Here is a 53,254-nt window from a genome sequence, read left to right as displayed (position 1 = left end):
GGATGCGCCCTGGCCGCTGGACACGCTGGCGGCCGCGGTGGGCTTGAGCCCCTTCCACTTCGCGCGCTGCTTCAAGGCCAGCTGCGGCCAGTCGCCCCACCAGTTCGTCACGGCACGCCGCATGCAGCACGCGCGCCACCTGCTGCTGACCGGCCGCCAGTCGGTGCTGGAGATCGCGCAGGAAACGGGCTATGCCTCGGCGGCCCATTTCGCCCAGGTCTTCCGCCGCCACTGGGGCTGCGCGCCCTCCAGCCTGCGGCGCTCCGCCTGAGCGCAAGAATCCGACAGGATTCGCAAGATCCCGGTCGCAGCTGCGCCGGCCGCTGCCGATACTCGCGCCGCCGCGGACACAGCGCGGTGCAACCCGATGGTGGAGACCCATGCATTCACGACGTTCCCTGCTGAGCGCCACGGCAGCCCTGGCGCTCGCCCAGGCAGCCCGGGCCCAGAGCGCCCCGGCCTTCCCCGCACGCCCGCTGACCTGGGTCGTCCCCTACCCGGCCGGAGGCTTCGGTGACGCGCTCTCGCGCCTGCTCGCGCAAAAGCTCGGCGAGGGCCTGGGCCAGACGGTCATCGTGGAGAACAAGCCCGGTGCCGGCGGCCAGATCGGCGCCGCCTACGTGAAGCAGCAACCGGCCGACGGCCACACCCTGCTCTACGGCGACCTGGGCCCGTTTGCCATGAACGCCGGCCTCTACCCCAAGCTCAACTACGACACGCTGAAGGACTTCGCGCCGCTGACGCGCCTGCTCAACGCGCCGCTGCTCGTGGTGGTGCCGGTCAACAGCCCCATCCAGAACTGGGCCGATCTGCTGCGCGCGGCCGCCACGCAGCGCGGCCTCAACTACGGCTCCTACGGCATCGGCAGCCAGCCCCACATCTGGGGCGAAATGCTCAAGCGCCAGACCAAGGGCAATTTCACCCATGTGGCCTACAAGGGCGCCGCGCCGGCGGTGCAGGACCTGATCGGCGGGCAGATCGACATGATGCTGGACGTGGTGGCCAACAGCATCCCCATGGTGCGCGAGCGCAAGCTCAAGGCCGTGGCTCTGGTCGGCGCACGCCGCCGGCTGGCGCAGCTGCCGGACGTGCCGACGCTGACGGAGCTGGGCATGCCCGAGCTGGACGTACCGGGCTGGACCGGTGTCGTCGTGCGCCGCGGCACGCCGCAGCCCGTCGTCGACCGCCTGCACGCGGCCGTCGTGCAGGCCGTGCAATCGCCCGAGGTGGCACAGCGCTACGGCGATCTCGGGCTGACGGTCGCGCCGAGTTCGCAGGCGGAATTCGCCGAACTCATCCGCAGCGAGACGGCCCGCTGGGGCCAGGTGATCCGCGAGGCCCATGTCACGCTCGACTGATCTCTTCGGCCTGGCCGGCCGGGTCGCGCTGGTGACGGGCGCGGCCAGCGGCATCGGCTGGGCCATCGCCAAGCTGCTCGCGCGCCAAGGTGCCGCCGTGGTGCTGGTCGACCGCGACGCACAGGCCTGCGCACAAGCCGCCCGCACGCTGCAGTCCGGTGGCGCGCATGCCCTGGCGCTGGCCTGCGATGTCGGCATCGCCGCCAGCGTGGCCCAGACCGCCGAGGCTGCGCTGCAGTGGAAAGGCCGTGTCGACGTGCTGGTCTGCAACGCCGGCATGCAGGGTCCTGCGGCGCCGCTGGCCCAGGCCAGCGACGACGACTGGCAACGCGTGTTCGACGTCAACCTGCGCGGCGCCGCGCGCTTCGCCGACCGGCTGCTGCCGGCCATGGCACAAGCCGGCGGCGGCAGCGTGGTGCTGATGGCCAGCATCGCCGGCCTGCGCGGCAACGGCCGCATCGGCCTGTACGGGCTCAGCAAGGCGGCGCTGGCGCAGCTGGCGCGCAACCTCGCCGTCGAGTGGGGTCCGCGCGGCGTGCGCGTGAACGCCGTGTCGCCCGGGCTGGTCCGCACCCCGCTGGCGACGCCGCTGCTCGAGGATGCCGCCTTCCTGCAGCGCCGGCTGGCCGCGACGCCGCTGCGCCGCGTCGGCGAGCCGCACGAGGTGGCAGGCGTGGTGGCCATGCTGGCCAGCGCCGCGGGCGCCTTTGTCACCGGACAGAACATCGTCGTCGACGGCGGCACGCTGATTTCGGACGGCAGCTGAGGCTGCCACTTCACTCCAATTGCTCATGAAACTTGCCACTTTGCGCAACGGCACGCCCGACGGGCGCCTGGTCGTCGTCTCGCGCGACCTGCAACAGGCCGTGCCGGCCGACGCCATCGCCCCGCATCTGCTGCAGGCACTGGCCGACTGGCCGGACGCCGCGCCCCGGCTCGCGCAGCTGTCCGACCAGCTGAACGCGGGCCTGGCGCCGGATGCCATCCCGTTCGTGCCCGCGGACTGCATGGCGCCGCTGCCGCGCAGCTTCCAGTGGTGCGACGGCTCGGCCTTCCTGAACCACGGCCGCCTGATGGAGCGCGCCTTCGGCACGCCACCGATCCCGCAGTTCGACACCGTGCCGGTGATGTACCAGGGCGCTGCCGACGATTTCCTCGGGCCTTGCGAGGACGTGCCCCTGCCCGACGAAGCCCTGGGCATCGACTTCGAAGGCGAGTTCGGCGTCATCGTCGGCCCCGTTCCGATGGGCGTCACACCGGCCGCCGCGCTCGGCGCCGTCCGGTTGCTCGTGCAGCTGAACGACTGGAGCCTGCGCGCGCTGGGCCCGCGCGAGATGCAATCGGGCTTCGGCTTCCTGCAGGCCAAGCCGTCCACGAGCTTCGCGCCGGTGGCCGTGACGCCCGACGAACTGGGCCCGCACTGGCAGGATGGCCGCGTGCACCTGGAACTGGAGGTCCACTGGAACGGCGAGGCTTTCGGGCATCCGCACGGCGCGGAGATGAACTTCCACTTCGGCGAACTGATCGCGCATGCGGCACGCACGCGTCGCCTGTCGGCGGGCACGCTGATCGGCTCGGGCACGGTCTCGAACGCCGGCCGCGACGTCGGCTCCACCTGCATCGCGGAGCGCCGCGTGATCGAGATGCTGGAGCATGGCGCGCCGCGCACCGGCTTCATGCGCTTCGGCGACCGCGTGCGCATGCGCGCGCGCACGGCGCCCGGCGACCAGGCGCCGTTCGGCGTGATCGACCAGCGGGTCGTGCTGGCCGCACCGGTGGCAGACGTGGCAGACGGGACCGGTCGCCCATGAAGCGCGTGCTGGTCACGGGGGCCGGCGGCTTCGTCGGGCAGGGCCTGGTCCAGCGCCTGCTGCTGCAGCCCGGGCTCGAACAACTGGTCGCCGTCGACCGGCAACTGGATGCGCACGCATTGCCCTGGCTGCGCGACCGGCGCGTGCGCGCCGTGGCCGGCGACTTCGCCGCGCCAGCCACGCTGCAGCAGGCGCTGGCCCAGCCGCCCGATGGCGTGTTCCATCTCGCCAGCTTGCCGGGCAGCCGCGCCGAAGCCCTGCCCGATGGCGGCATGGCCGTGAACCTGTTGGCCACGGCCGAACTGTGGCAGCGGCTCGCGGCGCTGCCCGGCCCACCGGCGCGCGTGGTGTTCGCGAGCTCGATCGCCGTCTATGGCGCGCTGCCTTTCGACCAGGCCATGCACGAGGACCAGCCCACCCGGCCGCTGCTGAGCTATGGCGCGCACAAGCGCATGGCCGAGATCCTGCTGGCCGACCTCAGCCGGCGCGGCGGGGTCGACGGCCTCTCCTTGCGCCTGCCCGGCATCGTCGCCCGGCCGCCATCGCCGACCGGCCACGGCTCGGCCTTCATGAGCGACCTGTTGCACCGGCTCAGCGCAGGCGAAGCCTATGTCTGCCCCGTCGGACCCGACGCGCGCGCCTGGTGGATGAGCCTGCCGTGCTGCGTCAACAACCTGGTGCACGCCGCCGCCATTCCGCCGGCGCGGCTGGCGAGCGCCCGTGTGGTGCAGCTGCCCGCGCTGACGGCCACGGTCGGCGAGGTGGTCCAGGCCATCGCACAGCGGCACGGCGCACGCGCCGGCCGCGTCGACTACCGGCCGGATGCGCAGACCGAGCAGCACTTCGGCCGCTTTCCGGTGCTGCATGCGCCGCAGGCCGAGGCGCTGGGTTTCCGCCACGACGGCGCGCTCGACGCCCTGCTGCGCAGGGCCGTGCCCTGACACCCTGCGCAGCGCGCGCGGCCCGGCCACCGTCTCCAGAAACGCGGCGCGGGTGCCTGCCGCGGATGGCGGGACCTCAGCCGAAGACCATGGCGCGGTGCATCGCGGCCCCGGCCAGGCTGCCTGCGGCCGCGGCCTGCGCGGCATTGCTCCAGGCCGTGGCCGCGTCGCCTGCCGCGAACACGCCCGGCACCGAGGTCTGGCCCATCTCCACGCGGATGAAGGACCCGGCCGGCGCGGTCTCGAACGCGCAGCCCAGCTGTTCGGCCAGCGGGCTGGCCATCACCACGGTAGGCGCGAGGAACAGGCCGCGCAGCGGCACCACGCGCCCGGCCAGCCGCACGCCGGCCAGCGCCGTGCCCTCGCCTTCGAGCGCCAGCACCTTGCCCGGCTCGACCGCCACGCCCAGCGCCGCCATGTGGGCACGCTCGTCGTCGCTGACCGTGTGGCCGTCGAGGAACAGCGTGGTCGGCCCCCACTCTGCGATCAGCTGGGCCTGGTGCAGCGAGAGCGGCATGCGGTAGAGCACGCCCAGCGGCTGGCGGTCGAACTCGTAGCCATGGCAGTAGGGACAGTGGGCGACGCTCTGGCCCCAGCGCTCGGCCAGGCCCGGCAGTTCGGGCAGCAGGTCGCGCACGCCCGTGGCCAGCAACAGCCGCCGGCCCACGAGCCGCTCGCCGTTGTCCAGCGCCAGCGCGAAGCCTTCGCCCTGCGGCGCCGCCTCGGTGGCCTGCGCGGCGATGAAGCGCACACTCGGATAGGCCAGCAGCTGCGCGCGCGCCTGCGCCATGAGCTCCAGTGGTGCCCGGCCGTCGTGGCCGAAGAAGCCGTGCGAGGCCTGGGCGAAGCGGTTGCGCGGGGCGCCCGCGTCCACCACGCAAACCTGGCGGCGCGCCCGTGCGAGTTGCAGGGCGGCCGAGATGCCGGCGAAGCTGCCGCCGACGACGAGGGCGTCAATGTCCATGTCCGATCTCCTCTGAAACACCATGGGGCTGCCGGCCGCTGGCCAGCATGCGGCGGTGGAAATCGGCCGAGAGCTGGGCCAGCGTGACCTCGCCCAGGCGCGCGAGCAGCAGCGCCTCGGCCTGCTGGTAGGCGCCCTGCAGGGCGGTGTTGACGGCCTGTTCCACCAGGCATTCGGGGTTGTCGCTGCGGTGGCCGACGGCCAGCAATGCCGGCGCGCCCACCGCTTCATGGATGTCGCGCAACGTGATGCGCTCCAGGGGGCAGCACAGCACCCAGCCGCCGCCATGGCCCTTGGCCGAGGCGACGAAGCCGGCCTCGCGCAGGCCGGCCATCAGGCGGCGCACCACCACCGGGTTGGTGGACATGGCGCGCGCCAGCGTTTCCGATGTGGCCGGCCCCGGCATCTCGGCCATGTGCAACAGGGCGTGCAGCACGCCCGACAGTCGGCTGTCCTTGTTCATGCAACATTATGAGTTGCATGAAATGAAGAACGCCGGCCGCGGGCGCAATGCCCCCGGCCGGCGCAGGCCTACAGCATCAGCGACGCTCGGCCACGACCTTGTCCGCCACCTCGCGCGGCGCCTGCGCGTAGTGCTTGAACTCCATGCTGTAGGTCGCACGGCCCTGGCTCAGCGAGCGCAGCGTGGTCGAGTAGCCGAACATCTCCGCCAGCGGCACCTCGGCCCGCACGATCTTGCCGCCGCCGCCCGGGATGTCCTCCATGCCCTGCACCATGCCGCGCCGCGAGGACAGATCGCCCATCACGTTGCCCATGAAGTCCTCGGGCGTCTCCACCTCCACGGCCATCATGGGCTCCAGCAGCACCGGCGTGGCACGCCGCATGCCCTCGCGGAAGGCCATGCTGCCGGCCATGCGGAACGCGTTCTCGTTCGAGTCCACGTCGTGGTAGGAGCCGAAGGTCAGCGTCACCTTGACGTCGACCACCGGGTAGCCCGCCAGCACGCCGGCCTTGAGCGCCTCCTGCACGCCCTTGTTCACCGCAGGGATGAACTCGCGCGGCACCACGCCGCCCTTGATGGCGTCCACGAACTCGAAGCCCTTGCCTTCCTCCTGCGGCTCCAGCTTGAGCACCACGTGCCCGTACTGGCCCTTGCCGCCGGACTGCTTGACGAACTTGCCTTCCACGTCTTCCACGGGCTTGCGGATCGCCTCGCGGTAGGCCACCTGGGGCTTACCCACGTTGGCCGACACGCCGAACTCGCGCAGCATGCGGTCGACCAGGATCTCCAGGTGCAGCTCGCCCATGCCGGAGATGATGGTCTGGCCCGATTCCTCGTCGGTGCGCACGCGGAAGGACGGATCCTCCTGCGCCAGGCGCGACAAGGCCACGCCCATCTTCTCCTGGTCGGCCTGGGTCTTGGGCTCCACGGCCTGCGAGATCACCGGCTCGGGGAACACCATGCGTTCGAGCAGCACCACCTTGGACGGATCGGACAGCGTGTCGCCCGTGGTCACGTCCTTGAGCCCCACGGCCGCGGCGATGTCGCCGGCGTAGACCGTGTCGATCTCCTGCCGGGTGTTGGCGTGCATCTGCACGATGCGGCCCAGCCGCTCGCGCTTGCCCTTGACGGTGTTGTAGATCGTGTCGCCCGACTTGACCGTGCCCGAGTAGACGCGGAAGAACACCAACTGGCCCACGAACGGGTCCGTCATGATCTTGAAGGCGAGCGCCGAGAACGGCTCGGCATCGGAGGGATGGCGCTCCACGGTCTTCTCATGGTCGTGCTCGTCGTGGCCCAGGATCGCGGGAATGTCCAGCGGCGAGGGCAGGTAGTCGACGACCGCGTCCAGCATGGCCTGCACGCCCTTGTTCTTGAAGGCGCTGCCGGCCAGCATGGGCACGATCTCGCCGGCGATGGTGCGCTGGCGCAGGGCGGCCTTGATCTCCTCCTCGGTCAGGGCCTGGCCGTTGAGGTATTTGTCGAGCAGCGTCTCGTTGGCCTCGGCCGCGGCCTCGACCATCTTCTCGCGCCAGGTGTTCGCCAGCTCGACCAGCTCGGCCGGGATGTCGGCATACGTGAAGCGCACGCCCTGGCTCGCATCGTCCCAGACGATGGCCTTCATCTTGACGAGGTCGACCACGCCCTGGAAGTGCTCTTCGGCACCCACAGGGATCTGGATCGGCACGGCGTTGCCCTTCAGGCGATCGGCGATCTGCTTCTGCACACGGAAGAAGTCCGCGCCCACGCGGTCCATCTTGTTGACGAAGGCCAGGCGCGGCACCTTGTACTTGTTGGCCTGGCGCCAGACCGTCTCGGACTGCGGCTGCACGCCGCCCACGGCGTCGTAGACCATCACGGCGCCGTCGAGCACGCGCATGCTGCGCTCGACCTCGATCGTGAAGTCCACGTGGCCGGGCGTGTCGATGATGTTGATGCGGTGCTCCACACCCGTGCCGGCCATGCCCTTCCAGAAGGCGGTGGTGGCGGCCGAGGTGATGGTGATGCCGCGTTCCTGCTCCTGCTCCATCCAGTCCATGGTGGCGGCGCCGTCGTGCACCTCGCCGAGCTTGTGGTTCACGCCTGTGTAGAACAGGATGCGCTCGGTGGTCGTGGTCTTGCCGGCATCGATGTGGGCACTGATGCCGATGTTGCGGACGTTCTGGATCGGTGTTTTGCGGGACATGGTGACAACTCACTGGAAGGAGCCGGCCCGCATGAAAAAGAAAGCGGCCGGCCCAGGAACAGGGGCGAGCCGCGCGCGCACGGCTCAGGGGTGGGTGAATGCGAGGGTGCGTGCGACTTGGTACATCGGAATCTCCACGAAGGAAGGGGCGACTTTAGACCAAACGAGGTGATGGCGCTTGCCGCGAATTCAAGGGCCCAGGCGCTGCGCCGCTTCCTGCAGTGCCTGGCGCAACGCCTCGGCGCGCGTCTGCAGGGTCTCCAGCCGCATGCCCAGCGTCACGGCCATGGGCGGCTGGCCCGGCAACTCGGGCAGCAGCACGGCCACCGTGGCGAAGCCGGTGCGCGGGTAGTCGCGCGTCTCGGCCCAACCCTGCAGGCGGCAGCGCCGCACCTCGTCCAGCAACGCCGCCACATCGGCCCGGTGCTCCGGCTCGGCCTGCGCGTTGGCGGCGCGCGCGATGCGCTGCACGTCGCGGTCGGTCTCGCGCGTGAGCAGCATCTTGCCGACCGAGGACTGGCAGACCGGCCGCATCACGCCGACCGGAAACTTGAGCCCATTGGCCCGCAGGCTGGGCAGCGACAGGATGAAGCGCACGTGCACGCCCTGGCGCAGCCCGACCATCACGGTCTGCCCCGTGCGCAGGCGCAGCGTGTTCATGCTGGACAGCAGGCTGCCCTGGCCGAACAGGTCGTCGTGCATCCAGGTGCCCAGCAGCATCACGCGCAGCGTGGGGCGGAACTCGCGCGTGGCCGCGTCCTGCTGCAGGTAGCCCAGACGCTCCAGGCTGCGCAGCAGCACCGAGGTGCTGGACAGCGGGTAGTCCAGCGCCTCGGCCACAGCTGACACGGAGGCCGGGCCTCGGCGCTCGGCGAACAGTTCCAGCACCTCCAGCACGCGGCGGGCCGACTTGATCGTGGCAGGCGTCTTCTCGTCCATGGTGGCCAGTGTCCCTGCATGCGGGTGAACCCGGAGCCAGACTTCACATATGTGAAGCGTTGCAGCGGCCGCGAATCCTACAGTTTCCGGACCCCACGAAGGAGACCGCCCGATGATCCCCCGCAACTGCTGGTACGTGGCCGCCATGGCGCACGAACTGCTTCCCGGCGCGTTGTTCCCGCGCACGCTGCTCGACACGCCGGTACTGCTGTTCCGGCGCCAGGACGGCAGCGCCGCCGCCATCGAAGACCGCTGCAGCCACCGCCGCGTGGCGCTGCACCTGGGCCGCCTGGTCGGCGACCGCGTGCAGTGCGGCTACCACGGCCTGGAGTTCGACGGCAGCGGCACCTGCGTGCGCATCCCGAACCAGGAGCGCATCCCGCCCAAGGCCTGCGTGCGCGCCTTCGCACTGGTCGAGCGCGACGGCTTCCTGTGGATCTGGATGGGCGAACAGGCGCTGGCCGACGCAGCCCTGGTGCCCGACTACGCCGAGATCTGCAGCGACCCGGCCTACGTGGGCCGCCGCTCGGACGCCATGCACGTGGCCGCGCCCTACACCTACAACCTGGAGAACGTGCTGGACCTCTCGCACGTCTCCTACGTGCACCGCCAGACCGTGGGCACGCCGTTGGTGGCCGAAACCCGGCCCGAGACCACCGTGCGCGGCGACACCGTCGTGGTGCGGCGAGCCTGGGACCGCATCGACGCGCCGCCGGTGTTCCGCCGCCTGTTCGGCTGGGACCAGGTCAAGCGCACCCAGACCATCCACTTCTGGCCCGGCGCCAACATCCGGCTGGACATCACTTCCGAGCCCGTCGGCAACACCGACCCGGCCCTGGTGCGCCGCATCCGCGTGGTCGGCCCCTGCACGCCGCAGACGCGAGGGTCGCACTTCAAGTTCTCCACCATGTACCGCGATTTCGCGCAGCAGGACACGGCCATCACCGCGCAGCTGGCCGACGCCTTTGCCGTCACGCTGAACGAGGACAAGGTGCTCATGGAAGACCAGTGGCGCAACGCCTGCACCGACGGGCCGGACGCGCCGATGTTCGACATCGCCGTCGACCAGGCGCCGCTGGCCACGCGCCGCATCCTCGCGCGCCTGGCCCAGGCCGAAGCGCACTGAACCACACCGCTCCACGACCACCATGTTCAATACTTCCCGACGCGTCCTGCTGCAGACCGCCCTGTGCACGGCCCTGCCGCTGGCCCTCGCCTCTCACGCCGCGGCCTGGCCGACCAAGCCCGTCACCATCGTCGTGCCCTACCCGGCCGGCGGCTCGGCCGACGCCATGGTCCGCCCCATCGCCGAGAAGCTGTCCCGCCTGTGGGGCCAGCCCGTGGTGGTGGACAACCGCACCGGCGCCAACGGCATCATCGCCACCCAGCTCGTGATGCGCGCCGAACCCGACGGCCACACCGTGCTGCTGCACCTGACGGGCTTCATCCAGAACGCGAGCCTGCTGCTGCGGCGTCGCCGCCGGGCGGCATGGCGTGGCATCACGGCCTCACGCAGAACCTCACCACGACTCATGCCACGTCGAAAATCTTGACACCCCCTCATCAGAAACACCCGCAGAATTCACAAACGCCTTTGTTTTCATTGAAATTTTCATGCAAGGCATGCTAGTTGCTGAATATTTCACACCAACCTCGTTGGGCCGCTTTCATCCCCGATTCACCGCCTGAAGGAAACGTCATGACCCTGACCCGCTTCAAACTTGGCCACCTCGGCCTCGCCGCAGCAGCCCTGTTCGCTGCTTCCGCCGCTTCCGCCGCCCCGATCACCAACTGGGACTACACCGTCACCAGCTGGTTCAGCAACGGCGCGAACGCACCCGCAGCCAATTCGTCCGGCGGCGGCGTCGGCTTCACGGCTGGTGACGGCGTGACCAAGTTCGTGCCGTCCGGCACGACCGCAGGCGCCCCGGCCAACGCGAACTCCGCCTGGAGCATCTCGCCGCTGGAACTGAGCTGGGGCCGCAGCAGCGGCACGATCGCTGCCGGCACGCGCAGCGGTCTGGGCATCACGGAAGCCACTGGCACCGCAGGCACCACCTCCACGAGCGCAGGCTTCACCTCTGGCAATGTCGTGACCGGTGGCGGCTACGAAGCTGCCAACGCTTACACCCACTACAACCGCGGCAATATCGGCGCCAACAGCTGGACGCTGCAATCGACCGTGATCGATGCCCAACTGGTGCTGACGGCTGATGGCGGCGTGCCGGTCATCCCGTTCGTCGCGAACTACCAGATCCGTTTCGTTGAAACGCCGAATACCGCAGCAAATTGCCCCACGGCACTGACCGACGCTGCAGTTTGCAGCGACATCTTCGTGCTCGACGGCCTGCTGGGTCAAAGCTTCAACTACGGTGGCTACAAGTACACCTTCGACTTCACCGCCACCGGCAACTTCGGCGAGCTGCTGCCCGCCCAATGTGCACTGGCAGGCGTGGCCGCTGGTTGCATCGGCTTCTCGACCCCCGAAGGCGTGGACTACAGCACGAACTTCCAGTTCCGCATCAAGGCTGAAGAAATCCCTGAGCCGGGTTCCATCGCCCTGCTGGGCGCTGGCCTGCTGGGCCTGGCCGGCATCCGTCGCCGCCAACAAAAGAACAAGGCCTGATTTTTCAGCCTTGCTCCCAAAACCCCGCCCAGGCGGGGTTTTTTTATGGGGTCGACAGTTGCCACAGTAGGCGTGTCGCCCGTTGAAGGACGCAGGATCGCCGAGGATCTAGCGATGTCGATGCGCAGCCCCGCCGGGCTGCCATCTTCTTGCGCCTGCCCGCCCTTGCAATGACAGCCCCTCCGGCAACGCCACCTGTATAAATCGCGCACCGAGCTGTCACGTCTTGTCCACCACGCGGACCGAGCGGCTTCTTATGGGGTGATCAACGAACGGCGCCGGACTGCAAGGCCGCACGTGCAGCATCTGCAATGGCCTGCGCGTCCACGCCGAAGTAGCGGCGAAGCGCCGAACGTGTATCGCTGCGCCCGAAGCCGTCCGTCCCCAGGGTCACGTAGCGACGGGAGGCAGGCACGCCCGCGCGCAGACTTTCGGGCACGGCGCGCACATAGTCGCTGGCCGCGACGACGGGGCCTTGGCCAGCCATCAGTTGCGCCAGGGTGGCTCTGCCAGTCTCGCGCGCCAGCTCGCTCCAGCTCGTGACGCTCAGGACTTCGCTGCCAATGCCCTCGGTGGCCAGTTGCTCGGCCGCCTTGATCACCTCGGTCAGGATCGCGCCCGAGCCCATCAGCGTCACAAGGGGCCCATCCTGGGGGCCGTACACGCCGAAACGGTAGCCGCCGCGCACCACGCCCTGCTCCGCGCCTTGGGGCAGGCTCGGTTGGGCGTAGTTCTCGTTCATGAGCGTCACGTAGTAGAAGACGTCCTGCTGCTCGACCAGCATCTCGCGCATGCCGGCATCCACGATCACGGCCATTTCGCCAGCGAAGGCCGGGTCGTAGGCCTTGCAGTTCGGAATGGTGGCAGCCACCAGGTGGCTGCTGCCGTCCTGGTGCTGCAGGCCCTCACCACCGAGCGTGGTGCGGCCGGAGGTTGCCCCGAGCAGGAAGCCGCGTGCGCGCTGGTCGGCCGCGGCCCAGATCGCATCGCCCACGCGCTGAAACCCGAACATCGAGTAGTAGATGTAGAACGGCAGCATGGCCAGACCGTGCACGCTGTAGCTGGTCGCAGCGGCCGTCCAACTCGCGATGGCGCCGGCCTCGCTGATGCCTTCTTCGAGGATCTGCCCATCCAGCGCCTCCCGGTAGGACAGCACCGAGCCGATGTCCTCGGGCGCGTAGCGCTGGCCCACGCTGCTGTAGATGCCGACCTGCTTGAACAGGTTGGCCATGCCGAAGGTGCGGGCCTCGTCGGCCACGATGGGCACGATGCGCGGGCCCAGCTGCGGGTCCTTGAGCAACTGGCCCAGGAGGCGCACGAAGGCCATGGTCGTGCTCATTTCCTTGCCCTCGGCCTCCAGCGCGAACTGCGCATAGTTGGAAAGCGTTGGCACCGGCGGTGTGTCGCAGGCCGTTTCACGCCGCGGCAGGAAACCGCCGAGCGCGGCGCGGCGCTCGCGCAGGTAGACCATCTCGGGGCTGCCTTCAGCCGGCTTGTGGAAGGCCAGCGAGGTGGCCTGTTCGTCCGTCAGCGGCAGGTCGAAGCGGTTGCGAAACGCGATCAGGTCGGTCTCGTCCAGCTTCTTCTGCGAATGCGTGGTCATGCGGCCCTGGCCGGCCGTGCCCATACCGTAGCCCTTCTTGGTATGGGCCAGCACCACAGTGGGTTGGCCGCGGTGCGCAGCAGCCGCCGCGTAGGCCGCGTGGATCTTCACGAGGTCGTGGCCGCCACGGCGCAGGCGGTCGATCTGCTCGTCGGTCATGCCCTGGGCCAGGCGTTGCAGCGCCTCGTCCTGGCCGAAGAAGTGCTCGCGGTTGTAGCGCCCGTCCTTGGCCGCGAAGGTCTGCATCTGGCCGTCCACGGTGTGCGCGAAAGCCCGCAGCAGCGCGCCCTGCTGGTCGCGCGCGAACAGGCAGTCCCAGTCGCTGCCCCAGACCAGCTTGATGACATTCCAGCCGGCCCCGGCGAACAGCTGTTCGAGCTCGTCGATGATGCGGCCGTTGCCGCGCACCGGGCCGTCCAGGCGCTGGAGGTTGCAGTTGACGACCCAGACCAGGTTGTCCAGCTTTTCGCGCGCGGCCAGCGTCAACGCGCTCATGGATTCGGGCTCGTCCATCTCGCCGTCGCCGAACACGCCCCAGACCTTGCGGCCCGCGCAGTCCAGCAAACTGCGGTGCGTGAGGTAGCGCATGAAGCGCGCGTGGTAGATCGAGCTGATCGGCCCGATGCCCATGGAGCCCGTCGGGAACTGCCAGAAGTCCGGCATCAGCCAGGGATGGGGATAGCTCGACAGGCCGCGCGCGCCGGCATCGGATGCGACGATCTCCTGGCGGTAATGCAAGAGGTCTGCCTCGCCGAGCCGGCCTTCCAGGAAGGCGCGCGCATAGACGCCCGGTGCGCTGTGCGGCTGGAAGAACACCAGGTCGCCACGGTGCCGGTCATCTCTTGCGTGGAAGAAGTGGTTGAAGCCGACCTCGAAGAGGTCCGCCGCGCTGGCGTAGCTCGCGATGTGGCCACCAAGTTCGCCATAGGCCAGGTTGGCGCGCACCACCATGGCCAGCGCGTTCCAGCGCATCAGCGACGCCAGCCGCTCCTCGACAGCCAGGTCGCCCGGAAACACCGGCTGCTGTTCCACCGCGATGGTATTGGCGTAGGGCGTGGCCAGTTCGGGCTTCCAGCCGATGCGCAGGGCGCGCGCCAGGCGCGCGAGTTCGTCGAGCATGAAGCGGGCCCGCTCCGCCCCACCCGCGGCCAGCAGAGCGGAGAAGGCATCCCGCCATTCCTGCGTCTCCAGCGGATCGGTGTCGGCCCCTGTGGGCATCTGAAGCAGTTGGGCCATCGTGTTGGGTGCGTTCATGACGGGCGAAGAATCGAGTCCAGGATGCCAGCACTCTAGGGGCATATTCGCCAAACATGTTGCTGAGCTGCATGGCGTAATGCGCCGAAGCAGCACAGAATGCCGCCAACTCAGAGGATGGAGGCACAAAATGAATCTGGATGCAACAGACCTGCGCATCCTGGACCAACTGCAGCGCGACGGAGCGCTGTCCAACGTGGAGCTCGCGCGGCGCGTGCACCTGTCGCCCTCCCCCTGCCTGGCCCGTGTGAAGGCACTGCAGGCCGCCGGCATCATCACCGGCTACGTTGCACTGGCCGACCCGGCGCGGCTGGGCCTGGGCCTGAACGTCTTCATCTCCATCAGCCTGACGCGCCAAAGCAAGGAGGCGCTGGCCGATTTCGAGCACCGCATCGCGCTGCACGACGAGGTCATGGAGTGCTACCTCATGACCGGCGACAGCGACTACCTGATCCGCGTGGCCGTGGCCGACATCGCGGCGCTGGAGCGCTTCATCCTGGAGCAACTCACCCCCATCCCCGGCATCGAGAAGATCCGCTCGAGCTTTGCGCTCAAGCAGGTGCGCTACAAGACGGCCCTGCCATTGCCGTCCAGCACGGCCTGAGCAGCACGCAAGGCACACTTGTCCCCTTTTCAGACCAGGAGACCGACCGCATGCACGTCGTGCACCACATCACCGAACTGCGCCAAGCCCTGGAGGCCGGCCCCCGCCCGGCCTTCGTGCCGACCATGGGCAACCTGCACGAAGGCCACCTGGCCCTGGTGCGCCAAGCCAAGGCCAGCGGCCGGCCCGTGGTGGCCAGCATCTTCGTGAACCGGCTGCAGTTCGCTCCGCACGAAGACTTCGACCGCTACCCCCGCACACTGCCGCGCGACAGCGAACTGCTGGCCGGCGCCGGCTGCGACATCGTGTTCGCCCCCGACGAGGCCAAGATGTACCCCGCCCCGCAGGCCTACAAGGTGGCGCCGCCGGCAGCGTTGGGCGACATCCTGGAAGGTCACTTCCGGCCCGGCTTCTTCACCGGCGTGTGCACGGTGGTCATGAAGCTGTTCCAGATCGTCCAGCCCGGCCTGGCCCTGTTCGGCAAGAAGGACTACCAGCAGCTGCGCGTGATCGAGGGCATGGTCCGCGACTTCGCGCTGCCCATCGCCATCACCGGCGGCGAAACAGTGCGCGCCGACGACGGCCTCGCACTGTCCTCGCGCAACGGCTACCTGGGCGCTGAGGAGCGGCGCGAGTCCACCGCCCTGGCCGCGCAGCTGCGCGCCGTGGCCGACGCCGTGCGCGCCGACCCCACACGCACCGAAGCCGCCGAGCAGGCCGCCATGCAGGCCCTGCGCGCGCGCGGCTGGGTCCCCGACTACATCGCCGTGCGCGGCCGCACCGACCTGCTGCCGCCCGCATCGCCGGACGCGCCGCGCGTGGTGCTGGCCGCCGCCCGGCTGGGCAGCACACGCCTGATCGACAACCTGGAGTTCTGAGCCCATGCCCGTCCTCGACGCCTTTGCCGACACCGGCCGCTTCCGCACGCTGCGGCGCGACATCCACGCCCATCCCGAGCTCGGCTTCGAGGAACACCGTACCAGCGAACTGGTGGCCGGCCTGCTGGCCGGATGGGGCATCGCGGTGCACCGCGGCATCGCCGGTACCGGCCTGGTCGGCGTGCTGCGCGGCAACCGGCCCGACACGGGCAAGACCATCGGCCTGCGCGCCGACATGGACGCGCTGCCGCTGCAGGAGGTCAACGGCTTCGACCACCGCTCCCGCCACGACGGCCGCATGCACGCCTGCGGCCACGACGGCCACACCGCCATGCTGCTGGCCGCGGCCTGGCAGCTCGCGCAGCGGCGCGACTTCGCCGGCACCGTGCACTTCATCTTCCAGCCGGCCGAGGAGATGGGCAAGGCCGGCGCGAAAAAGATGATCGACGAGGGTCTCTTCGAACGCTTCCCCTGCGACGCGGTGTTCGCGCTGCACAACTTCAACCTCGGCCGCGTCGGCAACTTCGCGCTGAACCATGGCGCGCTGATGGCGTCGAGCAACACCTGGCGCATCACGGTGCGCGGGCGCGGGACACACGCCTCGATGCCGCACACGGGCCTGGACCCGGTCGGCGCGGTGCTCGAGATCGCGCAGGCGCTGCGCAGCCTGGTGGCGCGCACCATCCCGAGCACCGAGCGAGCGCTGCTGGCCGTGACGCAGATCCAGGGCTCGGACGCGCCCAACGTGATCCCGGACGAAGCCTGGGTCGGCGGCACGGTGCGCACCTTCTCGGTCGATGCGCTGGACAAGATCGAGGCGCGGCTGCGCCACCTGGCCACGCACATCGCGCAAGCCCATGAGTGCCAGGCCGAGGTGATGTTCCGGCGCGCCTCGCCGCCCGTGGTGAACCACCCGGCCGAGGCCCGCTTCGCGGCCGAGGTCATGCGCGAGATCGTCGGCGACGCCATGGTCGACGAGGACCTGCCCGGCGTGCTGGGCGCAGAGGACTTCGCCCACATGCTCATGGAGCGTCCGGGCTGCTACGCCTTCCTGGGCAATGGCGACGGCGACCACCGCATGGCCGGCCACGGCCCGGGGCCTTGCATCATCCACAACACCTCGTTCGATTTCAACGACGAGATCATCCCGGTCGGCGCGAGCTACTTCGTGCGCCTGGCCGAGCGCTGGCTGGCCTGATCGTCACGCTGGCGCCGTTCTTGCAGAACCTGCCGTTTCCCCACCCCAGGAGTCACCCCATGTTCCGCCCCACCCTCTCGCGCCTGCTGCCGCTGCTGGCGGCCGGCCTGCTGTGCACCGCGCTGCCAGCCCAGGCGCAGCGCGTCGTGCGCATCGTCGTGCCCTTCGGCACCGGCGCGGTGCAGGACACCATCGCCCGCGCCATCAACAACGAACTCGGCCAGGCGCTGGGCGCCAGCGTGATCGTGGAGAACCGCGCCGGCGCAGGCGGCAGCGTGGGCTCGTCCTACGTGGCCAAATCCGCGCCCGACGGCAACACGCTGGTGCTGGCCGCGGCCAGCCACCACATCGTGGGCCACCTGTACAAGAAGCTCGACTACGACCCGCTGAAGGACTTCGTGGGCGTGGGCTACATCGGCAACTCGGGCTACGCGATCGTGGCGCCCGCCGCGCTGGGCGCCAGCAACACGCGCGAGTTCATCGCCGCCGTCAAGGCCAAGCCCGGCGCCTACAACTACGCCTCGGCCGGCAACGGCAGCGCCACCCACCTGGGCATGGCCTCGTTCGTGGCCATGGCCGGGCTGGACATGCAGCACATCCCGATGAAGTCCACCGGCGACGCGGTCAACGAAGTGCTGGCCGGCCGCGTGCAGGCCGTCACCTCCTCGCTGATCGGCGTGATGGGCTACAAGGACGACGCGCGCGTGAAGTTCATCGCCTACACCGGCAAGCAGCGTTCGCGCTTCCTGCCCGAGCTGCCGACCGCGGCCGAGAGCGGCCTGCCGGGCTACAGCTTCGATTCATGGATCGGCCTGCTGGCGCCGGCCGCGCTGCCGCGTGCGGAGCTGGACAAGATCAACGCCGCGCTGCAGAAGACGCTGGCCGACCCCGCCGTGCAGGAACGCCTCGCGCGGCTGGGCGTGGAGTCCGCGGCGATGACGCCGGACGCGTTCCACAAGCTGCTGCGCGCGGACTGGGAGAGTTCGGGCGCCACCGTCAAGGCCTCGGGCGCCAAGGTCGAGTAGCGCTCACTGCGCCGCCAGCCGGCGCCGCGCCTGCGCACGGAAATCGGTGGGTCGCAGGCCCGTGTGCTTCTTGAAGAAGCGGCCGAAGTAGGCCTCGTCCTCGAAGCCGAGTTCGGCCGCGATCTGCTTGACCGACAGCGAGGAGTAGACCAGCTCGCGCTCGGCCTCGTGCACCACGCGCGCATTGACCACGGCCTGTGCCGACGCGCCGAGCAGCTCGCGCGTGAGCCGCGTGAGCTGGCCCAGCGTGATGCCCAGCGCCTGCGCGTAGGCCTGCACCGGCAGGCGTTCGCGAAAGCGCGCATCCAGCAGCGCGCGGAAGCGCTCGATCTGCGCCGCCTTGCGCGAGCGCGTGCTGTGCACGGCCCCGCTGGCCGAGGCCGCCACGCGCGCCACCTGCACGAACAGCGCCGCCAGCAAGGCCATGCCGGCGCGCATGCCGCCGTCGGCCAGCAGCTGCTGCTCGCGGCCGATGGCCTCGAACAGCGGCAGCAGCACCTGGGCGTGGCGGCTGTCCGGCGGCACCTCGAGCACGGCCGGGCGGCGCAGGTGCTCCAGCAGCTGCGGCGCCGTCAGCGCGGCCAGCGACTCCAGCGGCTTCTGCGCGGCCGTGATGACCGGCCCGTCGGTGGCGGGATGGAAGCTGAAGCCGTGCACGGCGCGCGCCGGCACCACGATCAGGCAGGGCGGCCGCAGCACCCAGCGCACGCCGTCGATGACAGCCTCTCCCTCGCCGCCCCGCGTGAGGTAGAGCAGTTGCACGAGCGCCTCGTGGAAGTGCAGGTCGATCTCCCAGTCGAACAGGCTCGAGCGCTCGGGGATGGCTTCCAGGTGCACCAGCTCGGCCCAGGCCGGCTGCTGGTCGCTGCTGCCATAGAGCGCGAAGCTGCGGACGGTGCCCGGTTCGGTGCGCATGGTGTGTCTCCCTGTGATGCACGGATTGTCCGGTTCATGGCCGGCTTTGTCGATTGAAGCGAACGGCCTGCGGCGCGATGCTTGAGGCCGTACCACGACGGAGACAACGCAGATGCACCAGACCACTTCCACCGACCCGGCGAACGAATCGTCCACCTTCAGCTGGCTGGGCCTGGCCGGCAGCGTGTGCGTGGTCAGCGGCGCGGGCAGCGGCATCGGCGCGGCCATCGCCCAGGGCTTCGCCGCCGCGGGCGCGCAGGTCGCGCTGCTGGACCGCGACATCGACAGCGCGCGCCGCGTGGCCGCGACGCTGGCCGACCAAGGCGCCCGCGTGCTGGCGGTCGCGTGCGACATCGCCGACGAGGCCGCCGTGCAGGCCGCCGCGCAGCAGGTGCGCACGCAGCTCGGCCCGGTCACGGCGCTGGTCAACAACGCCGGCCTGCTGCGGCCCGGCGCGCTGGCCACGGTCCCCATCGCCGAGTGGAACGCGGTGCTGGCCGTGAACCTGACGGGCTACCTGCTCTGCGCGCGCGCCTTTGGCCAGGACATGCTGGAGGCCGGCCACGGCAGCATCGTGCACGTGGCCTCGGTCTCCGCGCTGCACCCGCAGACCGCCAGCGGCGCCTACAGCGCGAGCAAGGCCGGCGTGCGCCTGCTGTCGCGCCAGCTCGCGGCCGAATGGGGGCCGCAGGGCGTGCGCAGCAACGTGGTCTGCCCCGGCATGGTCCGCACGGCGCTGTCGGCCCGCTTCTATGCCGAGCCCGGCTTCGAGGCGCGTCGCGCCGCAGCCACCGCCAGCCGCCGCATCGGCGAGCCGCAGGACATCGCCGAGCCCGTGCTGTTCCTGGCCAGCGCGCGCGCAGCCTACGTCAACGGCGCCGAGCTGGTGGTCGATGGCGGCCTGGCCTGCATGCTGATGGACATGGTGCCGCGCCCCGGCTTCAACGACGACGCGGCGCGCGGCGCCTGATCGCGCCTCCCCCCTTCCTGTTCCGCCCCTCGTTCCGCATGCCCGGGCATGCGGTGGCTTCGCACACCCCAAGGAGACCTCAGCATGCACCCCTTCGATTCCGTTGCGCAGGACCTGCTCTGCGACCTGCTGGTCGTCGGCTCGGGCGCCGGCGGCCTGTCCACCGCCATCACGGCCCGCAAGCTCGGCCTGGACGTGGTCGTCGTCGAGAAGGCCTCGGTCTTCGGCGGCACCACCGCGTTCTCGGGCGGCGTGCTCTGGATTCCCGGCAGCCGCCACGCGCCGGCCGGCGACACGCGCGCCGCGATGCGCACCTACCTGCGCGACCAGGCCGGCCGCTTCTTCGACGCGGCTGCGGCCGAGGCCTTCCTGGAACACGCCAGCGCCATGGTCGACTGGTTCGAGCGCGAAACGTCCGTGCGCTTCGTGCCCACGCTGTACCCGGACTACCACCCCGACGCGCCGGGCGGCGCGCAGGTCGGCCGCTCCATCCTGGCCGCGCCCTTCGACGCCAGCCAGCTCGGCCCCGAGCTCGCGCGGCTGCGCCCGCCGCTCGAGACCATCACCTTCATGGGCATGATGTTCAACTCCTCCAACGCCGACCTCAAGCACTTCTTCCGCGCCAGCAAGTCCGTGGTGTCGGCGCTGTACGTGGCCAGGCGGCTGGCGGCGCACTTCGTCGACCTGCTGCGCTGGCGACGCGGCGTGCAGGTCACGAGCGGCAACGCGCTCGCCGCGCGGCTGGCCAAGAGTTGCTTCGACCTCGGCATTCCGATCCACACCGGCGCCGAGGTGCTCGAGCTGCTGCACGCCGAAGGCCGCACCGTCGGTGCGCGCGTGCGCATGCAGCAGGGCGAGCTGCGCATCACCGCGCGGCGCGGCGTGGTGCTGGCCTGCGGTGGCTACGCCCACGACCGCGCGCGCACCGCCCAGCGCTACCCGCACCTGGCGCGCGGCGGCGAGCACCTCTCGCCTGTGCCGGCCGAGAACACCGGCGATGGCCTGGCGCTGGCCGAGCGCGCCGGCGGCCAGGTCGACATGCGCTTCGACGGCACCGGCGCCGCGGCCTGGATGCCGGTCTCGCGCGTGCCGCTGCCGGGCGGCCGCACCGGCGTGTTCCCACACCTGCTGGACCGCTACAAGCCCGGCGTGATCGGCGTGCTGCGCAATGGGCGGCGCTTCACGAACGAGGCCGACTCCTACCACGACGTGGGCGCGGCGCTGATCGAGGCCTGCGCGGGCGAACGCGAGACGGCCATGTGGCTGGTCTGCGACCAGACCGCCATCTCCAAGTACGGCCTGGGCTATGCCAAGCCAGCGCCCATGCCGCTGGGCGGCCTCATCCGCCAGGGCTATCTGTTCAAGGGCCGCACGCTGGCAGAACTGGCCCAGGCCACGGGCATCGATGGCGCCGGTCTGCAAGCCACCGTGGCCGCCTACAACCAGGGCGCCACGCAAGGTCTGGACCCGCAGTTCGGCCGCGGCGGCAACGCCTTCAACCGCTACCTGGCCGATCCGCAGCAGCAGCCCAACCCCTGCGTGGCACCGCTCGCGCGCGGGCCCTACTACGCGGTCAAGGTCTTCATGGGCGACCTCGGCACCTTCGACGGGCTGCGCACCAGCGTGGTCGGCGAGGTGCTGCGCGCCGACGGCAGCACCGTCGCGGGCCTGTACGCCGTGGGCAACGACCGCGCCAGCATCATGGGCGGCAACTATCCCGGCGCGGGCATCACGCTGGGCCCGGCCATGACCTTCGGCTGGCTCACGGCGCGCCACATCGCGGGCGACCTGCCGGCGCAGGCCACGGCGCCGCAGGAGCAGCGCCATGCCGCCTAAGCCGCTCGTGGACCACCGCGTCTACACCATCCGCCTGCGCCGCATGGGCGAGTTCCTCGAGGTGTTCAACCGCCTGGCCATGCCGGTGCTGCTGCAGACGCTGGAGCATCCGCTGGGCTTCTACCTGAGCCAGGTCGGCCCGCAGAACCAGTTCGTGCACCTGTGGGCCTACGACAGCCTGGCGGACTACGAACGCCGCAGCCAGGCACGCGACGCGCACCCGGACTTCCCGGCTTACCTGGCTGCCTCGGAACACCTGATCACGGCGCAGGAAACGCGCCTCGTGCGTGCCGCCGCGATGCCGGCCTGGCCGGCCCGCTGACCCCCACCTTGCAACCGACGGAGACACGCCATGAACGCCCATCAACCCCACCCTTGCACCCGCCGCACGCTGCTGCGCGCCACGGCCGCCGCCGGCCTGCTGGCCGCGGGCAGCGGCCAGGCCCAGGACGCCTGGCCGGCCAGGCCGATCCGCCTCGTCGTTGGCTTTCCGGCCGGCGGCACCACCGACATCATGGCCCGCGTGGTCGGCCTGCCGCTGCAAAAAGCGCTGGGCCAGCCCATCGTCGTGGACAACCGGCCCGGCGCCAGCGGCAACATCGCGGCCAGCGAGACCATCCGCGCCGCAGCCGACGGCCATACCTTCATGGTCGCGCCGATCTCGGTGCAGACCGCCAACCCCTCGCTGTTCAAGCCCGCGCTGAACCCGGCGCGCGACCTGCAGCCCGTCAGCAGCCTGGGCTACGCCCAGCTCTACCTCGTGGCCCGCAAGGGGCTGCCGGCCGGCAGCAGCGCGCAGCTCGTCGCCCTGGCCAAGGCCGCGCCGGGCAAGCTCAGCTACGGCTCGGGCGGGCCCGGCACGCAGATGCACCTGGTCGGCGAGCTGTTCAAGCAGCAGGCCGGCATCGACGTGGTGCACGTGCCCTACAAGGGCGCAGCACCGGCGCTGCAGGACATCCTGGCCGGCCAGATCGACTACTACTTCGATCCGGCGACGGGCCTGCAGCACATCCGCGAGGGGCGCGCCCGGCTGCTGGCCGTGAGCGGCACGCGGCGCTCGCCGTTCTTCCCCGATGCGCCCACGCTGACCGAGGCCGGCATCCCCGGCGTGGAGCTCGGCAACTGGTTCGGCCTGTTCGCGCCGGCCCGCACGCCGCCGGCCATCGTCCAGCGCATGGCCGCCGAAGTGGCCAAGGCCCTGCAGCTGCCCGAGGTGCGCCAGCGCTTCGCCGAGTTGGGCGTGGAGACCATCGCACAGGACGGCACGGGCTTCGGCAAGACCATCGCCGACGAGACGGCCGTGCTGACGCCGCTGATCCGCGCGCGCGGGATCGCGGTCGACTGAGGCTCAGGCACGCGCCGCGGCCCAGCGTGCGCGGGCCTCGGCCGACCAGACCTTGGCCGGCTCGTAGAACGCGGGCACGGCCAAGGCGCCCTCGGGCAGCGGCAGCCAGGTCTGGCGCGTGGACGTGAAGATGTGCACGTCGGGCGGCAGCCGCGCGGGCGCCTGCAGCGTGCCCACGCGCACGAAGCAGATGCGCTCGCCGGCGTTCGGGTAGTGGCTCCAGAGCGCCACCTGGCACTGTGGGCAGCGCGCGATCTTCTGGCCCTTGCCGCTCGCCGAGGGCGTCACAACCAGGTGGACCTCGCCCTGCAACAGCGTCACGCGCGTGGCCTCGATCACGGCATTGACGACGAAGGGCCCACCGCTCTCGCGCTGGCACCAGCTGCAGTGGCAGGCGTGCACGATCATCGGCGCCGACGCCATGCGGTAGCGCACGAAGCCGCAGCTGCAATGGCCGTCGTGAGTGTCCGCGGCTTGTTCCATCGCCTCAGTCCAGCTGGATCTTGCGGTCGCGGATGAGCTTGGCCCACTTCTCGTTGTCGGCCCTGACGAACGCGGCGAAGGCCTCCGGCCCCTGGTAGTGCACCTCGGCACCGGCAGCCGCGAACTTGGCCTGCACCTCCGGCACGGCCAGCACCTTGGCCAGACCAGCCGCCAGCCGGTCGACCACCTCGCGCGGCATGCCGGCCGGGCCGACCAAGCCCTGGAAGCCGACCGACTGCACGCCGGCCAGGCCCTGCTCGGCCACGGTGGCCACATCGGGCAGTTGCGGGTCGCGCTTGGTGCCGGTCACGGCCAGGGCCTTGAGCTTGCCGCCCTTGACCTGGGGCAGCAGCACGGTGCCGGCATCGATCAGGATCTGGGTTTGCCCGCCGATCAGGTCCTGCACGGCCGGCGCGCTGCCCTTGTAGGGCACATGCACGAGGTCCAGGCCGGTGACCTGGTTCAACAGCTCGCCGTTCAGGTGCGTGGACGAGCCCTTGCCGGCCGAAGCGAAGTTGACCTGGCCGGGATTGGCGCGCACCCAGGCCACGAACTCCTTGAGGTCGCGTGCCGGATGGTCGGGCCGCGTGACCGCGATGTAGCTGCCTTGGCTGATCTGGCCCACGTAGCTGAAGCTGCGCAGCGGGTCGTACGGCATCTTCGCCTGCAGGTAGGGCGCGATCGCGAACGGGCCGGTGTTGGCCAGCAGCAGCGTGTAGCCGTCGGGCGCAGCGCGCGTGAGCTCGGTGGCCGCCAGCAGGCCGCCAGCGCCGGGCTTGTACTCGACGACCATCTGCTGGCCCAGCAACTCCTGCAGCGGCACCTGCACCGTGCGCGCCGCGAAATCGATGCCGCCGCCGGGCGGAAAGCCGACGATGAGCTTGATGGGTTTGGCCGGCCAGACCTGGGCGCGCACCACGGGTGTGAGCGCGGCGCCTGCCAGGCCCAGCAGCAGCGCGCGGCGTTGTGGATGGGGCATGTCTCCTCCTGGTTCTGGGTGTTCGGCCAGCATAGCAGCGCCACTGCGCCGGGCCGCCGACAATGGCGCTCTGCCCGCTCCACCCCTTCTTGCACGATGACCCAGGATCTCTTCCGCCAGGACGCCCGCCTGCGCCAGACCGGCGCCACCATCACCGCCGCCGGCCCGGAAGGCATCGTGCTCGACCGCACGGTGTTCTACCCGCTGGGCGGCGGCCAGGCCGGCGACACGGGCTGGCTGCTGCTGGCCGATGGCCAGCGCCTGGCGATCGCCGACACGCGCAAGGGCAAGGACGCCGAAGGCCGACCCACGGCCGCGATCTGCCATGTGCCGGCGCCCGGCCAGGACGACCTGCTGGCCCTGTGCACCGCCGGCACGCCCGTGACAGCCGAGATCGACTGGGCGCGCCGCCACCGGCTGATGCGTTTTCACACCACCACGCACCTGCTGTGCCACCTCGTGGCCCTGCCCGTGAACGGCTGCTCGATCACGGCGGACACGGCGCGGCTGGATTTCCACACCGACCAGCCGCTCGACAAGGAGGCGCTCAGTGCCGGCATCGCGCGCCTGGTCGGCGCGGCGCTGCCCGTCACCGTGGGCGAGATCACCGAGGCCGAACTCGACGCCAACCCGGCCCTGGTCAAGAGCATGTCGGTCTCGCCGCCGCGCGGCACGGGCGCCGTGCGCACCATCCGCGTCGGCGCCGGGGAACTGATCGACCTGCAGCCCTGCGGCGGCACGCATGTGGCCAACACGGCCGAGATCGGCGCCGTGGTCGTGACCAAGATCGAGAAGAAGGGCGCCATGGCACGCCGCGTGGTGCTGGGATTCGCGGCATGACGGGGTGGAACTTTGCGGGCGCAGGGCGCTCCCATCTGCGCTTTCGCACGCCATCCATGCCGCAACACCCTGCCCTCGCCCTGCTGCTGGCCACGGGCTTCGCCCTGGCCGCGCCGGCCGCGCTGGCCGATGCCGCCGTCGTGACCACGCCCCAGGTGCGCGCCGAGCTCGTGGCGCTGGCGCCGCAGGGCGTGGCGCCGGGCCAGCCGGTGTGGGTCGGGCTGTCGATCACGCACAAGCCCGAGTGGCACACCTACTGGAAGAACCCGGGCGACTCGGGCCTGCCGACCGAGCTGCGCTGGCAGCTGCCGGCCGGCGTGCAGGCCGGCGAGATCGCCTGGCCCGTGCCGCACAAGATCCCGATCGGCCCGCTGGCCAATTACGGCTACGAGAACACCGTGCTGCTGCCCGTGCCGCTGACCGTGGGGCCGGACTTCCAGGCCCGGGGCGGGCAGCTGCAGCTCAAGCTCAGCGCATCCTGGCTGGTCTGCCGCAAGGAGTGCATTCCCGAAGAGGGCGAGTTCACGCTGGACCTGCCCGTGCAGGGCGCCACCGCCTTGCACCAGGCCGCGTTCGATGCGGCCGCCGCCGCCCACCCGCAAGCCCTGCCCGCGGGCAGCACGGTGGACGTCGTCGACGGCAAGACGCTGGCCGTGGCCGTGCGCGGCTTGCCCGCAACCGTGCAGGGCAAGACCCTGGAGTTCTTCCCCGAGACCGCCGAGGTCATCCAGACCGCGGGCGCCTGGACCCAGACCTGGGACGGCGCCGTCTGGACAGCGCGCGTGCCGCTGTCGGACCAGCGCAGCCAGAGCCCGGCCGTGATGCCCGTGGTGCTCGCGCTGGACGCAGACGGCCGGCGCCAGGCCTGGCGCGCCGAAGCCGCCGTGGCCGGGACCTGGCCGCAGGGCGCGGCCGTCGCGACGGTGTCGCCCGCGCTGAGCGCCGCGCTCGAGGCCAACGCAGCCGCCCAGCAGCCCGTCGATGCGGGCCGGCCGATCGGCCTCATCGCCGCGCTGGCTGGCGCGCTGCTGGGTGGGCTGATCCTGAACTTCATGCCCTGTGTGTTCCCGGTGCTGGCCATCAAGATGCTGGGCTTCGCGCGCCATGCCGGCGAACGGCGCGCGCTGCGGCTGCATGGCCTGGCCTACAGCGCCGGCGTGGTGCTCTCGTTCGTCGCACTGGCCGGCCTGCTGCTGGGCCTGCGCGCAGCCGGCGAGCAACTCGGCTGGGGCTTCCAGCTGCAATCGCCGGGGGTGGTGGCCGCGCTGGCCGTGCTGTTCACGCTGCTCGGGCTGAACCTGGCCGGCCTGTTCGATTTCGGCCACCTGCTGCCCTCGGGCCTGGCCACGGCCCAGGCGCGCCATCCGGTCGCCGACGCCTTCCTGTCCGGCGTGCTGGCCGTGGCCATCGCCTCGCCCTGCACGGCGCCGTTCATGGGCGCCTCCATGGGCGTCGCCGTGGGCCTGCCGACGGCCCAGGCGCTGGCGGTGTTCGCGGTGCTGGGCCTGGGCATGGCTCTGCCCTTCCTGCTGGCCAGCGTGGTGCCGGCCGTGGTGCGCTGGCTGCCGCGGCCGGGCCCCTGGATGGACGTGTTCCGCCGCTGCATGGCCTTCCCGATGTTCGCCACCGTGGCCTGGCTGGTCTGGGTGCTGGGCCAGCAGACCGGCATCGACGGTGCCGCGGCGCTGCTGCTGCTGCTTGTGGCATTGGCGGCCGTGGTCTGGGCGCTGGGCCTGGCGGGCCGTGCGCGCTGGGTCATGGGAACGCTGGCGCTGCTGCTGGCCGTGGGCATGCTGGGCCTGTTCGGCCCCGCCGTGCTGCGCCCGGTGGAGGCCGCCACGCCCGTGGCCGCCGCTGGTGCGCGCTGGCAGCCCTGGACGCCCGCACAGGTGCAACAGGCGCTGGCCCAGGGCCGGCCCGTGTTCGTGGACTTCACGGCCGCCTGGTGCGTGACCTGCCAGTACAACAAGCGCACGGCGCTGGCCGACAAGAGCGTGCTGGCCGACCTGGAGGCCAAGAACGTGCAGTTGCTGACGGCCGACTGGACCCGGCGCGACCCGGCCATCACTTCGGCGTTGCGCGAACTGGGCCGCAGCGGCGTGCCGGTCTACGTGCTGTACCGCCAGGGCAGCGCGCCCGTGGTGCTGTCCGAGATCCTGAGCGTGGCCGAATTGCGTGCGGCCATCGCGAGCCTGTAACCACCACCCTGAAGGAGCCGCCCCGATGCCATCCCTGGTCCGCCCCCTCCTGCAGCGCCGCACGGCCCTGCTGACCTCCGTTGCCGCCTGCGCCCTGCTGGCGGCCGGCACCGCCCAGGCCGCGGCCGCCGTCGGCCAGCCCGCCCCCGCCTTCACGCTGACCGACACCAACGGCAAGACGCGCACGCTGGCCGAATTCAAGGGCAAGACCGTGGTGCTGGAATGGACCAACCCGGGCTGCCCCTTCGTGCGCAAGCACTACGACAGCGCCAACCTGCCCGGCCTGCAGAAGGAGTTCACGGGCAAGGACGTGGTCTGGCTGGCCGTCAACTCGACCGAGAAGGCCGCCTCCGACTACCTGCCGCCGCAGCAGCTGGCACGCTGGATCCAGGACAAATCCGGCGCGCCCACGGCCACGCTGATGGACGAGGAAGGCACCGTGGGCAGGGCCTACGGCGCGCGCACCACGCCGCACATGTACATCGTCGATCCGCAGGGCACGCTGGTCTACGCGGGTGGCATCGACTCCATCGCCTCGGCCCGCGCCAGCGACATCAAGACTGCCACCAACTACGTGCGCCAGGGCCTCGACGAGACGCTGGCCGGCAAGCCCATCAGCCAGGCGCAGACCCCGCCCTACGGCTGCACCATCAAGTACAGGAGCTGAGCCGTCCGTGCGGCGGCCGCGACAGGCCGGCGTCAGAGGGGGCTGTTAGCATCGCGCGCTGCTTTCGCCGGGGCGTGAGGAACGCCCCCTTATCCTGCATGTCTCCCGGCCAACACGCCGCCTCCTTCTTGCGACGCCACGGGCCGGCGGGCCTGGCCCTGTCCATGCTGCTCGCCCTCGTGCCAGCCACCCCAGTCACGGGCCAGCCCATCGGGCTGGACCTGCGGGAGACCGTGACCCGCGTGCTGGCCTACACGCGCTGGCCCGTGCCCCCCGATCCCTTGCGCGTGTGCTTCGTCGGAGCCAGCCCGCATGCCGAACGCCTGCAGCAACAGGGCATCGCCTGGCCAGGCGGTCCCGTGCTGCTGCGGCGGCTGGAAGCCGGCCAGGCCGTCGCCACCCAATGCGACGTGCTCTACATCGGCGCGCTCGAGACGCCCCAATGGCAGCAACTGGCGCAGGAACTGGACGGCCAGCCCGTGCTGACTCTGTGCGAACGCTCGACCCCGTGCCTGGCCAGCGGCATGGTGCGGCTGGACATCGAACCTGCAGGACATGCCGTGCGCTTCGAGATCAACCTCGATGCGCTGGCCCGCGGCAAGGTGCGCATCCATCCGCAGGTGCTGCGCCTGGGGCAGGAGCGCAAGCCATGAGCCGCGACCAGCCGCCGCATGGCGTCCCTGCCGACGCCTCCGCCGTGACCGCCGTGACCGCCGGCATGCCGGCGCAGCCGGCGCGCCGCAGCCTGCTGCAGACGCTGCGGCGGGCCCATGTGCGCGTGGCCAGCATCAGCATGGCCGCCGTGGGCCTGGCGCTGCTGCTGGCCGCCGTGCTGGCGCTGCGCACCTATGCCAACAACCACCTCGAACTGGTGGCGCGCTCCATCGCCTACTCGGTCGAGGCAGCGGTGGTGTTCAACGACCGCGTGGCCATCATGGAGCAGTTGGCCGTCATCGCCCAGCGCGAGTCGCTGCGCGAGGCCGAGTTGCGCGACCAGGCCGGCCATGTGCTGGCGCGCTACGCGCTTGCGGACCGGCAGCGCGCCGACGCGCTGCTCGAGGCGGCCGGCGAGCCGCTGGGCCGCCTGCTGATGCCGGCCCCCACCGTGGCCCCGGTGCTGGACCGCGGCCGCCAGATCGGCGAAGTGCGCCTGCGGGGCGACGGTGCGGTGTTCGCCCGCTTCCTGGCCACCGCCGCGGCCGGCATCGCGCTGTGCCTGGTGTGCGCCGGGCTGGGCCTGCGTCTGCTGTCGCGGCGCATCCAGCGCGACATCGTGGAGCCGGTGGACGCCTTGATCGCGATGACCCACCGGGCGCGTGCGCAACGCGGCGGCATGCAGCGCGCGCCGGCCTCGCAGATCGCCGAGTTCCACGCACTGGGCGAGGACTTCAACGCCCTGCTGACCGAAATCGAGATGCAGCAGGCCCAGCTCGCGCAGGAGAACCGCTCGCTGACGCACCTGGCCAACCACGACAGCCTGACCGGCCTGTACAACCGCGCCTACTTCAGCCGCCGCCTGGCCCGGATCCTGCAAGACGCCCAAATCCAGGGCGGCAACATCGCCGTGCTGTACATGGACAACGACCGCTTCAAGGAAATCAACGACCACTACGGCCACGCCGTCGGCGACCTGCTGCTGATCGAGGTGGCCACGCGCATCCGCGCACAGCTGCGCGAGGGCGACATCGTGGCGCGCCTGGGCGGCGACGAATTCGCGGTGCTGCTGGCGCCGGTGCACCACCCCCAGGACGCGCTGCGCATCGCCGACAAGATCAACGCCGCCGTGGCGCTGCCCCTGTCCGAGCGCCACGAGCGCATCGTGCCCTCGGTCAGCATCGGCATTGCGCTGTATCCCGAGCACGGCCAGACCGCCGACCAGCTGCTGCGCGCAGCCGACCGTGCCATGTACGAAGCCAAGAAGAGTGGCCGCGGCACCAGCCGCCTGTTCGAAGGCGCCTATGTCGTCAGCGACATTTCGGAGTTGTGATGGAACTGCATTGGATGGCCTCGCGCCGCGCCTGCCTGCTCGGCGCCGCCTGGGCCAGCGCCTGGCTGCTGGCAGCCTGCGCCGCACCGCCCGCACCGCCCGCACCACCCGCACCGCCCACACCGGCGCCGAGCCGGGATGAGCAACTGCGGGCGCTGGGCTTTCGCCCCACCGACGAGGGCTGGGAACTCTCGATCGCGGGCCGGATGCTGTTCGACAGCGACTCCGACGTGCTGGGCACCGAAGGCCAGGCCACCGCCGATCGGCTCGGGCGCCAGTTGGCCCAGCTGGAGATCACGCGCGTGCGCATCGAAGGCCATGCCGACAGCACCGGCAGCCAGGCCTACAACCTGGCGCTGTCGCTGCGGCGCGCCCAGGCCGTGCAGCGCGCCATGGTGGCCGCCGGCCTGCGCGATGCCGACATCCAGACGCTCGGCCTGGGCAAGACCGCGCCCGTGAACGACAACCGCACGCCCGAGCAGCGCCAGCAGAACCGGCGCGTGGCCATCGTCCTGCCGGCGCAATGAGACGCCGCGCCTCAGCGCGCGCCGAAGATCGCCGTGCCCACGCGCACCAGCGTGCTGCCCGCGTCAACGGCGGCTTCCAGGTCGGCCGTCATGCCCATGGACAAGGTATCGAACGCCGCCCCGCCGATGCCGGCCGCCCGCACCTGCTCGAACAGGGCCCGCGCACGCGCGTGCACGGCGCGCTGGGCCTCGAAGCCGCTCTGCGGCTCGGGAATGGTCATGAGCCCGCGCAGCGCCAGCCGCGGCAGGGCGGCCACCGCGCGCGCCAGCGCCAGCGTGTCCTCGGGCGCGACGCCGGACTTGCTGGCCCCGCCATCGATGTTGACCTGGATGCAGACCTGCAGCGGCCCCAGCTCGGCCGGCCGCTGCTCGGCCAGCCGCTCGGCGATCTTGAGCCGGTCCACGCTGTGCACCCAGTCGAAGTGCGCGGCGACCACGCGGGTCTTGTTGCTCTGCAGCGGCCCGATCATGTGCCACGCGACCTGCACCGGGCGCCCGCCTTCGGCCTCCCAGGCGCGCAGCGCCTCGATCTTTTGCACACCCTCCTGCACGTAATTCTCGCCAAAGGCGGCCTGGCCACCGGCCATGGCCTCCAGCACGCTGGGCAGCGGCATGGTCTTGGAAACGGCCAGCAACTGGACGCTGTCCGCCGGCCGTCCGGCGCGGGCGCAGGCTGTGGCGATGCGGTCGCGCACTTGCTGGAGATTGTTACGTATGCTCGTCATAATTAGTTAAGCAAGAGTACCAAATCCACCCAAGGATTCCTGTGGACATCACCCAGCTGCTGGCCTTCACGGTCAAGAACAAGGCGTCGGACCTGCACCTGTCGGCCGGCCTGCCGCCGATGATCCGCGTTCATGGCGACGTGCGCCGCATCAATGTCGATCCGCTGGACCACAAGACGGTGCATGGCATGGTGTACGACATCATGAGCGACAGCCAGCGCAAGCACTTCGAGGAGTTCCTGGAGATCGACTTCTCGTTCGAAATCGAAGGCCTGTCGCGCTTTCGGGTCAACGCCTTCAACCACAACCGCGGCGCCGGTGCCGTGCTGCGGACCATCCCCTCGAAGATCCTGACGCTGGAGCAGCTCAACGCGCCGCGCATCTTCGGCGAGCTGGCGCTCAAGCCGCGCGGCCTGGTGCTCGTGACCGGGCCCACCGGCTCGGGCAAGTCGACCACGCTGGCCGGCATGGTCAACCACCTCAACGAGAGCGAGTACGGCCACGTGCTGACGATCGAGGACCCGATCGAGTTCGTGCACGAGTCCAAGAAGTGCTTGGTGAACCAGCGCGAGGTCGGGCCGCACACGCTGTCGTTCGCAGCCGCGCTGCGTTCGGCGCTGCGCGAAGACCCCGACGCGATCCTCGTGGGCGAGCTGCGCGACCTGGAAACCATCCGCCTGGCCATGACCGCGGCCGAGACCGGTCACCTGGTGTTCGGCACGCTGCACACCTCCAGCGCGGCCAAGACCATCGACCGCATCATCGACGTGTTCCCGGCCGAGGAGAAGGAGATGGTGCGTGCCATGCTGTCCGAATCGCTGCAGGCCGTGATCTCGCAGACCCTGTGCAAGACCAAGGACGGCCAGGGCCGCGTGGCGGCGCACGAGATCATGCTGGGCACGCCGGCCATCCGCAACCTGATCCGCGAGGCCAAGGTGGCGCAGATGTACTCGACCATCCAGACCAGCCAGGCCGCCGGCATGCAGACGCTGGACCAGAACCTGACCGACCTGGTGCGGCGCAACGTGATCTCGCCGGCCGAGGCACGCGGCAAGGCGAAGACGCCCGAGAACTTCCCCGGATGAGCGGGCGGCGCGGAAGCGGGCCCCATGCGTAGCTGGTTCGGTTCCCTGCGCGGCGCATGGCCGGCACGCGAACGCACGGCCGAGGGCGCCGAGCCGGGGCTGTTCGCCGCCGCGCAGCCCGGCCCAGGCCACGACGAGGCGGTGATGGTGCCGTGGGAGACGCGCGCCACCGAGATCGGCGCGCGCAGCATCCCCTCGGGCGCGGCCATCGCCAACCTGCAGGCCTTGTGGGCGCGCGACCGCAACATGTCGCGCCTGGAAGCGCAGGACATCGTGCAAATGGAGCGCTTTTTCCGCTTCGTGCGGGTGGGCAGTGGCCGCGTCGTCATCCACCAGCACGAGTTCGGCAACTTCATGGTGGTGCTGCTGCGGGGCAGCATCGCGGTGGACCGGCGCCAGCCCTGGGGCGAGTTGCTGCGGCTGGCCGAGAGCCGGCCGGGCGAGATCCTGGGCGAGATGTCGCTGCTGGACAGCGGCCAGCGCTTTTCCGCCTGCACCACCTTGACCGATTGCGAGATCGCCGTCCTGCCCGCCGACGGCCTGGACGAGATGATGGGCAGCGACCCGCGGCTGGCTGCGGCGCTGATCGCCCTGCTGGCGCGCAAGCTCTCCTTGCGGCTGCGTGCCGTCAACGCCCGCCTCACGGACCGTCCGAACCAGGAAGCCCCCTATGGAACGCGATCAGGCCAGTAAGTTCATCAGCGACCTGCTGCGGTTGCTGATCACCCGCGGCGGCAGCGACCTGTTCGTCACGGCCGACTTTCCGCCCGGCATCAAGGTCGACGGCAAGATCGTCAAGGTCTCTGCGCAGCCACTGCTGCCGGCCCACACGATGGCACTGGCACGCGCCATCATGAACGACAAGCAGGCGGCCGAGTTCGAGCGCACCAAGGAGTGCAACTTCTCGATCTCGCCTGGCGGCATCGGCCGATTCCGGGTCAACGCCTTCTTGCAGCAGGGCAAGGTCGGCCTGGTGCTGCGCGTGATCCCGGCCACGGTCCCCACGCTGGACGGACTCGGCGTGCCCACCGTGCTCAAGGACATTTCGATGACCAAGCGCGGCCTGTGCATCATGGTGGGTGCCACCGGCTCGGGCAAATCCACCACGCTGGCGGCCATGGTGGACTGGCGCAACGAGAACTCGCATGGACACATCATCACCATCGAAGACCCGGTGGAGTTCGTGCACCCGCACAAGAACTGCGTGGTGACACAGCGCGAGGTGGGCATCGACACGGAAAGCTGGGAAGCGGCGCTCAAGAATTCGCTGCGCCAGGCGCCCGACGTGATCCTGATGGGCGAGATCCGCGACCGCAGCACCATGGACCAGGCCGTGGCTTTCGCCGAGACCGGGCATCTGTGCCTGGCCACGCTGCACGCGAACAGCGCGAACCAGGCGATGGACCGCATCGTCAACTTCTTCCCCGAGGAACGGCGCGCACAGCTGCTGATGGACCTGTCGTTGAACCTCAAGGCCATCGTCTCGCAGCGCCTGGTGCCGCGCCAGGACGGCAAGGGTCGCATTGCCGCCGTGGAGGTGCTGCTGAACTCGCCGCTGATCGCCGACCTGATCTTCAAGGGCGAAGTGGCGGAGATCAAGGAGGTCATGAAGAAGAGCCGCAACCTGGGCATGCAGACCTTCGACCAGGCCTTGTTCGACGCCTTCGAGAGCTACCTGATCACCTACGAGGACGCGCTGCGCAACGCCGACTCGCTGAACGACCTGCGCCTGCAGATCAAGCTCAACAGCCAGCGCGCGCGCAGCAACGACCTGGCCGCCGGCACGGAGAACCTGACCATCCTCTAGCCAGGCGCGAACGCTCCCTGCAGATGCGCCAGCATGGCGCGGATGCGCGGGGCGCGGTGCTGCTCGGCCAGCACCACGGCCTGGATGCTGTGCTCGCCCGGGTCCACAAGCTGCGCGAGCACGGGCTGCAGCCGCCCCTGGCGCACCAGTGGCTCGGCCACGCGGTCGTTCAGGCTGGCAATGCCCGCGCCGGCCAGCGCCATCGCCACGACGGCCGCACTGCAATCGGCCCGCAGCTGGCCCTGCACGGCCAGGCTGCCCTCCGCGTGAAAGGACCACAGGTTGTGGCCCGGCACCGCGGTGTTGCCGATGAGTGTGTGCGTGGCCAACTCGGCCACGCTGCCCGGTGCGCCGTGCCGGTCGAGGTAGGCCGGCGCGGCGTACAGGCGCCGGCCGTAGCGCGCCAGCGGCCGCACCACATGGTGGCCGGCCGGTGCCACGCCGGCCCGCACGGCGATGTCGATGCCTTCGTCGGCGATGCGGGCCAGGCGGTCGCCCAGGTGCAGCTCGACCTGCAGCCCCGGATGGGCGGCGCGCAGGGCCGGCAGGCTGGGCACCACGATGTACTCGGCCAGCAGGCGGCTCAGCGCGAGCCGGAGCAAGCCCGCGACGGCCGTGCGGCGCGGCGCGAGGCTGGCCTGCAGCGCGCGGCGCTCGGCCAGCATGCGTTGCGCGTGTGCGAGGAACAGCGCGCCCTCGTCGGTGAGTGCCAGGCCATGCGTGCTGCGGTGCGCCAGGCGCAGGCCACAGGCGGCCTCGATGCGGCCCAGCGCACGCGACACATTGCTGCTGGCCACGCCGCGCTCGCGCGCGACCTCGGACAGCGAGCGGGTCGCCGCGATCCGGTCGAACAGCTCGAAGTCCTCGAAGCCCAGCTGGTCCATGCTTGTGCGTGCCATGCACAAGCATTGTGAACGCGCGGGCGTTTCGGCTACGGCGCACGCCGGGCACAGTCAATGCTCTTTCAAGGAGAACCCCATGCCCTTCGTCCGCATCGATCTTCCCGACACTGTCTCGCAAGAGGACGCGCAAGCGCTTGGCGACGCCGTCCACCAGGCGCTGGTGGCCAGCTTCGAGGTGCCGCCCGACGACCGCTTCCAGGTGCTCGCGCGCCACCCGCCCGGTGCACTGGTCTGCACCCCGGCCTACCTGGGCGTGCAGCACTCCGCGCGCGCGGCGCTGGTGCAGATCACCTGCTCGTTCGGTCGCACGCTGGCGCACAAGCGCGCGCTCTACGCAGGCATCGCGCAGAACGCCACACGGGCCGGCTTCGCCGCGGCGGACCTCATCGTCCACCTGGTCGAGACCGCGCGCGAGAACTGGTCCTTCGGCGAGGGCGTGGCGCACTATGCGCCCGCGGCTTCCTAGAATCGCCGGTCCACTCTGGAGATCGAATCCGCATGGCTTCCACCAATCCGCGCAGCTACACCGCCACACCCGCCCGCCACGTCGCCTTCCTGGGCCTGGGCGTGATGGGCTTCCCCATGGCCGGCCATCTGGCCCTGGCCGGCCACCAGGTCACCGTCTACAACCGCTCGGCCGCCAAGGCCCAGGCCTGGGCCGATGAATTCAAGGGCAAAACCGCCGCCACGCCGCGCGAGGCCGCGGCCGGCGCCGACATCGTGTTCTGCTGCGTCGGCAACGACGACGACCTGCGCTCCGTCGTGCTGGGCCCGAACGGCGCCTTCGCCGGCATGGACAAGGACACGGTGTTCGTGGACCACACCACGGCCTCGGCCGACGTGGCGCGCGAGCTGCATGGCAAGGCGCGCGAGGCCGGCCTGCACTTCGTCGACGCCCCGGTCTCCGGCGGCCAGGCAGGCGCGCAAAACGGGATGCTGACCGTGATGTGCGGCGGCGACGCCGAGCCTTTCGCGCGCATCGAGCCCGTGGCCCAGGCTTTCTCGCGCTCCATCGTGCTGCTGGGCGCCAGCGGCTCGGGCCAGCTGGCCAAGATGGTCAACCAGATCTGCATCGCCGGCCTGGTGCAAGGCCTGTCCGAGGCCATCGCCTTCGGCCAACGCGCCGGGCTGGACATGGAACAGGTGCTGGCAGTCATCAGCAAGGGCGCGGCCCAGAGCTGGCAGATGGAGAACCGCGGCAAGACCATGGTCCAGGGCCAATTCGACTTCGGCTTTGCCGTGGACTGGATGCGCAAGGACCTGGGGCTGGTGCTCGACGAAGCCAAGCGCAACGGCGCACGCCTGCCCGTCACGGCGCTGGTGGACCAGTTCTACGCCGACGTGCAGCAGGCCGGCGGCAACCGCCTCGACACCTCCAGCCTGATCACGCGGCTCAAATGAAAAAGGGCGCCTCGCGGCGCCCTGCTTTGCTGCAAGCCGGCCTACTTGGCCGGTTGCTGGCCCAGCCGGGCCAGCTCTTCCTCGGTCAAGGTCTCGAAGACGCGCACTACCTTGGCCACGTCCTTCACGCCGCGCGCGATCTCGGTCGCGCGGTTGGCCTCACGCGTCGTCACGCGGCCCATCAGGTAGACCACGTTGCGCTCGGTCACGACCTTGAAGGCATTGGCCTGCAGGTCCTTGGCGTCGATCAGCGAGGCCTTGACCTTGCTCGTGATGAGCAGGTCGTTGGAGCGCTGCGTGAGCGCCGCCGGGATGCCCACGGCCAGATCGTTGACCACGGAACTCACGTTCTCCACCTTGGCGACGATCTGCTCGGCGCGCTGGATGTCCTCGGTGCGCGCCACCTCGCCGGTCAACAGCACCTGGCGGTTGTAGCTGGTCACGCTGACGCGCGCGTTCTCGCCCAGCGCTTCCTTGATGCGGTTGGCGCCGCGCAGCTCGATGCCCTGGTCTTCCAGTTGGGCACCCGAGGTGCGGCGGTCCATCGCCACCATCACGCCGCTGGCGAAACCACCACCGACCACCAACGGCACGCAGGCCGACAGACTGGCCACCAGCGTGGCCGCGGCCAGCACCATCGGCACGACGCGCTTCAAACTCACCTTCATAGACTTGTTTCCTGGTCACCTAGCAATTGGGAATCCACGCCGTCGCACAGGCAGTGCAGCGTCAGCAGATGCACCTCCTGGATGCGGGCCGTGCGGTCGTGCGGCACGCAGACGTGCACATCGGTCTCGCGCAGCGCGCCGGCCATCTTGCCGCCGCCGCGCCCCGTCAGCGCCACCACCGTCATCTCGCGCGCATGCGCGGCCTCGACGGCCGCGAGGATGCTGGGCGAATTGCCGCTGGTGGAAATCGCCAGCAGCACATCGCCGGCCAGGCCGAGCGCACGCACCTGACGGGCGAACACCTGCTCGTACGAATAGTCGTTGGCGATCGCCGTGAGGATGGAACTGTCGGTGGTCAGCGCGATGGCGCCGAGCTCGGGCCGCTCGCGCTCGAAACGGCCGACGAACTCGGCCGCGAAGTGCTGGGCGTCGGCGGCAGAACCGCCGTTGCCGCAGGCCAGCACCTTGCCACCGCTGGTCACACTGACCAGGATGGCCTGCACGGCCGCCGCGATGGGCTTGCTCAAGGCCTCGGCCGACTGGTACTTCAGGTCGGCGCTGTCGATGAAATGCTGTTGGATGCGTTGCTCTAGCATGGGGCGGAGATGATACCCCTGCGGTTTTCCCTGCTGCAGCTGGGGTGAGCAGGCTTGTAACAGCCTCAATCGGCGTCGAACGCCGCCCGCAGCCATTGCGGTCCGCCCGGCTCCAGCACCACCACGTCGAAGCGGCAGGGCGGCGGCGTGGCCAGCTGCATCAGGTAGTGGCGCGCCGCGAACACGATGCGCCGCCGCTTGGCAGCACCGATGCTGGCCGCGGCGCCGCCATGCGTCAGGCTGGCGCGGCGCCGCACCTCGACGAACACCACGGTCCCGTCGGGCGCGCGCATGACGAGGTCGATCTCGCCGCCGCCACGGCCCGGCGTCCGATAATTGCGCGCCAGAAGACGCAGCCCGGCGCGCTGCAGATGTGCCAGCGCCACGGCCTCGGCCGCGTCGCCTGCCTGCTTCGTGGTCGGCCCGCTGGCCGCACCCTTCCAGAGGAATCCCATTGAGCGCTTCTTTCGCCTTGGCGTTGCGCGCCGCCCATGAGGCCGCGGCAACACAGCATTACCCGCAGGCCGCACTCTACGTGGTCGCCACACCGATCGGCAACCTGGCCGACATCGGCCTGCGCGCGCTGCATGTGCTGCAGCTGGTCGACGCCATCGCCTGCGAGGACACGCGCCACACGCAGAGCCTGCTGCGCGCCTATGGGCTGGAGCGGCCCGGCGCACAGCTGATGGCGGCCCACCAGCACAACGAGGCCGAGGCCGCCCAGGCCGTGCTGGCCCGGCTGCAGCAGGGCCAGCGCGTGGCCTACGTCAGCGATGCCGGCACGCCCGCGCTGAGCGACCCCGGCGCGCGCCTGGTGGCGGCCGCGCGCGCGGCCGGTTTCGCCGTGGTGCCGCTGCCGGGCGCCAGCAGCGTGACCACGGCCTTGTCGGTGGCCGGCATCGCCGAGGACGCGGCCTTCGTGTTCGCGGGCTTCCTGCCCAGCAAGGCCGGCGAGCGCGATGCCGCGGTGCAGGCGCTGTCGGCCGACGCGCGCGCCGTCGTGCTGCTGGAGGCGCCGCACCGCATCGAGGTGCTCGCGCGCGCGCTGGCGGCATTGGGTTCGCGGCCCGTGACGGTGGGGCGCGAGTTGACCAAGCAGTTCGAGGAGATCGCCACGGTCGCGGCGCAGGAGCTGCCAGCCTGGCTGGCCGCGCAAGCCACGCGCACGCGCGGCGAGTTCGCGCTGGTCGTCCACCCCGCGCCGGCCAGTGCAGCGCCGGTCGAGGACCTGCGGGTGCTCAAGCTGCTGCTGCCCGAATTGCCGCTGAAGACCGCCGTGCGCCTTGCCGCCGAGATCACGGGCCAGCCGCGCAATGCGCTGTACGCGCAGGCCCTGCGGCTCAAGCCGCAGCAGGACGAAGAGGCGGGGAAGAACTGAAAGACTTGGTGCGGCTGGCGGGGATCGAACCCACGACCCTTGGCTTCGGAGGCCAATACTCTATCCACTGAGCTACAGCCGCGACCGGGCGCCATTGTAGCCACGCGTTGGCACCGACTTTGGCCAGGCGCCGCGCGCCCGGATTCAGGGGCCGGCAGGCCCCGCCGGCCAGTCACAACTGGCCGAGCGCGCCGGCGCTGGGCTGCCGTCGGCCAGGCGCAGCCGCGCGTACAGCTCAAGCCGCACCGGCCGGCCGGCGTCGACATGCACGCGGAACTCGACGTGGCGGGCATCAGCCGCACGCGGCAGGCGCTGGTAGCCCCAGACGAAGCTGTGCTCGCCGCGCGCCGTGGCGCCCTGCGCCTGCTGGGCCATGGCCGCGGGCTCGAACACGCCACCGGCCGTCAGGCGTGAGCGCACGCGCACGCGCCAGCCCGCACCCATGAGGCTGGTCTCGCGGTATGCCAGGAAGGCATGCGCCTCGCCACTGACCAGGTCGCGCGCTTCCAGGTAGGCCAGCGTGTCGTACCGGGTCCAGCGGTCTGACATGGGCGCACGCAGCCGCGCCGGGTCCTCGGGCGGATCCAGGCCAGGGCTTTGCATGGCAGACAGGGGCAGCGGCGACATCGCCGCCCATGGTGGAAAGGCGCTGTTTCAGTGCGGTTGCAGGCGCACGGAGACTTGTTTCACTTGTTGCGCTGCACCTGCTCGCGCAGCCCCAGGCCGACCAGGTGCAGCTCCAGCATCTGCTCGCCCAGGGTCGGCAGGTCGAAGGCCGCGGTGTCGAGCAGCCAGTTGAAGATCAGCCCGTCGATGGTGGCGTGCAGGCCGGCTGCCGCCACCGCGGCTGGCAGGCGCAGGCGCTGGCCGCGCTGGCGCGCCGCCAGCCGCAGTGCGCGCCCGATGTCGCCCACGCACTGGTTGCGCACGGCGAGGTGGCGTGCACGCACGGCATGGAGCTCATCCACGTACTCGACCTTGTGCACGGCGATCTCCACCACGCGGCGCAACTGTGCGTCATCGCGCATCTGCACCAGCGCATTGCGCAGGGAGTCCTTCAGACCCGCCAGCGGGTCGACACCATTTGTTGCAACTTGCTGCAGCGACTGCTCCAGCGGCAGCGTGACGCGTTCCATCATCGCGTTGAAGAGGTCCGCCTTGTCCTTGAAGTGCCAGTAGATCGCGCCACGCGTGGCGCCTGCCTCGGTGGCGATGTGCTGCAGCGAGGTCTGCGACACCCCGTTGCGGTGGAACAGCCGCTCGGCCGCATCGAGCAGCCGGTGCCGCGTGGCCTGGGCTTCTTCCTTGGTACTGCGCGCCACCATTTCCTCCTGGACAAGAGTCCGTTGCGCCCGGCGGGGGCAATATACATTCATCATTGTATGTAAGTGAGCTACACTCGCCCGGCGTTGGGGGTCTTGGGGCCGGCGGCATCTGCCCAGCTGGCCACCGCCTGACCCACCATCCCACCCATTTCCAAGAAGAGACCGGAGCCACCGCATCGGCGGCGGTTGCGGCGTTGTGTTGTTGTCTGAGGAAGGAATCGCATGTCTGCGTTGCGTCTTGGTTCCCTGAACACCGCGGCCGCGCCGCTGCGGCCCATCGTGCTGGCCATGGCCGTGTTGCTGGTCGCCTGCGGCCAGGGTGACAAAAAGGCCGAAGCACCGGCCAAGGCCGGCGGCGGCATGCCGGCGCCAGAGGTGGGCGTGGTCGTGGCGACACCTGGCGACATCGGCCTGGTGACCGAACTGCCCGGCCGCCTGGAAGCCTCGCGCATCGCCGAGGTGCGCGCCCGCGCCGCCGGCATCCTGCAGCGCCGCCTGTTCAAGGAAGGCAGCGATGTGAAGGCCGGCCAGCCGCTGTTCGCGATCGACGCCGCGCCCTACCAGGCCACCTACCAGAGTTCCCAGGCCCAGGTGCTGCGCGCCCAGGCCGCCGTGACGCGCACCACCGAGGTGGCCAAGCGCTACGAGCCGCTGGTGGCCGCCAATGCGATCAGCAAGCAGGACTATGCCGATGCCGTCGCCGCGCGCGTGCAGGCCGAGGCCGATCTGGCCGTGGCCAAGGCCGCCGTGCAGACCGCCAAGATCAGCCTGGACTACGCAGCTGTCACCGCGCCCATCTCCGGCCGCATCGGCCGTGCCCTCGTGACCGAAGGCGCGCTGGTCGGCCAGGGCGAGGCCACCCCCCTGGCGGTGGTGCAGCAGATCAACCCGATGTACGTGAACTTCACGCAGTCGGCCAGCGATGCGCTGCGCCTGCGCCGCGCCATGGAGGCCGGCACGCTCAAGCGCGCCGGCAATGGCGATGCCGCCAGCGTGCGCATCGTGCTGGAAGACGGCAGCACCTACGCCCAGCCCGGCAAGCTGCTGTTCTCCGACCTGACGGTGGACACGACGACGGGCCAGATCACGCTGCGCGCCGAGGTGCCCAACCCCAAGGGCGACCTGCTGCCGGGCCTGTACGTGCGCGTGCAGATCGAGCAGGCCCAGGCCAGCAACGCCATCGCGGTGCCGCAGCAGGCCGTCACGCGCGGCGAGAGCGGCAACACGCTGACCGTGGTCGGCGAAGGCGGCAAGCTGGAAAAGCGCCAGGTGAAGATCACGGCCGGCCAGAACAACCGCTGGATCGTGACCGAAGGCCTCAAGGCCGGTGAGCAGGTCATGGTCGACGGCTTCCAGAAGCTGCAGATGCTGCCGCCGGGCACGCCGGTCAAGGCCGTGCCCTGGCAGCCCCCGGGCCAGGCGCCGGCGCCCGCGGCATCGGCCGCCGCACCCGCCCCTGCCCCCAAGCAATAAGAAGCAAGGCAAGCATCCATGGCCAAGTTCTTCATCGATCGCCCGATCTTTGCCTGGGTGATCGCGCTGTTCATCATCGTGATGGGCGCGGTCTCGATCACCCAGCTGCCGATCTCGCAGTACCCGCCGGTGGCCCCGCCAGCCATCGTCATCAACGTCTCCTATCCGGGCGCCTCGGCGCAGACGCTGGAGGACAGCGTGCTGTCCGTCATCGAGCGCGAGATGAACGGCTCGCCGGGCCTGGTCTACGTGGAGTCGGTCGCCCAGGCCGACGGCACGGGCACCATCACGGTGACCTTCGAGCCCGGCACCAACGACGACCTGGCGCAGGTGGACGTGCAGAACCGGCTGTCGCGCGCGACCCCGCGCCTGCCCTCGGCCGTGACGCAGCAGGGCGTGCGCGTGGACAAGTCGCGCAACAACTTCCTGCTGTTCGCGATGCTGTCCTCGGACAACCCCGACTTCACCCCGGTGGAGCTGGGCGACTACGCCGCGCGCAACATCCAGCCTGAACTGCAGCGCGTCAAGGGCGTGGGCCAGGTGCAGCTGTTCGGCTCGGAAACCGCCATGCGGATCTGGCTGGACCCTGCCAAGATGCAGGGCGTCAAGATCTCCTCGGCCGAGGTGTCGGCCGCGATCCGCGCACAGAACGCCCAGGTGGCCTCCGGCACCATCGGCGACCTGCCGAACGTGGCGGGCCAGGGCATCGCTGCCACCGTGGTCGTCAAGGGCCAGCTGTCCAACGTGGCGCAGTTCGAGAACATCGTGCTGCGTGCCAATGCCGATGGCTCCACCGTGCGCCTGAAGGACGTGGCCCGCGTCGAGATCGGCGGCCAGAGCTACGCCACCTCGGCGCGCCTGAACGGCACGCCCGCGGTCGGCCTGGGCGTGCAGCCCTCGCCGGGCGGCAATGCGCTGGAGTCGGCACGCCTGCTGCGCCAGAAGATGGACGAGCTGTCCAAGTTCTTCCCGCAGGGCGTGAAGTACGACATCCCCTACGACAGCTCCAAGTTCGTCAGCATCTCGATCGAGCAGGTCACGCACACGCTGCTGGAAGCCGTGGCGCTGGTGTTCCTCGTGATGTTCCTGTTCCTGCAGAACTGGCGCTACACGCTGATCCCCACGCTGGTGGTGCCGATCGCGCTGCTGGGCACCTTCGCGGCGCTGCTGGCGCTGGGCTTCTCGATCAACGTGCTGACCATGTTCGGCATGGTGCTGGTGATCGGCATCGTGGTGGACGACGCCATCGTGGTGGTGGAGAACGTCGAGCGCATCATGAGCGAGGAAGGCCTGTCGCCGCTGGACGCCACCAAGAAGGCCATGCAGCAGATCTCGGGCGCCATCATCGGCGTGACCGTGGTGCTGATCTCGGTGTTCGTGCCGCTGGCCTTCTTCGCCGGCTCCACCGGCAACATCTACCGCCAGTTCTCGGCGGTGATGGTGGTCTCGATCGGGTTCTCGGCCTTCCTGGCACTGTCGCTGACGCCGGCGCTGTGCGCCACGCTGCTCAAGCCGGTGGAAGCCGGCCACCACCACGAGAAGCGCGGCTTCTTCGGCTGGTTCAACCGCAGCTTCTCGCGCACCGCCAAGGGCTACGAAGGCGTGGTCGCACGCATGCTCAAGGGCGCGGCGCGCTACCTCGTCATCTACGCCGCCATCATCGGTGCCGTGGTCGTGGTCTACCAGCGCCTGCCCACTTCCTTCCTGCCGCAGGAAGACCAGGGCAACATCATCGTCAACGTGCAGCTGCCACCGGGCGCGACGCAGGAACGCATGCTGGACGTGATGCAGCAGGTCGAAGGCTTCATGCTCAAGCAGCCTGAAGTGGAGAGCATGGTCGGCGTGCTGGGCTTCTCGTTCTCGGGGCAGGGCCAGAACTCGGGCCTGGCGTTCGTGACGCTGAAGGACTGGTCCGAACGGCACGACCCGGCGCACTCCGCCGGTGCGCTGGCCGGCCGCGCGTTCGGTGCGCTGTCGGGCATCCGTGACGCCTTCATCTACCCGCTCTCCCCGCCGCCGATCCCCGAGCTGGGCAACGCCAGCGGCTTCTCGTTCCGGCTGCAGGACCGCTCCGGCCAGGGCCACCAGGCGCTGCTCAACGCACGCAACCAACTGCTGGGCATGGCCTCGCAGAGCAAGGTGCTGTCGCAGGTGCGGCCGGACGGCCTGGAAGACGCAGCGCAGCTGCAGATCGACATCGACCGCGACAAGGCCCAGGCCCTGGGCGTGGGCTTCGATGCGATCAACACCGCGCTGTCGACCTCGCTGGGCTCGAGCTACATCAACGACTTCCCGAACCGCGGCCGCTTGCAGCGCGTGATCGTGCAGGCCGACGCACCGGCCCGCATGCAGCCTGAAGATCTGCTGCGCCTGAACGCGGCCAATGCACAGGGCCAGCCGGTGCCACTGTCGGCCTTCGCCACGACGCGCTGGGTCACGGGCGCGATGCAGACGGTGCGCTACAACGGCTACCCGGCCATGCGCATCAGCGGCGACGCCGCCCCGGGCCAAAGCACGGGCGCGGCCATGGCCGAGATGGAGCGGCTGGCGGCCCAGCTGCCGCCTGGCTTCGGCTTCGAATGGACCGGCCAGTCGCGCGAGGAAAAGCTCGCCGGCTCGCAGGCCATCATCCTGTACGGCTTCGCGATCCTGGCGGTGTTCCTGTGCCTGGCGGCGCTGTACGAAAGCTGGTCGATCCCGCTGGCCGTGATCCTGGTGGTGCCGCTGGGCGTGATCGGCGTGCTGCTGGCCACCTTGCTGCGCTCCTACGCGAACGACGTGTACTTCCAGGTGGGCCTGATCACCATCATCGGCCTGTCGGCGAAGAACGCCATCCTGATCATCGAGTTCGCCAAGGACCTGCAGGCGCAGGGCCGCAGCGTGGTGCAGTCCGCGCTGGAAGCCGCGCACCTGCGGTTCCGCCCGATCATCATGACCTCGCTGGCCTTCGGCCTGGGCGTGGTGCCGCTGTTCATCGCGTCCGGCGCCGGTTCGGCCAGCCAGCGCGCGATCGGCACCGGCGTGATCGGCGGCATGGTGACGGGCACCTTGCTCGCCGTGTTCTTCGTGCCGGTGTTCTTCGTGGTCGTGCGCAGCATCTTCAAGGGCAGCAAACGGCAGAACGAGATCTATGCCGCCCATGCACGCGAGGCCGGCATGGGCGAAGCCAAGGGAGGCGCACATGACTAAGAAACCATCCACGCGTCTGTCGGCGCTGGCGCTGGCCGCGCTGCTCGCCGGCTGCTCGTTCATTCCGACCTACGAGCGCCCAGCCGCGCCGGTGGCCACGCAGTGGCCGGGCGAGACAGCCGCCACGCAGGCCGCCCAGCCCGTGGCCGACATCCCGTGGCAGAGCTTCTTCAGCGACGCGCGGCTGCGCGCGCTGGTGGAGCAGGCCCTGGCCAACAACCGCGACCTGCGCGTGGCCGTGCTGAACATCGAGCAGGCCCGCGCGCAGTACCGCATCCAGCGCGCCGACCGCCTGCCCAGCATCGGCGTGGGCGCCAGTGGCACGCGCACGGAGCTGGGCCAGGGCGGCAGCACCACGGCCTACCAGGTCGGGCTCACGCTCTCGTCCTGGGAGCTTGACTTCTTCGGCCGCGTGGCCAGCCTCAGCGAGGCGGCGTTGGGCCAGTACCTGGCCACCGAGGAAGGCCGCAAGTCCACCCAGATCACGCTGGTGGCCGCGGTCGCGAACGCCTACCTGAGCCTGCTGGCCGACGAGGAGCTGCTGGAGCTCACGCGCCAGACCCTGGCCACGCGCGAGGACTCCGCCAAGCTGTCCAAGCTGCGCTTCGACAACGGCGTGGCGTCCGAGCTGGACCTGCGTCAGGCGCAGTCGCTGCTGGAGGCCGCGCGCGCCACGCTGGCGCAGCTGCAGCGCCAGCGCGCCCAGGACCTGAACCAGTTGACACTACTGGTCGGCCAGCCCGACTGGGGCCAGCAGATCGCGAGCCTGCCGGCCACGAAGAGCCTGGAATCGGCCGTGCTCATGACCGAACTGCCGGCCGGCCTGCCCTCGGACGTGCTGACCGCGCGGCCAGATATCCGCCAGGCCGAGCAGCTGCTGCGTTCGGCCAATGCCAACATCGGTGCGGCGCGCGCGGCCTTCTTCCCGCGCATCACGCTGACGGCTGGCTTCGGCACCGTCAGCAGCCAGCTGTCCGGCCTGTTCGAGAGCGGCAGCTGGGGCTTCAGCGCGGCACCGCAGCTGCTGTTGCCGATCTTCGACGGCGGGCGCAACCAGGCCGGGCTGGATTCGGCCAACGTGAACCGCGACATCGCGGTGGCGCAGTACGAGAAAGCGATCCAGACCGCGTTCCGCGAGGTGGCCGATGCACTGGCCGGCCGCGCCACGCTGGGCGAAGAGTTGCGCGCGCAGCAGGCGCAGGCCGAGGCGGAATCCGCGCGTTTCAAGCTCTCGGATCTGCGCTACCGCAACGGCGTGGCCAGTTACCTGGATCTGCTGGACGCACAGCGCTCGCTGTTCGTCACGCAGCAGGCCGTGGTGCAAACCCGGCTCGCGCAATTGCAGAACCAGGTCACGCTGTACAAGACGCTGGGCGGCGGTTGGACCCAGCAGCCCTGACAGCGCGGCGCGTGCGCGACGGGTCCGCACAGAACCCGCCGTTATACTCGCCGGCTGACAAAAAGCCCCCGACGAGACTGAGGACAACATGAGCGAACATGCGGACGGCGGCGCCCATACGGGCCCCATCAAGAACCCCAAGCAACTGCTGGTGGCGACCTTGTTCTCGTTTGTCGTCCCGATCTTTGTGATCATCGGGCTGGTGTACTTCGTGGTGTCGGCGGTCAAGCCTGCCGGCAGCAGCGATGCCAGCGCCATGGCGCTGGGCGGCGTGACCGAGCAAAGCCTTGCCCAGGGCGTGGCGGCCCGGCTGCAGAAGGTCGGCAGCGTGGAGATCCGCGATGCCAATCGCCCCCTGGCCAACGGCGAGACGGTGTTCAAGGCGCAGTGCGCGGCTTGCCACGGCACCGGCGTTGCCGGTGCGCCGAAGCTGGGCGATGCAGCGGCCTGGGGGCCGCGCCTGGGCCAGGGCTTCCAGACGCTGGTCGAGCATGCCCTCAAAGGCAAGGGTGCCATGGCACCGCAGGGCGGCGGCGATTTCGCCGACCTGGAGATCGCACGTGCCGTGGCCTACCTGGGCAACGCGGGCGGCGGCAAGTTCGAAGAGCCGGCCCAGCCTGCAGCCGCGGCCTCGGCCCCGGCGGAAGCCGCGTCCAAGTAAAGCCGCGCGGCGGCCTCAGCCCGCCGCGCCGGCCTGCACCAGCCGCTGCGGGCTGGTGACAAATCCGTGGGCTGCCGGCAAATCGGCCGCCCTCATCTCTTCCAGCACCCAGCCGGCCTGCTCGACGGCCGAGGCCACGAGCACGACATCGAGCGAGTGCACCAGGCCCAGGCCCAGATCGGTCAGCACGAACACCCGGCCCTGCTCGTCCAGCAGCACCCGCTCGCGGCGGGCTGCAATGCCCGTGTGGGCCGACAGCGAGAAATCGGGTGCAACGCGCCAGACCCAGGGTGCGGCCTCCAGCTCCACGAAGACACGCTGCGGCCCGTTCTGGAAGAACCAGCAGCCGCGCGCATCGCAGGCGTAGTTGCGACCGATGAAGGCCAAGAGCTTGTCGTGCCGCAGCAGATCGCCCTTGGCGGCGCCGCCCTGCGAGAAGTGGCCTGCCGCCTGCGCCTGGGCGTCACGCAGGTACCAGCCGCCACGCGCATCCAGACCCAGCCAGCCGTAGCAGTCCGGGACGTTGGGCCATTTCGCGATGGCCTGGCGCACGATGTCGTCCATGCCAGGATTATCAGCGCAGGGCTTGCAGCAGCCAGTTGCCCACCGCATCGGGCATGGCCCGCACATTGGCCGGCCAGGCGCCGTGGGGGAAGCCGACATGGCCGCCCTCCTCGGGCTGCCACAGCGTGACGTAGTCACCCACGGCATCGGCGCTGGGCAGGCTGGCCAGCGGCACGAAGGGATCGTTGCGCGCATTGAGCACCAGCGCGGGGATGCGGATGCGGGCCAGGTGCGGGCCGGCCGATGCCCGCCGCCAGTAGTCCTCGACATCGCGGTAACCGTGCAGCGGTGCGGTGAAGACGTTGTCGAAGGTGTAGAGATCGCGTGCCGACAGCAGCACATCGCGGTCGAACAGGCCAGGGTGCTGCGCCAGCTTGCGCAGCGCCTTGGGCTTCATCGAGCGCAGGAACATGCCGGTGTAGACCAGCCGGTTGAAGCCCTGCCCCAGCGCCAGGCCCCCGGCCATCAGGTCCAGCGGCGCGCAGACCGCCGCGATGGCGGACGCATAGGCCGCAGCTTCGCCTTCCATCTCCTGGGCCCAGCGCAGCAGCGCATTGCCCCCCAGCGACACGCCGACCGCCACGATGGGGCCGGCATGGCGCGCGCGCATGCGCCGCAGGATCCAGCCCACCTCTTCGAAGTCACCGGAGTGGTAGGCGCGCGGCGCGAGGTTCAGCTCGCCACTGCAACCGCGGAAGTGCGGCACCGCGTAGACCATGCCGTGCTGGCGCGCGAAGTCGCCGAAGGCTTCGGCGTAGTGGCTGCTCGACGAACCCTCCAGGCCGTGGAAGAGCACCAGCAGCGTCCGCTGCTCAGGGCTGGCGGCCGGATCGACGGCATCGGCCGCGGCATCCGCCATGTCCACGTCGATGAAATCCATGTCGGGCGTGATCCAGCGCTCGCGCTTGAACGCCAGCGCCGGGCCCCGGCGCCGCTGGCCATACAGCGATGCCCAGATGGTCTGCATGTCCCCACCGGGAAGCCACCAGGGTGCGCTGTACTCCATCGGCCCGCCTTGCTGTCGATCGGGAAGACCGCTCAGTGCAGGGTCTGCGGGCCGGCCGCAGGCTCGTGGTCGCGGCCGCCACCGAGCCGGTCGGCGCTGGCGTGGTGCGTGACGATGCGCCAGCCCTGCGCCGTCTTCAGGTAGACGTTGGTGGCCACGACCTCGGCGGCGCGCAGACCGCTGTCGGTCAACACCTCGATGCGCTCGACCACGCTGTGCACGGCGCAAGTCAGCGTCTCGATCTTGCGCACGCGCTGCGGCAGCACGCGCACTGCACCGGCGACGAACAATGCTTCGTAGGCGGCGCGGATGGCGCCGGCACCGACCAGCCGCGGGCCATCGGGGTGGATACAGACGATGTCGTCCTCGTCGGCCCAGCAGGCCATCATGGCGTCCACGTCGGCATGCAGCATGGCGTCGTAGAACGCGGCCTCGGTGTCGTCGGCGCTGCCGACCAGGGGGGCGGGCTGCAGTCGGGCTGGGCTCATGCGGTCGGCATACGAAGGGTTGCGGTGCGCGCGATTGTGCAACGAATTGCTGCCAATGCCTGGGGTTCGCCATGGCAGGGACCATGCTCCGCTATGCTCCACGCCAGCCGGCGGTGGCGCCGGATGCAAGGAGCACGGGAAGATGCGTCATTGGCTGTTCACCATCGCACTGGCATTGGCCTTGTCGGGCTGCGGCTACAACGACTTCCAACGCCTGGACGAGCAGTCCAAGGCGGCTTGGAGCGAAGTGCTGAACCAGTACCAGCGTCGCGCCGATCTGGTGCCCAACATCGTGGCAACGGTCAAGGGCGAGGCTGCATTCGAGCAAGACACCTTGACCAAGGTGGTCGAGGCGCGCGCCAAGGCGACGGCGATCCAGGTCACCCCCGAGACGCTGAACAACCCCGAGGCCATGGCGAAATTCCAGGCCGCCCAGGGCGAACTGGGCAGCGCCCTGTCGCGCCTGATGGTGGTCAGCGAGCGCTATCCCGACCTCAAGGCCAACCAGGGCTTCCGCGACCTGCGTGTGCAACTGGAAGGCACGGAAAACCGCATCACGGTGGCGCGCAACCGCTACATCCAGACGGTGCAGGAGTACAACGTGCTCGCGCGCAGCTTCCCCACCAACCTGACGGCCAAGGTCTTCGGCTACGACGCCAAGGCCAGCTTCGCGGTGGCCAACGAGGCGCAGATCTCGACACCACCCGTGGTCGACTTCCAGAAGAAATAGGCCTTGCGCGCCTGGCTTGCACGGATCGGCCTGTGGGCGGCGCTGCTGCTGGCCCAGGCCACGCTGCAGGCGCAGCCGGTGCAGCCTGTGCCCCCGCTCGCGGCGCGCGTGGTGGACACCACCGGCACGCTGGACGCGGCCCAGCGTGCGCAGCTGGAACAGGCACTGGCCCGGCTGGAACAGGAGCGCGGCGCGCAGGTGGTCGTGCTGCTGGTGGCGACCACGGCGCCCGAGGACATCGCGTCCTACGCCAACCGCGTGGCCAACGCCTGGAAGATCGGCCGGCGCGACATCGGCGACGGCGTGCTGCTGCTCGTCGCCAAGAACGACCGGCGGCTGCGCATCGAAGTGGCCAAGACCCTGGAGGGCGCCATCCCCGACCTCGCCGCCAGGCAGATCATCGACGAGGCCATCACGCCGCGGCTGCGGCAGAACGACTATGCGGGCGCGCTGCTGGCCGGCGTGGCGCAGCTGGACGCACGCATCCGCGGTGAAAACCTCCCAGCACCTGCGCCTGCCCCTGCGGCCGAACACGGCCTGGACGAAGACGCCGTCACGCCGCTGCTGTTCGTGTTGTTCTTCGCCGTCCCGGTGGCGGCCGGCGTCCTGCGCAGCGTGCTCGGCAGGCGGCTGGGCGCGGCGGCCACGGGCATCGGCGTCGGCGCATTCGCAGGCCTGGTGCTGCACACCGCGCTGTGGCTGGCCGCGGCGGCCGGGCTACTGGCCTTCGTCGTTGCGCTGGTGGCCGGGCTGGGCCCGCTGCTGCGCGGCGGCCCGTCGCAACGGCGTGGCCGCATCGGGCCCGGTCCGGGCGGCTGGGCAGGCGGTGCCGGCGGCTTCGGCGGAGGTTGGTCCGGTGGCGGCGGCGGAGGAGGCTTCAGCTCCGGCGGTGGCGGTGATTTCGGGGGCGGTGGCGCCTCCGGCGATTGGTGAGGAGCAGGACGCGCATGGCACGGATCTGGAGCCGGCTGCGGCGCTTTCTGACGCACCGCTGGATCGACGTGGGCGATGCCCACCAGGCTTTGCCGCGTGCTGCGCTGGAGCGGCTGGAGCGGCGCATCGCCGCCAGCGAACAGCGCCACACCGGCGAGGTCTGCATCTGCGTGGAAGCAGCCTTGCCCGCCAGCTACCTGCTGCGCGATGCCACGGCACGCGAGCGTGCGGTGGCGATGTTCGGCAAGCTGCGCGTGTGGGACACCGAGCACAACAATGGCGTGCTGATCTACCTGCTGCTGGCCGAACACGCCATCGAGCTCGTGGCCGACCGCGGGCTGAACCGGCATGTGGATGCACAGCGCTGGCAACGGATGGTCGAACAGCTGCGCAACGCCCTGCGCGCGGGCCAGTACGAGGACGGCTTGACCACGGCGCTGGAAGAGGTGTCGGCCGTGCTGGTGGAGCACTTTCCAGCAACGCAGGACAGGCCCGGCGCCAATACGCTGTCGAACCGGATCGACCTCAGGTAGCGGCCGTTCAAATGGCCTTGGCAGAAGCGCGGGGCGGCAAACGCTGCGCGACAGACTCCAGCATGGCCAGGAACGATGGGAACAGAACGCGGTTGCCATGGCCGCTCAGATGGTCCCCATCGAGGAACTTCGGCAGCGGTCCGTCAAAGGCAGAGCAGACCGCCTCCGGGCACAGCACCGGGAAGGGGTCCCAGACCGCCAGTGCAGGATGCAAAGTCTTGAGCTCCGCCAGCGCATCCATGACCGGCTGGCGGCGCTGCTCGAGAAAATCGCGCTCGATGACGAAGCCGCCCGCGCAGATCGGATTGCGCGCGTTGAACCAATCCGAACAACGGAAGGCAGGCGATTTGAAGATCGGTTTGGGCGCGTCGATGACCACCTGCAGGCCGGCCTCCTGGAGCGTGGCCACGATCTTGTCGGCCTCCTGGAAGACCAGGGTCTGCCGAACATCACGTGGTGCAGGACGGTGGGTGGGCGGGGACTCTGGCTCGAAGATCTCCCACTGGTCCGCCAGGCGCCGCATGCGCAGATATCGCCAGGCGCCGCCTTTTGCTTGATCTCGGCGATCTTCGCGGCAACCCAGTCCTTGCAGGCCTGGTTGGCGGAATAGCGCAGTCCGGCGGCAGCGCAGCCGCCGCGCGAGAACGTCGACACCTCGACACCGGTCCGCTCCTTCAACTGCTGCAGCATGGTGCGGTAGGCGCCGGCGTGGGAGTCACCCAACACGAAGAGCTTGCGCCCGACCAGCGGCCCGCCATCCACCGGCGTTGTCACGCCAGCCGATGGCCATGCGTTTGGCTGCCACACCCGAGCGTCTCGGGTGACACTGAGGCTGATCCAGCGCTGCGACGCCAGGATCCCGGCAAAGCAAACCGCGCCCAGGACAAGGCAGGCGGAGCCGTAGACCACGGTGCGCCTGGACGGCCAGCCGGACAGGCGCTGGCGCCACCACCGCCCCTGCTCGACGCCGTGGTAGGAGGCCGCGGCCAGGCCGAACGCCAGCACGGCAGCGAAGACGAGGACCCTGGCGTCGTCCAGTCCCGTGGTCCAGCGCAGCACCACCAGCACGGGCCAATGCCACAGGTACAGGGAGTACGAGATCTTGCCGATGTAGGTGACGACGCGGCTTCCGAGCAAAGCGTTCGGCCAGGCGCGTCGCGCCACGTCTCCGACACTGCCGCCGATGACGAGCACCGCACCCAGTACGGCCGGAACAGCCCAAGGGAACGGGAATGTCCGCTTGTCGGCATAGACGAATGCCAGCGCGATCAGGAGGCTACCGGCAATGGTCCACATGCCTGCTCGGCCCGCCGTGGCAGGCAGGGCACGCCCCGCGTGGTGCAGGCGGAACAGCAGTGCGCCGCAGGCCAGTTCCCAGAAGCGGCTGGGCAGCATGTAGTAGGCCAGATCCGGCCGCTTGCTGGTCTCATAAGCGCAGTATGCGAACGACGCGAGCAGCAGGGCTGGAAGCAGCACGCGTGCAGTCCAGGCCTTGGCGCCATGGCCGCCGCGATGGCGAAACCATGCGTAGAACAGCAGCGGAAAGATCACATAGAACTGCTCTTCCACGCCCAGGTGAGATAGCCCCCTGATTCCCCGGCCCCGTCCTGTCGCTTATCTTTGGAGATAGGAACAGGACAGTGCATATGACTAGGCATACGGAGTCAGTAGAGGTAGTCGTCAAAGACCAGCGCCGCAGGCGCTGGTCCCTGGCCGAGAAGGCGGCCCTGGTGCGCCGCACCTACGAGCCAGGCATGAGCGTGTCGCTGGTGGCTCGCCAGGAGGGTGTCTCGGC

At 70.2% G+C, this 53,254-nt stretch carries 55 protein-coding genes, 1 tRNA gene and 1 pseudogene (1 of these 57 cut by a window edge); 36 read left to right on the top strand and 21 right to left on the bottom strand.

Annotation, left to right across the window (positions count from 1 at the left end):
• The 5 genes from ASF45_RS15115 to ASF45_RS15095 form a co-directional block, all read left to right on the top strand.
• Window positions 1-271, top strand: the final stretch of a protein-coding gene (locus tag ASF45_RS15115; protein ID WP_056663878.1) for a helix-turn-helix domain-containing protein. The gene continues 635 nt to the left of window position 1, outside the view; 271 of the gene's 906 nt are visible here — the last part of the coding sequence; its start codon lies off the left edge, out of view; the stop codon is at window positions 269-271.
• A gap of 109 nt (window positions 272-380) precedes the next feature.
• Complete coding sequence (locus tag ASF45_RS15110) at window positions 381-1,358, top strand: tripartite tricarboxylate transporter substrate binding protein (RefSeq protein WP_056663876.1); 978 nt, start codon at window positions 381-383, stop codon at window positions 1,356-1,358.
• Window positions 1,342-2,124, top strand: a complete 783-nt coding sequence (locus ASF45_RS15105) for an SDR family NAD(P)-dependent oxidoreductase (RefSeq protein ID WP_056663872.1) — start codon at window positions 1,342-1,344, stop codon at window positions 2,122-2,124. The genes ASF45_RS15110 and ASF45_RS15105 overlap by 17 nt, the downstream gene beginning before the upstream one ends.
• Window positions 2,125-2,149: 25 nt before the next feature.
• Window positions 2,150-3,169: a fumarylacetoacetate hydrolase family protein gene (locus ASF45_RS15100; RefSeq protein ID WP_056663869.1), complete on the top strand. Its 1,020-nt coding sequence runs from the start codon at window positions 2,150-2,152 to the stop codon at window positions 3,167-3,169.
• Window positions 3,166-4,110 carry an NAD-dependent epimerase/dehydratase family protein gene (locus ASF45_RS15095; protein ID WP_056663866.1) on the top strand — a complete coding sequence of 315 codons (945 nt, stop codon included), beginning with the start codon at window positions 3,166-3,168 and terminating at the stop codon, window positions 4,108-4,110. The genes ASF45_RS15100 and ASF45_RS15095 overlap by 4 nt, the downstream gene beginning before the upstream one ends.
• Before the next feature lie 76 nt (window positions 4,111-4,186).
• Here the strand turns inward: ASF45_RS15095 and ASF45_RS15090 are convergent, their stop codons facing one another.
• The 4 genes from ASF45_RS15090 to ASF45_RS15075 form a co-directional block, all read right to left on the bottom strand.
• Entirely contained in the window at window positions 4,187-5,074 is an 888-nt protein-coding gene (locus ASF45_RS15090) for an NAD(P)/FAD-dependent oxidoreductase (protein ID WP_056663862.1), read from the bottom strand.
• Window positions 5,064-5,537, bottom strand: a complete 474-nt coding sequence (locus tag ASF45_RS15085; protein ID WP_056663859.1) for an Rrf2 family transcriptional regulator — start codon at window positions 5,535-5,537, stop codon at window positions 5,064-5,066. Before ASF45_RS15085 ends, ASF45_RS15090 begins: the two co-directional genes overlap by 11 nt.
• Before the next feature lie 76 nt (window positions 5,538-5,613).
• A complete protein-coding gene (gene fusA, locus ASF45_RS15080; protein ID WP_056663857.1) occupies window positions 5,614-7,722 on the bottom strand; it encodes an elongation factor G in 2,109 nt (702 codons plus the stop codon).
• Window positions 7,723-7,911: 189 nt separating this feature from the next.
• Complete coding sequence (locus tag ASF45_RS15075; RefSeq protein WP_056663855.1) at window positions 7,912-8,661, bottom strand: IclR family transcriptional regulator; 750 nt, start codon at window positions 8,659-8,661, stop codon at window positions 7,912-7,914.
• Between the two features lie 112 nt (window positions 8,662-8,773).
• Between ASF45_RS15075 and ASF45_RS15070 the strand changes: the two genes are divergently transcribed.
• The 3 genes from ASF45_RS15070 (at window position 8,774) to ASF45_RS15060 (ending at window position 11,287) form a co-directional block, all read left to right on the top strand.
• Entirely contained in the window at window positions 8,774-9,787 is a 1,014-nt protein-coding gene (locus ASF45_RS15070; protein ID WP_056663851.1) for an aromatic ring-hydroxylating dioxygenase subunit alpha, read from the top strand.
• Window positions 9,788-9,809: 22 nt separating this feature from the next.
• Entirely contained in the window at window positions 9,810-10,214 is a 405-nt protein-coding gene (locus ASF45_RS15065; protein WP_056663848.1) for a tripartite tricarboxylate transporter substrate binding protein, read from the top strand.
• Window positions 10,215-10,360: 146 nt separating this feature from the next.
• Window positions 10,361-11,287: a THxN family PEP-CTERM protein gene (locus ASF45_RS15060; protein ID WP_056663844.1), complete on the top strand. Its 927-nt coding sequence runs from the start codon at window positions 10,361-10,363 to the stop codon at window positions 11,285-11,287.
• A 265-nt stretch (window positions 11,288-11,552) separates the two neighbouring features.
• Here ASF45_RS15060 and mdeB read toward each other — a convergent pair whose 3' ends face one another.
• The gene (gene mdeB / locus ASF45_RS15055; RefSeq protein WP_056663841.1) at window positions 11,553-14,144 is read right to left on the bottom strand and encodes an alpha-ketoglutarate dehydrogenase; all 2,592 of its coding nucleotides are present in this window, start codon (window positions 14,142-14,144) and stop codon (window positions 11,553-11,555) included.
• A gap of 130 nt (window positions 14,145-14,274) precedes the next feature.
• Here mdeB and ASF45_RS15050 point away from each other — a divergent pair, with 130 nt between their 5' ends.
• Genes ASF45_RS15050 through ASF45_RS15035 form a run of 4 tightly spaced genes read left to right on the top strand, consistent with a single transcriptional unit; the run spans window position 14,275 to window position 17,849 of the window.
• Complete coding sequence (locus ASF45_RS15050) at window positions 14,275-14,748, top strand: Lrp/AsnC family transcriptional regulator (protein ID WP_056663838.1); 474 nt, start codon at window positions 14,275-14,277, stop codon at window positions 14,746-14,748.
• A gap of 50 nt (window positions 14,749-14,798) precedes the next feature.
• Entirely contained in the window at window positions 14,799-15,626 is an 828-nt protein-coding gene (panC, locus tag ASF45_RS15045) for a pantoate--beta-alanine ligase (protein ID WP_056663835.1), read from the top strand.
• A gap of 4 nt (window positions 15,627-15,630) precedes the next feature.
• Entirely contained in the window at window positions 15,631-16,824 is a 1,194-nt protein-coding gene (locus tag ASF45_RS15040) for a M20 aminoacylase family protein (RefSeq protein ID WP_056663832.1), read from the top strand.
• Between the two features lie 59 nt (window positions 16,825-16,883).
• Window positions 16,884-17,849 carry a tripartite tricarboxylate transporter substrate binding protein gene (locus ASF45_RS15035; RefSeq protein WP_056663829.1) on the top strand — a complete coding sequence of 322 codons (966 nt, stop codon included), beginning with the start codon at window positions 16,884-16,886 and terminating at the stop codon, window positions 17,847-17,849.
• 3 nt (window positions 17,850-17,852) lie between these two features.
• On the opposite strand, the gene ASF45_RS15030 is transcribed toward ASF45_RS15035, so the two are convergent.
• The gene (locus ASF45_RS15030) at window positions 17,853-18,764 is read right to left on the bottom strand and encodes a helix-turn-helix domain-containing protein (protein ID WP_056663828.1); all 912 of its coding nucleotides are present in this window, start codon (window positions 18,762-18,764) and stop codon (window positions 17,853-17,855) included.
• Window positions 18,765-18,876: 112 nt separating this feature from the next.
• Between ASF45_RS15030 and ASF45_RS15025 the strand changes: the two genes are divergently transcribed.
• The 4 genes from ASF45_RS15025 to ASF45_RS15010 all read left to right on the top strand — a co-directional run bounded on the left by ASF45_RS15025 (window position 18,877) and on the right by ASF45_RS15010 (window position 22,915).
• Window positions 18,877-19,734, top strand: coding sequence for an SDR family NAD(P)-dependent oxidoreductase (locus ASF45_RS15025; RefSeq protein WP_056663825.1), 858 nt, complete (start codon window positions 18,877-18,879; stop codon window positions 19,732-19,734).
• Between the two features lie 84 nt (window positions 19,735-19,818).
• A complete protein-coding gene (locus ASF45_RS15020) occupies window positions 19,819-21,570 on the top strand; it encodes an FAD-dependent oxidoreductase (RefSeq protein WP_056663823.1) in 1,752 nt (583 codons plus the stop codon).
• Complete coding sequence (locus tag ASF45_RS15015) at window positions 21,560-21,892, top strand: NIPSNAP family protein (RefSeq protein ID WP_056663821.1); 333 nt, start codon at window positions 21,560-21,562, stop codon at window positions 21,890-21,892. The genes ASF45_RS15020 and ASF45_RS15015 overlap by 11 nt, the downstream gene beginning before the upstream one ends.
• A 30-nt stretch (window positions 21,893-21,922) precedes the next feature.
• Complete coding sequence (locus ASF45_RS15010; protein ID WP_056663819.1) at window positions 21,923-22,915, top strand: tripartite tricarboxylate transporter substrate binding protein; 993 nt, start codon at window positions 21,923-21,925, stop codon at window positions 22,913-22,915.
• A 3-nt stretch (window positions 22,916-22,918) separates the two neighbouring features.
• Here ASF45_RS15010 and ASF45_RS15005 read toward each other — a convergent pair whose 3' ends face one another.
• Window positions 22,919-23,398, bottom strand: a complete 480-nt coding sequence (locus ASF45_RS15005) for a GFA family protein (protein WP_056663815.1) — start codon at window positions 23,396-23,398, stop codon at window positions 22,919-22,921.
• A gap of 4 nt (window positions 23,399-23,402) precedes the next feature.
• The gene (locus ASF45_RS15000; protein ID WP_056663811.1) at window positions 23,403-24,377 is read right to left on the bottom strand and encodes a tripartite tricarboxylate transporter substrate binding protein; all 975 of its coding nucleotides are present in this window, start codon (window positions 24,375-24,377) and stop codon (window positions 23,403-23,405) included.
• A 96-nt stretch (window positions 24,378-24,473) separates the two neighbouring features.
• Between ASF45_RS15000 and ASF45_RS14995 the strand changes: the two genes are divergently transcribed.
• From ASF45_RS14995 to ASF45_RS14970, 6 genes are all read left to right on the top strand, one after another.
• Window positions 24,474-25,217, top strand: a complete 744-nt coding sequence (locus ASF45_RS14995) for an alanyl-tRNA editing protein (RefSeq protein ID WP_056663809.1) — start codon at window positions 24,474-24,476, stop codon at window positions 25,215-25,217.
• 56 nt (window positions 25,218-25,273) lie between these two features.
• Entirely contained in the window at window positions 25,274-27,415 is a 2,142-nt protein-coding gene (locus tag ASF45_RS14990) for a protein-disulfide reductase DsbD (protein ID WP_082551034.1), read from the top strand.
• A gap of 25 nt (window positions 27,416-27,440) precedes the next feature.
• Entirely contained in the window at window positions 27,441-28,082 is a 642-nt protein-coding gene (locus ASF45_RS14985) for a thioredoxin family protein (RefSeq protein WP_056663806.1), read from the top strand.
• A 164-nt stretch (window positions 28,083-28,246) separates the two neighbouring features.
• On the top strand, window positions 28,247-28,735 hold the full coding sequence (locus ASF45_RS14980; protein ID WP_056663804.1) for a YfiR family protein: 489 nt from the start codon (window positions 28,247-28,249) through the stop codon (window positions 28,733-28,735).
• Window positions 28,732-30,069 (top strand): diguanylate cyclase domain-containing protein, encoded by a 1,338-nt coding sequence (locus ASF45_RS14975; protein WP_200932163.1) that lies wholly within the window; start codon window positions 28,732-28,734, stop codon window positions 30,067-30,069. The genes ASF45_RS14980 and ASF45_RS14975 overlap by 4 nt, the downstream gene beginning before the upstream one ends.
• Entirely contained in the window at window positions 30,069-30,596 is a 528-nt protein-coding gene (locus tag ASF45_RS14970) for an OmpA family protein (RefSeq protein ID WP_056663801.1), read from the top strand. The genes ASF45_RS14975 and ASF45_RS14970 overlap by 1 nt, the downstream gene beginning before the upstream one ends.
• Before the next feature lie 11 nt (window positions 30,597-30,607).
• Here the strand turns inward: ASF45_RS14970 and ASF45_RS14965 are convergent, their stop codons facing one another.
• Entirely contained in the window at window positions 30,608-31,321 is a 714-nt protein-coding gene (locus ASF45_RS14965; RefSeq protein WP_056663796.1) for a YggS family pyridoxal phosphate-dependent enzyme, read from the bottom strand.
• Between the two features lie 41 nt (window positions 31,322-31,362).
• Between ASF45_RS14965 and ASF45_RS14960 the strand changes: the two genes are divergently transcribed.
• From ASF45_RS14960 to ASF45_RS14950, 3 genes are read left to right on the top strand one after another with little or no spacing between them, the layout of a single operon-like run.
• Window positions 31,363-32,406: a type IV pilus twitching motility protein PilT gene (locus ASF45_RS14960; protein ID WP_056663793.1), complete on the top strand. Its 1,044-nt coding sequence runs from the start codon at window positions 31,363-31,365 to the stop codon at window positions 32,404-32,406.
• A 24-nt stretch (window positions 32,407-32,430) separates the two neighbouring features.
• Window positions 32,431-33,099, top strand: coding sequence for a cyclic nucleotide-binding domain-containing protein (locus tag ASF45_RS14955; RefSeq protein WP_056663790.1), 669 nt, complete (start codon window positions 32,431-32,433; stop codon window positions 33,097-33,099).
• Window positions 33,077-34,213, top strand: coding sequence for a PilT/PilU family type 4a pilus ATPase (locus tag ASF45_RS14950; protein WP_056663788.1), 1,137 nt, complete (start codon window positions 33,077-33,079; stop codon window positions 34,211-34,213). Before ASF45_RS14955 ends, ASF45_RS14950 begins: the two co-directional genes overlap by 23 nt.
• Here the strand turns inward: ASF45_RS14950 and ASF45_RS14945 are convergent.
• A complete protein-coding gene (locus ASF45_RS14945; RefSeq protein WP_082551032.1) occupies window positions 34,210-35,112 on the bottom strand; it encodes a LysR family transcriptional regulator in 903 nt (300 codons plus the stop codon). The two genes, ASF45_RS14950 and ASF45_RS14945, sit on opposite strands and share 4 nt — an antisense overlap.
• A 79-nt stretch (window positions 35,113-35,191) precedes the next feature.
• Between ASF45_RS14945 and ASF45_RS14940 the strand changes: the two genes are divergently transcribed.
• A complete protein-coding gene (locus tag ASF45_RS14940) occupies window positions 35,192-35,581 on the top strand; it encodes a tautomerase family protein (protein ID WP_056663783.1) in 390 nt (129 codons plus the stop codon).
• A 32-nt stretch (window positions 35,582-35,613) separates the two neighbouring features.
• Window positions 35,614-36,516, top strand: coding sequence for an NAD(P)-dependent oxidoreductase (locus ASF45_RS14935; RefSeq protein WP_056663780.1), 903 nt, complete (start codon window positions 35,614-35,616; stop codon window positions 36,514-36,516).
• Window positions 36,517-36,557: 41 nt separating this feature from the next.
• Here ASF45_RS14935 and ASF45_RS14930 read toward each other — a convergent pair whose 3' ends face one another.
• From ASF45_RS14930 to ASF45_RS14920, 3 genes are all read right to left on the bottom strand, one after another.
• Complete coding sequence (locus tag ASF45_RS14930; RefSeq protein WP_056663777.1) at window positions 36,558-37,184, bottom strand: BON domain-containing protein; 627 nt, start codon at window positions 37,182-37,184, stop codon at window positions 36,558-36,560.
• Window positions 37,181-37,780, bottom strand: a complete 600-nt coding sequence (locus tag ASF45_RS14925) for a phosphoheptose isomerase (protein WP_056663774.1) — start codon at window positions 37,778-37,780, stop codon at window positions 37,181-37,183. The genes ASF45_RS14930 and ASF45_RS14925 overlap by 4 nt, the downstream gene beginning before the upstream one ends.
• A gap of 65 nt (window positions 37,781-37,845) precedes the next feature.
• Window positions 37,846-38,235 carry a YraN family protein gene (locus ASF45_RS14920; RefSeq protein ID WP_056663770.1) on the bottom strand — a complete coding sequence of 130 codons (390 nt, stop codon included), beginning with the start codon at window positions 38,233-38,235 and terminating at the stop codon, window positions 37,846-37,848.
• Here ASF45_RS14920 and rsmI point away from each other — a divergent pair.
• Window positions 38,235-39,158 (top strand): 16S rRNA (cytidine(1402)-2'-O)-methyltransferase, encoded by a 924-nt coding sequence (gene rsmI, locus ASF45_RS14915; protein WP_056663767.1) that lies wholly within the window; start codon window positions 38,235-38,237, stop codon window positions 39,156-39,158. The two genes, ASF45_RS14920 and rsmI, sit on opposite strands and share 1 nt — an antisense overlap.
• A 6-nt stretch (window positions 39,159-39,164) precedes the next feature.
• Here the strand turns inward: rsmI and ASF45_RS14910 are convergent.
• The 3 genes from ASF45_RS14910 to ASF45_RS14900 all read right to left on the bottom strand — a co-directional run bounded on the left by ASF45_RS14910 (window position 39,165) and on the right by ASF45_RS14900 (window position 40,483).
• Window positions 39,165-39,240: transfer RNA gene (locus tag ASF45_RS14910), tRNA-Arg, on the bottom strand.
• Between the two features lie 62 nt (window positions 39,241-39,302).
• Complete coding sequence (locus tag ASF45_RS14905; protein WP_156473015.1) at window positions 39,303-39,761, bottom strand: hypothetical protein; 459 nt, start codon at window positions 39,759-39,761, stop codon at window positions 39,303-39,305.
• A gap of 83 nt (window positions 39,762-39,844) precedes the next feature.
• The gene (locus ASF45_RS14900) at window positions 39,845-40,483 is read right to left on the bottom strand and encodes a TetR family transcriptional regulator (protein WP_082551031.1); all 639 of its coding nucleotides are present in this window, start codon (window positions 40,481-40,483) and stop codon (window positions 39,845-39,847) included.
• Between the two features lie 222 nt (window positions 40,484-40,705).
• On the opposite strand from ASF45_RS14900, the gene ASF45_RS14895 reads away from it, so the two are divergent.
• The 4 genes from ASF45_RS14895 to ASF45_RS14880 all read left to right on the top strand — a co-directional run bounded on the left by ASF45_RS14895 (window position 40,706) and on the right by ASF45_RS14880 (window position 47,205).
• Window positions 40,706-41,956: an efflux RND transporter periplasmic adaptor subunit gene (locus ASF45_RS14895; protein WP_056663761.1), complete on the top strand. Its 1,251-nt coding sequence runs from the start codon at window positions 40,706-40,708 to the stop codon at window positions 41,954-41,956.
• An 18-nt stretch (window positions 41,957-41,974) separates the two neighbouring features.
• Window positions 41,975-45,145, top strand: a complete 3,171-nt coding sequence (locus tag ASF45_RS14890; RefSeq protein ID WP_056663758.1) for an efflux RND transporter permease subunit — start codon at window positions 41,975-41,977, stop codon at window positions 45,143-45,145.
• Window positions 45,138-46,544 (top strand): efflux transporter outer membrane subunit, encoded by a 1,407-nt coding sequence (locus tag ASF45_RS14885; RefSeq protein WP_056663755.1) that lies wholly within the window; start codon window positions 45,138-45,140, stop codon window positions 46,542-46,544. The genes ASF45_RS14890 and ASF45_RS14885 overlap by 8 nt, the downstream gene beginning before the upstream one ends.
• A gap of 88 nt (window positions 46,545-46,632) precedes the next feature.
• Window positions 46,633-47,205, top strand: coding sequence for a cytochrome c5 family protein (locus ASF45_RS14880; protein ID WP_056663752.1), 573 nt, complete (start codon window positions 46,633-46,635; stop codon window positions 47,203-47,205).
• A 15-nt stretch (window positions 47,206-47,220) separates the two neighbouring features.
• Here the strand turns inward: ASF45_RS14880 and ASF45_RS14875 are convergent, their stop codons facing one another.
• From ASF45_RS14875 to ASF45_RS14865, 3 genes are read right to left on the bottom strand one after another with little or no spacing between them, the layout of a single operon-like run.
• Window positions 47,221-47,769, bottom strand: a complete 549-nt coding sequence (locus ASF45_RS14875; RefSeq protein WP_056663750.1) for a DUF2946 family protein — start codon at window positions 47,767-47,769, stop codon at window positions 47,221-47,223.
• A gap of 10 nt (window positions 47,770-47,779) precedes the next feature.
• Complete coding sequence (locus ASF45_RS14870; protein ID WP_056663745.1) at window positions 47,780-48,775, bottom strand: YheT family hydrolase; 996 nt, start codon at window positions 48,773-48,775, stop codon at window positions 47,780-47,782.
• 32 nt (window positions 48,776-48,807) lie between these two features.
• Window positions 48,808-49,263 carry a nuclear transport factor 2 family protein gene (locus ASF45_RS14865; protein WP_056663742.1) on the bottom strand — a complete coding sequence of 152 codons (456 nt, stop codon included), beginning with the start codon at window positions 49,261-49,263 and terminating at the stop codon, window positions 48,808-48,810.
• Between the two features lie 142 nt (window positions 49,264-49,405).
• Between ASF45_RS14865 and ASF45_RS14860 the strand changes: the two genes are divergently transcribed.
• The 3 genes from ASF45_RS14860 to ASF45_RS14850 are packed head-to-tail and all read left to right on the top strand — an operon-like array spanning window position 49,406 to window position 51,459.
• Window positions 49,406-49,993 carry a LemA family protein gene (locus ASF45_RS14860; RefSeq protein WP_056663740.1) on the top strand — a complete coding sequence of 196 codons (588 nt, stop codon included), beginning with the start codon at window positions 49,406-49,408 and terminating at the stop codon, window positions 49,991-49,993.
• A 3-nt stretch (window positions 49,994-49,996) separates the two neighbouring features.
• On the top strand, window positions 49,997-50,926 hold the full coding sequence (locus ASF45_RS14855; protein ID WP_235580924.1) for a YgcG family protein: 930 nt from the start codon (window positions 49,997-49,999) through the stop codon (window positions 50,924-50,926).
• 14 nt (window positions 50,927-50,940) lie between these two features.
• Window positions 50,941-51,459: a TPM domain-containing protein gene (locus ASF45_RS14850; RefSeq protein WP_056663736.1), complete on the top strand. Its 519-nt coding sequence runs from the start codon at window positions 50,941-50,943 to the stop codon at window positions 51,457-51,459.
• Window positions 51,460-51,466: 7 nt separating this feature from the next.
• Here the strand turns inward: ASF45_RS14850 and ASF45_RS37100 are convergent, their stop codons facing one another.
• The gene (locus ASF45_RS37100) at window positions 51,467-51,982 is read right to left on the bottom strand and encodes an SGNH hydrolase domain-containing protein (RefSeq protein ID WP_056663732.1); all 516 of its coding nucleotides are present in this window, start codon (window positions 51,980-51,982) and stop codon (window positions 51,467-51,469) included.
• Window positions 51,976-53,028: pseudogene (locus ASF45_RS34560) on the bottom strand (acyltransferase family protein); the annotation flags it as partial. The pseudogene ASF45_RS34560 and the gene ASF45_RS37100, both read right to left, overlap by 7 nt.
• Before the next feature lie 77 nt (window positions 53,029-53,105).
• Here ASF45_RS34560 and ASF45_RS34075 point away from each other — a divergent pair.
• A partial coding sequence (locus ASF45_RS34075) for a transposase (protein ID WP_156473014.1) occupies window positions 53,106-53,254 on the top strand: 149 nt, incomplete at its 3' end.

This window comes from Pseudorhodoferax sp. Leaf265 (assembly GCF_001422365.1).
Lineage (GTDB): Bacteria > Pseudomonadota > Gammaproteobacteria > Burkholderiales > Burkholderiaceae_C > Pseudorhodoferax.
The sequence above is the reverse complement of the archived record's forward strand: the minus strand, read 5'-3'. Positions and strand labels throughout refer to the sequence as shown.

What these genes read in the sequence shown, in the direction of transcription:
- ASF45_RS15110 (WP_056663876.1), top strand. Translation starts at nt 381, where the DNA reads ATGCATTCACGACGTTCCCTGCTGAGCGCCACGGCAGCCCTGGCGCTC.
- ASF45_RS15105 (WP_056663872.1), top strand. Translation starts at nt 1,342, where the DNA reads ATGTCACGCTCGACTGATCTCTTCGGCCTGGCCGGCCGGGTCGCGCTG.
- ASF45_RS15100 (WP_056663869.1), top strand. Translation starts at nt 2,150, where the DNA reads ATGAAACTTGCCACTTTGCGCAACGGCACGCCCGACGGGCGCCTGGTC.
- ASF45_RS15095 (WP_056663866.1), top strand. Translation starts at nt 3,166, where the DNA reads ATGAAGCGCGTGCTGGTCACGGGGGCCGGCGGCTTCGTCGGGCAGGGC.
- ASF45_RS15090 (WP_056663862.1), bottom strand. Translation starts at nt 5,074, where the DNA reads ATGGACATTGACGCCCTCGTCGTCGGCGGCAGCTTCGCCGGCATCTCG.
- ASF45_RS15085 (WP_056663859.1), bottom strand. Translation starts at nt 5,537, where the DNA reads ATGAACAAGGACAGCCGACTGTCGGGCGTGCTGCACGCCCTGTTGCAC.
- fusA (WP_056663857.1), bottom strand. Translation starts at nt 7,722, where the DNA reads ATGTCCCGCAAAACACCGATCCAGAACGTCCGCAACATCGGCATCAGT.
- ASF45_RS15075 (WP_056663855.1), bottom strand. Translation starts at nt 8,661, where the DNA reads ATGGACGAGAAGACGCCTGCCACGATCAAGTCGGCCCGCCGCGTGCTG.
- ASF45_RS15070 (WP_056663851.1), top strand. Translation starts at nt 8,774, where the DNA reads ATGATCCCCCGCAACTGCTGGTACGTGGCCGCCATGGCGCACGAACTG.
- ASF45_RS15065 (WP_056663848.1), top strand. Translation starts at nt 9,810, where the DNA reads ATGTTCAATACTTCCCGACGCGTCCTGCTGCAGACCGCCCTGTGCACG.
- ASF45_RS15060 (WP_056663844.1), top strand. Translation starts at nt 10,361, where the DNA reads ATGACCCTGACCCGCTTCAAACTTGGCCACCTCGGCCTCGCCGCAGCA.
- mdeB (WP_056663841.1), bottom strand. Translation starts at nt 14,144, where the DNA reads ATGAACGCACCCAACACGATGGCCCAACTGCTTCAGATGCCCACAGGG.
- ASF45_RS15050 (WP_056663838.1), top strand. Translation starts at nt 14,275, where the DNA reads ATGAATCTGGATGCAACAGACCTGCGCATCCTGGACCAACTGCAGCGC.
- panC (WP_056663835.1), top strand. Translation starts at nt 14,799, where the DNA reads ATGCACGTCGTGCACCACATCACCGAACTGCGCCAAGCCCTGGAGGCC.
- ASF45_RS15040 (WP_056663832.1), top strand. Translation starts at nt 15,631, where the DNA reads ATGCCCGTCCTCGACGCCTTTGCCGACACCGGCCGCTTCCGCACGCTG.
- ASF45_RS15035 (WP_056663829.1), top strand. Translation starts at nt 16,884, where the DNA reads ATGTTCCGCCCCACCCTCTCGCGCCTGCTGCCGCTGCTGGCGGCCGGC.
- ASF45_RS15030 (WP_056663828.1), bottom strand. Translation starts at nt 18,764, where the DNA reads ATGCGCACCGAACCGGGCACCGTCCGCAGCTTCGCGCTCTATGGCAGC.
- ASF45_RS15025 (WP_056663825.1), top strand. Translation starts at nt 18,877, where the DNA reads ATGCACCAGACCACTTCCACCGACCCGGCGAACGAATCGTCCACCTTC.
- ASF45_RS15020 (WP_056663823.1), top strand. Translation starts at nt 19,819, where the DNA reads ATGCACCCCTTCGATTCCGTTGCGCAGGACCTGCTCTGCGACCTGCTG.
- ASF45_RS15015 (WP_056663821.1), top strand. Translation starts at nt 21,560, where the DNA reads ATGCCGCCTAAGCCGCTCGTGGACCACCGCGTCTACACCATCCGCCTG.
- ASF45_RS15010 (WP_056663819.1), top strand. Translation starts at nt 21,923, where the DNA reads ATGAACGCCCATCAACCCCACCCTTGCACCCGCCGCACGCTGCTGCGC.
- ASF45_RS15005 (WP_056663815.1), bottom strand. Translation starts at nt 23,398, where the DNA reads ATGGAACAAGCCGCGGACACTCACGACGGCCATTGCAGCTGCGGCTTC.
- ASF45_RS15000 (WP_056663811.1), bottom strand. Translation starts at nt 24,377, where the DNA reads ATGCCCCATCCACAACGCCGCGCGCTGCTGCTGGGCCTGGCAGGCGCC.
- ASF45_RS14995 (WP_056663809.1), top strand. Translation starts at nt 24,474, where the DNA reads ATGACCCAGGATCTCTTCCGCCAGGACGCCCGCCTGCGCCAGACCGGC.
- ASF45_RS14990 (WP_082551034.1), top strand. Translation starts at nt 25,274, where the DNA reads ATGCCGCAACACCCTGCCCTCGCCCTGCTGCTGGCCACGGGCTTCGCC.
- ASF45_RS14985 (WP_056663806.1), top strand. Translation starts at nt 27,441, where the DNA reads ATGCCATCCCTGGTCCGCCCCCTCCTGCAGCGCCGCACGGCCCTGCTG.
- ASF45_RS14980 (WP_056663804.1), top strand. Translation starts at nt 28,247, where the DNA reads ATGCTGCTCGCCCTCGTGCCAGCCACCCCAGTCACGGGCCAGCCCATC.
- ASF45_RS14975 (WP_200932163.1), top strand. Translation starts at nt 28,732, where the DNA reads ATGAGCCGCGACCAGCCGCCGCATGGCGTCCCTGCCGACGCCTCCGCC.
- ASF45_RS14970 (WP_056663801.1), top strand. Translation starts at nt 30,069, where the DNA reads ATGGAACTGCATTGGATGGCCTCGCGCCGCGCCTGCCTGCTCGGCGCC.
- ASF45_RS14965 (WP_056663796.1), bottom strand. Translation starts at nt 31,321, where the DNA reads ATGACGAGCATACGTAACAATCTCCAGCAAGTGCGCGACCGCATCGCC.
- ASF45_RS14955 (WP_056663790.1), top strand. Translation starts at nt 32,431, where the DNA reads ATGCGTAGCTGGTTCGGTTCCCTGCGCGGCGCATGGCCGGCACGCGAA.
- ASF45_RS14950 (WP_056663788.1), top strand. Translation starts at nt 33,077, where the DNA reads ATGGAACGCGATCAGGCCAGTAAGTTCATCAGCGACCTGCTGCGGTTG.
- ASF45_RS14945 (WP_082551032.1), bottom strand. Translation starts at nt 35,112, where the DNA reads ATGGCACGCACAAGCATGGACCAGCTGGGCTTCGAGGACTTCGAGCTG.
- ASF45_RS14940 (WP_056663783.1), top strand. Translation starts at nt 35,192, where the DNA reads ATGCCCTTCGTCCGCATCGATCTTCCCGACACTGTCTCGCAAGAGGAC.
- ASF45_RS14935 (WP_056663780.1), top strand. Translation starts at nt 35,614, where the DNA reads ATGGCTTCCACCAATCCGCGCAGCTACACCGCCACACCCGCCCGCCAC.
- ASF45_RS14930 (WP_056663777.1), bottom strand. Translation starts at nt 37,184, where the DNA reads ATGAAGGTGAGTTTGAAGCGCGTCGTGCCGATGGTGCTGGCCGCGGCC.
- ASF45_RS14925 (WP_056663774.1), bottom strand. Translation starts at nt 37,780, where the DNA reads ATGCTAGAGCAACGCATCCAACAGCATTTCATCGACAGCGCCGACCTG.
- ASF45_RS14920 (WP_056663770.1), bottom strand. Translation starts at nt 38,235, where the DNA reads ATGGGATTCCTCTGGAAGGGTGCGGCCAGCGGGCCGACCACGAAGCAG.
- ASF45_RS14905 (WP_156473015.1), bottom strand. Translation starts at nt 39,761, where the DNA reads ATGCAAAGCCCTGGCCTGGATCCGCCCGAGGACCCGGCGCGGCTGCGT.
- ASF45_RS14900 (WP_082551031.1), bottom strand. Translation starts at nt 40,483, where the DNA reads ATGGTGGCGCGCAGTACCAAGGAAGAAGCCCAGGCCACGCGGCACCGG.
- ASF45_RS14895 (WP_056663761.1), top strand. Translation starts at nt 40,706, where the DNA reads ATGTCTGCGTTGCGTCTTGGTTCCCTGAACACCGCGGCCGCGCCGCTG.
- ASF45_RS14890 (WP_056663758.1), top strand. Translation starts at nt 41,975, where the DNA reads ATGGCCAAGTTCTTCATCGATCGCCCGATCTTTGCCTGGGTGATCGCG.
- ASF45_RS14885 (WP_056663755.1), top strand. Translation starts at nt 45,138, where the DNA reads ATGACTAAGAAACCATCCACGCGTCTGTCGGCGCTGGCGCTGGCCGCG.
- ASF45_RS14880 (WP_056663752.1), top strand. Translation starts at nt 46,633, where the DNA reads ATGAGCGAACATGCGGACGGCGGCGCCCATACGGGCCCCATCAAGAAC.
- ASF45_RS14875 (WP_056663750.1), bottom strand. Translation starts at nt 47,769, where the DNA reads ATGGACGACATCGTGCGCCAGGCCATCGCGAAATGGCCCAACGTCCCG.
- ASF45_RS14870 (WP_056663745.1), bottom strand. Translation starts at nt 48,775, where the DNA reads ATGGAGTACAGCGCACCCTGGTGGCTTCCCGGTGGGGACATGCAGACC.
- ASF45_RS14865 (WP_056663742.1), bottom strand. Translation starts at nt 49,263, where the DNA reads ATGAGCCCAGCCCGACTGCAGCCCGCCCCCCTGGTCGGCAGCGCCGAC.
- ASF45_RS14860 (WP_056663740.1), top strand. Translation starts at nt 49,406, where the DNA reads ATGCGTCATTGGCTGTTCACCATCGCACTGGCATTGGCCTTGTCGGGC.
- ASF45_RS14850 (WP_056663736.1), top strand. Translation starts at nt 50,941, where the DNA reads ATGGCACGGATCTGGAGCCGGCTGCGGCGCTTTCTGACGCACCGCTGG.
- ASF45_RS37100 (WP_056663732.1), bottom strand. Translation starts at nt 51,982, where the DNA reads ATGCGGCGCCTGGCGGACCAGTGGGAGATCTTCGAGCCAGAGTCCCCG.